This window comes from Streptomyces sp. NPDC003023 (assembly GCF_042888225.1).
GTDB lineage: Bacteria > Actinomycetota > Actinomycetes > Streptomycetales > Streptomycetaceae > Streptomyces.
Genome location: NZ_JBIAPL010000007.1, coordinates 394,017 through 450,947, shown reverse-complemented (window position 1 = coordinate 450,947; position 56,931 = coordinate 394,017). Strand labels below are relative to the sequence as shown.

The following is a 56,931-nucleotide window of genomic DNA, read 5'->3' as shown; positions in this document are numbered from 1 at the left end:
GGTGGTCGAGGCGGAACAGGTCGGCCAGTTCCTCCGTGTCCTCGGTCCGCCGCTCCATCGTGTCGAGCAGTGACAGCTGGCGGTGGAGCAGGACCTGGTTGCGGCGGGCGAGGTTGACGAAGACCTCCGAGACGCCGCGCCGCATGTCGGCCTGGCGGACCGCCGCTTCGACGGCCGCCCGCTGAAGGGTGTTGAGGGCCTGGCCGGCCTGGCCGATCTCGTCCTTGTCGTACTCGAGGCGCGGCGCCTCCGTCTCGACGTCCACGTGTTCCCCGGCGGCGAGGCGGCGCATCACGCTCGGCAGGCGTACGCCGGACACCTCGTGGGCCTCCTTGCGCAGCCGGGTCAGGTCACGAATGAGATCGCGGCCGATGCGCACGGAGACGATCACGGAGACGAGGAGTGCCAGGAAGCCGAGGACGCCTGCCACACCGGCCTTGACGAGGACGACGTACGCGGCCGGTTCGACCCGGTCCTGGTAGCGGTCACGGGCGTCGGCCGCCTCGCGTTCGAGGCTGTCGAGAACGGGGGTCGCGGCCTGCTGCCAGCGTTCGGCCTCGGACGCGGGAAGGTCGTCGGCCGGGCCGCCGGCGATGATGCGTTCCTCGGCGTCGCGCAGCGGCGCGGTCTCCGGGCTGCGCCAGTAGTCCTCGAACCACCCGCGCTCCTTGGCCGGCAGCATCTCGAGGTTCGTCTGGTAGTGGATCTGGCGGTGCGCCGCGTGGTCGGCGAGCTCGCGGAGCTCCTGGGCCGACACCTTCCGCGCGGTCAGCGAGGAGGCGATGAGGGCGTCCTCGCGGGAGAGCATCTCGCGGGCCCGGGAGATGCCGACCAAAGCACGGCCCTGGCGTTCCAGTTCGACGTCGTCGAGTGCGTGCAGGGTCAGCAGGAAGCTGTGCGAGGGGTCGATGATCCGGTTGAAGAACTCCAGCACCTGGGGGCGGGTGATGGTGTTCGAGTCCACCGACCGGCGCAGTGCGACGATGCCGTCGAACGCGTCGACGAGCGAGGTGAGCCGTTCGAGGGACTCGGGTGTCAGGTCTTCGCCGACCGACGTCTTCTGAGCGTTGCCGCGGACCCTCGCCACTGCCGCGTCGGTGGCGTCGCGCCGGCTCTGCAGCTCGGGCAGCGCGTCGGAGGCGCGGCGGTCCGCGAGGTAGACCAGCGTCTGCCGGCGTTCCTGCTGAACGACGTGGATGGTGTCGCCGACCGGCGTTCCGACCTGCTCGGCCACCGAGGTCGCCTTCAGCAGCTGGTTCGCGTCCCAACCGGTCAGTACGGTGGCGAAGCCCCAGAGCGCCGTCAGCGAGACCAGAGGGACGAGCAGCAGCGCCACGATCTTCCGGCGGATGGACTTCCCGCGAAAGCGCATGGCCTCCCCCTGCTCAATCCCGCACGGTGCGGGTGCTGTTCCGTCAGCAAACGGCGTGAGCCTACTACTGCGCCACAGCCAACTCGAAGACTCGTCCGGGCAGTTTTCGGCCGTCGTGAGACGACTTGAATACGGGATGTCCCGGTATTCACGGAGATGGCATTCCAGGCAGTGGCGGACGACAGGAGCGGCACGTCATTTTCCGGACCACGGCAGATGGCTGGAATTCTCCGCTTCTCGGGAATCATCCGGCCTGGTCATTCGTCATTCAGTGCGGGGGTGTTCAGGGTTCGCAGTCGCCACGCGCATCGGATCCGGCCTTTGTCGGCGGGAGTTCCGGTGCGGCGGCCGTGCCGGGAAGTGCCGATGTCGCGCGGCCACCGGAGTAGAGCGGCGGAATCGGGGCACCCACCATTGAGCCGGACAAAGGTGGGGAGTGAGACGTTCCATGGACACGGACGAGCGTCGTGAGGGTGCGACGCCGACTGCGGACGACGTACATGTGCCGCGGCAACTCTGGGTCGAGGAGCCGGTGGCCACACGACGTATGGCCGACCCTGTGCGCACAGCGGCGGTCCGCGCGGTGATCGTCATGTCGCTGACGATGATCCAGGCGATGGCCGCGTTGCTCTTCACGCTCACGGGGGCGTGGCTGGCGTTCCCGCTGGTGCTCAGCACCGTGGCGAGCACGGTGGTCGCCACCTGGGCGGTGCTCGACGTGTGGGTGACCCGCCAGGTGTGGAACCAGCGCAACGGCGTGGTGTCGATACCGAGCAGCACCGCGCGGCGGCTGCGCCGTGAGCGCCGCCGTGCCCGCAGGGCCGCCCGCACCGCCGAGCGTGCGGAGTCCCGCATACGGCGGCGCGGACAAGGCAGGCTCTCCCAGGCCTGACCGCCGGCTCCTCAGGACGGGCTCCGGGGCCCCCGCAGGGCCCGCCCCGAAGTCCGCGGGCGCCGGGGATCACCGGCGCGTCACTCAGGACCCGTCGCCGTGGCCCTCGGTCAGTTCGGGCAGCGCCGGGGCCGGGGCCTCTCCCGTCTGCTGCTCCGGCAGCGGCGCACGCTTGAACATGCGGGTCGCGGTGATCTCTCCGTGCACCGTCGCCTCCGCGGGGTCCGTCTTCGGCAGACCGGGACGCAGATGCTCCTCGACGCTGATGTACTTCAGGCCGGCCCTCAGATCGGCGTCGTTGCGCAGCCGGATCACCAGGGGGAACTCCGCCAGGGCCGTCGTGTCGAACAGGCCCGTGGTGTAGAGCAGTTGCACACCCAGCGCGTCGGAGACCGCGCGCTGGAGCTCCAGGAGATATGTCGCGTTGGCCCGGCCGATGGGATTGTCCAGGAACAGCGTCCCCGCGTGCCGGTGCCTGTCCCGGCCGCGGTCGTTGCTGCGCAGCGCCGCCATCGTGCAGTACAGGGCGATGGCGGCGGTGAGCAGCTGGCCGCCGGAGAAGACGTCTCCCATCTGTCCGACCGGCACCCGCTCCGCCCTGAGTACGGCGTCCGGCTTGAGGATCTCCACGGCGATGCCCCGCGGTTCGAGAGCGGCCCGGACGCCGCGGAGCAGCAGTGACATACCGTCCCTGCGCAGGTCGGAGTTCTTCTTCACGGCAGCGCGGGTCGCCTCGTCGATGACCTCGCCGAGCCGCTCCGCGAGCGTCGCGTGGTCCGGCTCCTCGAACCGGATCCGCAGGAACTCCTGCCCCGACCACTCCCCGAGCCCTTCCGGCAGCCGGGAGAGCCGCTGCGCGGAGCGCAGTGTGGCGAGCGCGGACTCCACCAGGCCGCGCAGCCGGTCGACGATGGTGTCGCGATTGCGCTCCAGCTGCTCCAGTTCGTCGGTGAGCACCCGGAGTCTGGGGGCGAACGCCTCCGCCCATTTCGCGGCGTGCTCGGGCAGCGCCGCCGCGGGCAGCTCGCGGATCTGCTGGCGGGCCGGGGTCCGCACCTGCTCGTAGCGGGTGGAGTTGGCGTGCCGTACGAGGATGTCGCTCGCCTCCCGTACGGCCGCTTCGGCGGCGGACAGGTCCGCGGCGCAGCCGCGCAGCGAACGCCGCGCCTCCGCGGCGGACCCTCGGGCGTCCTCCAGACTGCCGGGGTACGGCTCCGAGGCGTGTTGCGTCTCGTCCTCGTGGTGGTTGTCACGCATCAGGTCGCGCAGGAGCGCGGCCGTCTCGTCGAATCCGCCTGCCGCGTCCTGTGCCGCCCGGTGGGAGTACAGCAGTCCGCTGTGTGCGGAGCGGGCGCTCTCCAGGGTGTCCGAGCAGGAGGCCAGTTCGGCGGTGGCCGTACGGAGGAGGGCCTGGGCGTGTTCGGCGTCCGCGGGGACGAGATCGTCGGGCAGTTCGGTGTGCGCCTCGCCGTCGGCGGGAGCGAGCCGCTCTGCCTCGCCGCGCAGCCGGCCCAGCTTCTCGCTCGCCTCCGAGGCGCGTGACTCCAGCATCTGCACCAGCGACTCGGCCCGTACGGCGGCTGCCTGGCGGGAGGGGCCGTCGGCTCCGTCCGTGCCTTCAAGGAGCTGCGCCGCCCTGGTCCGCACCTTGTTGGTGAGCCGGTCGAGCTCCGCGAGCGCGGCGCTCTCGTCGCTCTCGGCGCGGGCCTGTTCGGCGCGCAGGTCGGCGCCGACGCCGACCTTCTCGTAGAGCTGGGACGCGGCGCGGTAGGCCTCGCGCAGCGCGGGCAGCGAGGGGCGGGGCGCGCCGCTCTCCTGCTCCGGCAGGTTCTCGGGAGCTCCCGCGATCTCGGCGCGCTCCGCCCGGAGCGCGCGGGCGGTGCGGCGCGCGTCGTCCCCGGCACGCTGAGCGGCGCGACGGTCCTCGTCGGCTGCCTTCGCCCGCTCCAGGCAGGTGGCGGCGCGGGCCTCCGACTCGGCCGCCTCGTCGGCCAGTTCGCGGACCTTCACCTGCCAGGCGGCCCGTTCGCGCAGCCGGAAGGCAAGGCCGGCGAGCGCGTCGGCGGCGCGGCGGGCGCGCTGTGCGGCGTCCTGCCGCTCGTCGCGTACGCGGGCGGCGTCCGCCGCCGCCTCTTCCGCTTCCGCGCGGGCGGTGCGGGCCTCCGTGAGAATCTCCTTCGCCTCTTGGGCGGCCTCTCGTGCGGTACGGGCGCCTTCTGCGAGTTCGGCGAGCATGCCGGGCGGACAGTCGGACCGCCAGGCCCCTAGCCGGGCGCCGATGGCCCGGTCTGCCGCGAGGCGTGCGGCGAGGACCCGGATGTCCTCGTCCCGTGCGGTCGTCCTGGCGCGCAGCGCGTGACGCTCCTCGTCCGCGGCGTGCTCGTCGTGCATCGCCGGGTTGGGCGGTACGAGGAACACGTCCTCGGCCTCGCCGCCGGCGCCCGACGGCGGCACGGGGGCGAGCAGGGCGGCGGCGGTTCCGACGGCCACGGTGGAACGCGGCAGGAGGGCCGCGCCCGCGAGAACCTCGCGGGCCCGGGCGTGGGAGGCCGGGTCCGTGATCACGACCCCGTCGACCAGCTCCGGGCGCGTCGCCAGCACTGCGGCGTGGTCCACGGGGTCGACGGACTGGGCGAGATAGCGCCAGCCGGGCAGGGCGGGGATGCCGTGCTCGCCCAGGTACTCGACGGCGGCGAGGACGTCGGGGCCCGGCGGCAGCAGGCCCCCGTCGCCGAGGGCGCCGAGGATGCGGGCGTCGTCGGCGGCGGCGGTGCGCAGGTCGAACAGCTGCCGCTCCGCGGAGGAGACGGACTGCTCGAGCAGCTCGCGCAGTTCGTCGGCGAATCCGTCGAGTTCCTCGACGGTGAGGGGACCTTCGCCGGTGCGTCGGCCGCGGGGGCCGCTGTCGGGTGCGGACCGGGGGGAGGTTCCGCGGGCGCCTGTCACACCGGACGTGGTCGTCGCACCGGGGGCGGTCTCCGAAGACGTCTCGTGCCCGCCGGCGGAACCAGCGGCCGGGGCGGTTCCCGCGTCGGCGGTCCCCTGGCCGGCGGACGCGGACCCGGGCACGGCCGGGACGGCGGCGCTGCGCGGCGACGGCACCGGGGACGGCGGGGTCGCCGGGGCGATGCTCAGCAGGTCCGTGAGCCGTTCGTCCTCCGCGATGGACTCCGCGGCGCGGCGCTCCGCCTCGTAGGCGTTCTCCGCTGCCCGCGCCGCGTCCGCGGCGCGGGCCGCGGCCAGTTCGGCGCGGGACTCCGCCGCGGACGTCTCCTTGGCGACGTCCGCCGTGGAACGCGCCGCCTCCCGTGCCTCGTCCCATGCGGCCACGGCCGCCTTCTCGGCGTCGCTCGCCGCCAGCGCGGCTCGCGCCGGGTCGGCGTCGGGAGCGGTGTCGTCGAGCCACCCGGCCCGTACCGCCTCCGCGGTCTCCTGCTCGACCTCGGTCAGCCGCTGCCGCAGGTGCCCGATCTCGCTGCGGGCGCGCTGCGCCTCCGTGGCGGCGACGGTGGCGTCGCGGTGCGCGGCCTCGCCCGTCTCCTGGAGTGCGCGGGAACGCTCCTCCTCCTCGTTGGCGACCGCCTCGCCGTCCTCCGCCGCGCTGTGCAGGGCGCGCACCAGGTCGCCCGCGGCCTTGGCGCGTGCGGCGAGCGCGGGAGCGGCGTCGCGCTCCGCCTCGCGGATCGCGGCGGCGACACGGGCGGCGCGGTCACCGGCAGCCCGGTGGCGCAGGACCGCCTCCGCGGCCTGCCAGGCCGAGTGCAGCGTACGGGCCTCGATGAGCTCCCGGCGCTGCGCCGCCGCGCCCTTCTCCGCGGCGGCCAGTGCCAGCGAGGCGTGTCTGAAGGCCAGTTCGGCAGCTACCAGTGAGCTGCGGTCGCGTGCCTGCTCCGCGCCGGTGACCGTGTGCGCGGCGGCGGTGACCTGCTGGGCGAGGTCCGCGGCCCGGGACCGCTCCTGAGCGGCGCGTGCGGTCAGGCGGCGGGCCAGGGTACGGGTGCGGCGCTCGGCTCCGGCGTGGACGTCGCGCGCCGTGGTCCTGCTCGCGGCCGCGTCGACGATGCGGCCGAGCAGGTCGACGGATCCGGCGGTGAAGTCGCGTTCGGCGGTCAGTTCGGCACGGCGGCCGAGTTTGTTGCCGAAGCCGCTGACGAGGTCGGCGAGGCCGTCCGTGTCGCGGGTGTCGGTGACGGCCCGCAGCAGCAGGTCGGTGAAGTCGGAGTCCTTCTTCACGGCGAACAGACCGGCTGCTTCGCCCTCGTCGGCGTTCATCTCCCGCTGGTAGCGGAAGAGTTCGGGGTCGAGGCCGAGGTCGCCGAGGTGTTCGTTCCAGCGGTCGTGGATCTCTTCCCAGTAGACGTCGAGATGCGGGTACGCCTTGCCCGCCTCGGTGACCGCGTCGCGGAAACCCTTCATGGTGCGACGGCGTCCCTGGGCGCCGGACGCGCCCTCGACGGGCGGGCGGACCGCGGTCGACTCGGCGACGGGAAGAGAGTCGAGACCGAGGCCGGGGCCCGGGCGGAACGAGTACCAGGCCTCCGCGAACTTCCGCGGGTCGTTGGACACCTGGCGTCCACGCCACTCGCTGACCTTGCCGACGACGACCAGTTCGCCGGTGAGGGTGTGCTGCCACTCGAGCGCGACATGCCCGCAGTCGTCGGCGAGGAGGAACTTGCGCAGCACGCCGGAGCTGGCGCCGCCGAGGGTGTTGCGGTGGCCGGGCAGCATCACCGAGAAGATCAGCTTCAGCAGAACGGACTTGCCGCCGCCGTTCTCCAGGAAGAGCACACCCGCGGGCGCGGGGCGGCGCGGCGGGCCGACGGGCTCCTCCTCGAAGAACTCCGCCTGGGTGGGGGCGGGGTTGGGCACGGGCTCGCCGACTCCGCGCAGGTCGAGCACGGTGTCGGCGTAGCGCGCACCGGCGGGACCGATGGAGTAGAGGCGGACCCGGGACAACTCGTACATGGCGGCGGACTCTCGGTTTCGTCGGTGCGGTTACGCGTCGTGGCGGCTGGGCGCGGTGGCGTTCACGTCGTGGCGGCTGGGCGCGGTGGCGTTCACGCGTGGAAGGGCAGGCCGGCGTCGGCGGCCAGCTCGAGGTCGTCGCCGTCGGGCGGCGCCATGAGCGAGGCCGAGCCGTCGCTGACCGGGACGACACCCAGCTCGAGGAGCTCGGCCATCGCGGCGCTGCCGGCCATGTCGCGGACCTGCAGCTGGTAGCGGGCGGTGGTGCGGTACGCGCCTCCGGCGTCGTCGCCGGTCCGCTGCAGGAAGCCGGAGTCGGTGAGGAAGGCGACCGCCTTGCCGACGATGCCGGTCGTCGAACCGGCGAGGCGGCGGGCGTCCTTGGTGGCACCGGTCGCGCTGCGGCGCGCGTACACCCGCCAGGCGGCCTCCAGGCCGGGGGCGTCACTGGCCGGGTCGGTGTTCTCGCCCTGCTCGTCCGCACGCTCCTCGAGGCGGCGGCACGCCTGGCGTACGAAGGCGTCGACGCCGTTGACGGTGATCCGGCCGATGTACCCGTCGTCGGCGAGGTCCTCCGGGCGGGGGAACGCCATGGCGGCGACGGCGAGGTGGGCCAGCCCGTGCAGGAAGCGGTCGGCGGAGTCGGCGGAGGCTCGGCGGGCGTAGTCACCCATGCGCACCGCGAAGACCGAGTCCTCTCCCGCGGTGACGGCCATTCCGGCGCGGGGCGACACCTCGAGCACGACCAGGCCGAGGCCGGTGGCGACGGCGTCCGCGAGGCGCGCGAAGGCGGGGTCCTCGCGGTAGCGGCGCAGCAGGTCGGCGTATTCGGCGTCGCGGGCGGGGAGCAGTCTGGGCTGCAGCCCGAAGGACACGAGGCGCGCGGCGTCGGCGGCGTCCGCGGGGGTGACGGTGCTGCCGGCGGGGGCGGGGGCCGCGGAGACGGGGCCGGCCGGCGGGCCCTGCGGGGCGACCGGCTCGCTCCACGCGGCGTCGGGCTCGGCGTGGTGGTCGCTCACGCGGACTCCTTGGGGGCGGGGTGGCACTGGCCGGGTGGTCAGTGAGTGGAGTGGTCTGTGGTGGCTGGTTGTGCTGGCGGGTCAGTGGTGGCGGTCACTGGGCGGGGGCGAGCGGGTGGGCACGAAATCGCTGCGCGTCGCCGTGTCCCTGCCCTCCCCCCGTTACGCGGGGTATAGGGGATGCCGGCGACCCGCACCCGGATCCGCTCGGCATGTCCGAACCCCTCGGCGGCCGGTCCGGGCCGGGCGAAGCAGTCCTGCCGGAGGCTTCGCGATGCGCGGTGGTCATGGGCCCTCCGACCTGGCGGCCGCCATGCCCGCCGCGTCGAGCAGTGCCGTACCGACGATCAGGTCGGCACCGCCGAACTCGGGGTCGTCCAGTTCGGTGCCGTCGTCGACGGCGAAAAGCAGTCGCTGTTCGCCCTGGCGGTATGCGGTGCCGACCGGCGGGCTCGCCGCATGGACGGCCAGCAGCGCCACGAGGTACGGAAGATCGGCGTCCCGTCGGCGGGCGTCCGCCAGCAGTCCGGAGAGGCGGCGCGGCGCGTCGTGCTCCAGATCGAGCAGCTCCATGGCGCTCGCGAGCTGCTCCTCGCTGAAGCGGCTGTCGTCGGGCGTGGCGATCAGGTCCGGTTCGGGCATCTCCGCCCCGAGGTGCTCGCGCTCCGTCGGAGGGGTCAGCAGCAGGTCCACGAGGTCCCCGACCCGCACGGACGAAGGGGTGCGCAGCCCGGTGCCGTTCGCGAAGAAGGCGTCCGTGACACGGATCGCGGATTCCACCGGCAGCGGCAGCAGCGGCGCCACCAGCTGGCCGTAGAGATCGAGACCGGTGCGGGCCGCGGGCCTGGCGAAGGCCTGGCGGTCCTGCTCCGCGCGGAACAGCGGGCCGGCCTCCAGCAGGCGGGACTGGAGCTGTGTGTGCCGCCGGATGCAGTCCTTGACGATGTCCACGAGCTCGGCGGCACGCCGTTTGTGCTCCGCCGTCTTCGGGTCGGCGCCCGTCTCCGCCTCGTCGCGGGCCCTGCGGATGTTGGTGAGGATCGCGTTCTCGTGGCGGTAGCGGTCGGCGACGTGGTCGAGCGCCTCGGCGATCATGTCGGGGACGGTGTGGAGCCAGTCCACGGCCCGGACGTTGCGACGGGTGGCCTCGAGTGTCCTGCGCAGGGTCTCCGAGTACTGCACGGTCCGGTAGCGCGCCTGCTCGGCGGCGAGTTGCGCGTCGGCGAGGCGGCCGCGGTTGATCAGGACCTCGAGCTTCACCTCGGCCGCGATCTGTGCGCTGGTGACGTCCGTGTCGAGGGCGCCGACGAGGACGTTGACCGCCTCGTCGGTGGTGCGCAGGTAGACCGTGCCGTCGTAGCCGGGCACCTCTTCGATGAGCTTGAAGTCGTAGTCGCGGCGGGTGTAGACGCCGTCGGTGCCGAACGTGCCGTAGACCGCCCGAAAGCCGCGGTCCACGCTGCCGACGTTGATCAGGTTCTCCAGGACCCAGCGGGCGACGCGCTCGTGCTCGGCCGCGGGCCTGCGGGGTGCCTGCGCGGCCACGCGCGGCAGCAGACGCGCCACTATCTGGTCGTGGTCGGCACCGGTGTCGAAGTCCATGTTGAGTGTGACGAGGTCGATGGCCGCGAGGGCGACCTCCGCCATCGCGTAGACCGAGTACTCGCCGGCGAGATTGGCCTTACGCACGTCGAGGTCGTGCAGCGGCGCGGTGCACGCGAGCGCCCGGAGCCGCCGCGCGAGCCCTTCGTCGGCGGCCGGGCCCTGCGCGGGGCGCGGCCCCGCGCTGAGCTGGGGCGGAGCGGTGTCCGTCGAGGCTGGCGATGTCACGGTGCACAGATTAGGTCCTCGCACCGACAACGGTCGAAACGGGCGCAGAGCGGGCCCGGTCCGGCCCCCTGCCCGAACAGACCGGCGGCCCGCCGGACCGACCGGATCCACGGCCCCCGAACCGTCCCGATCCGTGACCTCGTGCCCGTCCCGATCCGCCCGCGGACCTACCGGATGCCGGTGGGCGTGCCGGTCCCGGTCGCCTGGCGGCGGCGTCAGTCGGGTACGGGGAGGAGCGTCCCGTACGTGCGGACCAGCTGTGTGCGGGAGTCGTCGAGGTAGGCGTCGAGGAGTGCCTGCGCCTCCCGCCGCCGCCCGGCCCGCAGCGTCTCCAGGATCTCGCGGTTGCGCACCAGGTACGGCAGGTGCAGCCCGCGCGGGTCGTCCACGACGTGGAACGCGAGGCGCAGTTCCGCGAGGACACCGCGCATCAGCTCGTCGGTCCGGGCGCTCCCCGCGAGGGCCACGAGCTCGCGGTGGAAGTGGATGTTGGCGGTGGAGACGCCCTTCCAGTCGTGCTCGCGGGCCGCCTGTTCGCCGCCGGCGACCGCGGCGTCGAGCTTGTCCAGTGCGTACGGCGGCTTCCCGAGCCGCTGCACGACGGCGCATTCGACGAGCTGTCTGGTGCGGTAGATGTCCTCCACGTCCTCGACGGCGAGCACGCGTACGAAGACGCCGCGGTTGAGCTCGTGGACGAGCAGCCGTTCGTGGGTGAGCAGCCGGAACGCTTCCCGCAGGGTGTTGCGCGAGACGCCGAGGGCCTTGCCAATGCTGTCCTCCGACAGCCGCTCACCGGGCGGGAAGTAACCCTCCGCGATGCGCGTGCGCAGGATGTCCGCGACCCTCTCCGCCGTACTCGTACGCCCCAACAGCGGGCGGTCGTCCGCCAGTCCGCCGCCGGCCCCGGGCTCCGTCGTCCCCACAGCACCCCTCGTCTCCGCTGCCGGACCCGTCCGCGCCGGCGTGCGGAGTCCATCGTAGAAGCAAGAACGTATCCACACGACTCTTGTCGGATCGTTCAACAATCCCCTACCTTGGCTTCACCCGCACACCTCCCGCCCGCTCCTCCTCCCCTTTCAGCGAGGTGCAGATGAGTACGACCAAGGCCCAACCACAGCGAGACGGACTCCCCGAGGACGACGGCGCGCTCGCCTGGATGCGCGCCCTCGGCCCGCGCGGCCGGCGCGCCTTCGGCGGCGCGTTCGGCGGATACGCACTCGACTCGTACGACTACTTCACCCTGCCGCTGAGCATGGTGGCCATCTCCGCGTACTTCAGCCTCGACAACGGAGAGACCGGGCTCCTGACCACGGTCACCCTGGTCGTGTCCGCCGTCGGCGGGGCACTCGCCGGCATCCTCGCGGACCGCGTCGGCCGTGTGAAGGCACTGCTGATGACCGTGATCACGTACGCGGTGTTCACGGTCCTGTGCGGCTTCGCGCCCAACTACGAGACGCTGCTCGTCTTCCGGGCCCTGCAAGGTCTCGGCTTCGGCGGCGAGTGGGCCGTCGGCGCGATCCTGGTCGCCGAGTACGCGAGCGCGAAGCACCGCGGCCGCACGCTCGGAGCCGTCCAGAGCGCGTGGGCGGCCGGCTGGGCGCTCGCCGTGATCGTCTACACGCTGGTCTTCCACTTCCTCGACGCAGACACCGCGTGGCGCGTGATGTTCTGGACCGGCGCGCTGCCCGCCCTGCTGGTGGTCTACGTGCGCCGCAACGTGAGCGACGCCCCGGAGGCGGCGGAACAGCGCCGCAACAGCACGGAGCGCGGGTCGTTCACCACGATCTTCAAGCGGGACCTGCTGCGCACCACGCTGTTCGCCACTCTCCTGTCCACGGGTGTGCAGGGCGGTTACTACACACTCGCGACCTGGGTCCCCACGTACCTCAAGACGGAACGCGGGCTGACCGTGGTGGGCACCGGCGGATATCTGACGTTCCTCATATCCGGTGCCTTCATCGGCTACCTGACCGGCGGGTACCTCACCGACCGGATCGGCCGCAAGAAGAACATCGCGCTGTTCGCCGTGCTGTCCGCAGCCGGAATCCTCGCCTACACGAACATCCCCCCGGGTGCGAACACGCTGCTGCTCGTCCTCGGTTTCCCGCTCGGCTTCTGCATGTCGGCCATCTTCAGCGGCTTCGGATCGTTCCTGAGCGAGCTCTACCCGACGGCGGTGCGCGGCACCGGGCAGGGCTTCACCTACAACAGCGGCCGTGCCGTCGGCGCGTTCCTGCCCACGCTCGTCGGCTTCCTCTCCGACAGCTGGGGCGTGGGTGGTGCCCTGGTCCTCGGCGCGGCCGGCTACGCACTCGCGGTGCTCGCCCTGCTGGGACTTCCCGAGACACGCGACCGCGAACTCCTCTGACCCTCCCCGCAAGGGGCCTGCCCGGCATGGGCCTGCCCGGCAAGTGAACTGGAGGTACCACCGTGACCTGGGCGTCCATCGACCTCAACGCCGATCTGGGCGAGGGCTTCGGCCACTGGCGGCTGACCGACGACGAGCAACTGCTGTCCGTCGTCACCAGCGCCAATGTCGCCTGCGGCTTCCACGCGGGGGACGCGGTCACCATGCGCCGCGTCTGCGAACTCGCCGCCGAACGCGGTGTGCGGATCGGCGCCCAGGTCTCGTACCGCGATCTGGCCGGGTTCGGGCGGCGCTCCATGGACGTCCCGTCCGACGAACTGGCCGCCGAGATCGCCTACCAGATCGGCGCGTTGCAGATCTTCGCCCGCGCGGCGGGCTCCCGCGTCTCGTACGTCAAACCGCACGGCGCGCTCTACAACCGTGTCGTGCACGACACGGAGCAGGCGGCGGCCGTCGTCGAGGGCGTGCTGCTCTCGGGCGACCGGCTGCCGCTGCTGGGACTGCCCGGCTCGAGACTGCACACCATGGCGGAGAAGGCCGGGCTGCCCGTCGTCACCGAGGCCTTCGCCGACCGTGCCTACACCGCGGAGGGCACACTGGTGCCGCGCGGCGAGGACGGCGCCGTCATCAGCGACCCGGACACGGTCGTCGAACGGTCCGTCACCATGGCACGGTTCGGCGTCGTGGCGTCCGGCTGCGGGCGCTCGGTGGGGGTCCGCGCCCGCTCCCTGTGCCTGCACGGCGACACCCCGGGCGCGGTGGCGCTGGCACGCCGGGTGCGCGGGCAGTTGGAGTCCGTGGGCGTCCGGGTCGAGGCGTTCGCGTGAACGGCCCGGCGCCGCGGACCATGCCCGCCGGGGACCGGGCGCTGCTGGTGGAGTTCCCCGGGGGCACGGAGGCGGGCGCGTTCCACGCCGAACTGCTGCGCCGCCGCGCCGCCGGGCTGCTTCCCCGCATCGAGGACATCGTGCCCGCCGCCCGTACGGTACTGCTGGACGGGCTCGACGATCCGCGCGCATTCGCCGGGGAGCTGGCCTCGTGGGACATCCCGCCGCTCGGCGCCCACGAGGGGAACTCGGTCGAGATCCCGGTGCGCTACGACGGCCCCGACCTGGCGGAGGTGGCGGCTCTGTGGCAGGTGGACACCGACGAGGCCGCGCGGATCCACTCCGGGCTGGAGTTCCGGGTGGCGTTCTGCGGCTTCGCGCCCGGCTTCGCCTATCTCACGGGCCTGCCGCGGCGTTACGCGGTCCCCCGCAGATCCACCCCCCGCACCGCCGTGCCCGCGGGTTCCCTCGGGCTGGCCGGCGCGTACACAGGCGTCTACCCCCGCTCGTCCCCCGGTGGCTGGCAGCTGATCGGGACGACGGAGGCCGAGCTGTGGGACGCGACGAGAGACCCCGCGGCACTGCTGTCGCCGGGCACCCGGGTGCGGTTCGTGCCGGAGGGCCGATGACCGACCTCGCTCTGGCGGTCGTACGGGCCGGGGCACTGACCACGGTGCAGGACACGGGGCGGCCCGGGCTCGCCGGTCTCGGAGTGCCCCGCTCGGGGGCGCTCGACCCGCCGGCGGCCCGGCTCGCCAACCGCCTGGTGGGCAACGAGGAGAGCGCCGCTGTCCTGGAGACCACCGTGAACGGCTGTGCGGTGCGCCCTCGCGGCCCGGTGACAGTCGTCGTCGGCGGTGCGCCGGGCAAAGTCACTGTCGACGGCGCGCCGGCGCCCTGGGGTGCTCCGGTCCGGGTCCCGGCCGGGGCCCTGCTGGATGTCGGGCCCGCCGCACGCGGCGTACGGAGCTACGTGGCCGTCGCCGGCGGAATCGCGGCCGACCCGGTGCTGGGCAGTCGGTCCACCGATCTGCTCTCGGGGCTGGGGCCCGCGCCGCTGACGGACGGGGACGTGCTGCCGCTCGGCGTGCCGGCCGGTCCCGCCGCCCGCGTCGATGTCGAGGTGCCGTGGCCCGCTCCCCCGGTGGAGCTCTTGCTCCGGGTACGGCTCGGTCCGCGCGACGACTGGTTCACGGACGCGGCGCTGCGCACGCTGGCACGGTGCCCCTTCCGGGTGTCCCCGGCGAGCAACCGCATCGGGCTGCGCATCGACGGACCCCGTCTGGAACGGGCGGTCACGGCCGAACTGCCCAGTGAGGGCATGGTGCTGGGCGCTGTCCAGGTGCCGCCGGACGGCCGGCCCGTGGTCTTTCTCGCCGACCACCCCACGACCGGCGGATATCCCGTGGTGGGCGTGGTGGACGGGCGGGACCTGGCCGCGGCGGCCCAGGCGGTGCCGGGAACCCCGGTGCGGTTCCTCACACGGCGCTGATCAGCGTCGCCCCGGCACCCTCCGCCTGCGGTCCCTACCCTGTCCCCGCCGTGACGCGTCCTGCGGGCACGGGCGGAGGCACAGCCGGTGCCACCGCCGCCAGCGCGGCGGACAGGGCGAGCTCCGCGCCGCGGTCGAGCCGGGCGCTGGTGCCACGGGCCCAGTGGTGCATCTCGTCGCCCGCCAGCCGCAGCAGTTGCGGCAGCAGGTCCGTGCAGCGCCGGGCCAGCCAGCCGGTGCCTGCCGTGGCCAGCCACCGGAGGGTGGCGGCCGTCGTGGGCTGCGGCTGGTCCGGCTCGGCGCCGGGTACGGGACCGTCGGCGAGCCCGCGGGCGGCGAGCAGTTCGTGGAAGCGCCGCGCGAGCATGCGGTGGCCGCGCTCGCCCGGGTGCAGCCGGTCGGCGCTCCACATGGCCCGGTCCGCGACCCACGCGGCGTCGGCCGCGTGCAGGTGGACGGTGTCGTAACGGTCGGACAGCGCGTGGACGACGGCGTTGACGGCATGCTGCCGCCGGGCCAGCGGCCGGGCGAGCGGTGCGGGCAGGCCGAACATGGCGCCGGGGTCGGGCAGGCAGGCCGTGAGCAGTACGGTCCCGCGGGCGGCCAGCGCGGCACAGACGTCGTCGAAGCGCCGGGCGAGGTCCCCGATGTCGAAGGTGCGGCGCAGCGTGTCGTTGACGCCGACGACGACGGACGCGATGTCGGGTGCGAACGCAAGGGCGGCGGGCCCCTGGGTCTCCGCGACGTCCTTGGTGAGCGCGCCGCTCACCGCGAGGTTGCGGAAGACGGCGGGCGCGTCCACGCGGCCGACCCCCTCGGCGAGCAGGGCCGCCCAACCCCGCCAACCGCCCGCGACGGGGTCACCGACCCCGGCGGTGAGCGAGTCCCCCAGCGCGACGAACCGCAGCGGCCGGGCGGGCGCCCGGCACCCGTCCACCGCGCCGGCGAGCGGTTCGCCGGTGACGGCCGCAGCGTCGGCGGACGTCGCTCCGGCGGTGGCCCCCCGGTCCGGTGCGGCGTCCGCCGACACCGGCGTGGGTGCCCCCGTCGGCATCGGCATCGGCATCGGCGCCGTCATCGCCGGTGCTCCGGCCCGAAGGCGCGGTCGTCGGCCGGCAGCGCCCCGTGAGCGGCGAGGAAGGCCGTCACCGAGGTCTGCCAGTCGAACAGTTCGGCCCTCTCCCTGGCCGCTTCCCGTCGGGCTGTCTCCGGACGGGACAGGAGCTCGAGAACCGCCGCCGCGAAGTCCTCGCCCGTGTCGGCGGCGGCCACACCCGCGTCGCCGATCACTTCGGGCAGCGCCGACGAAGCACTCGCCACCACGGGTGTGCCGCACGCCAGCGCCTCGAGGGCGGAGAGCCCGAAGGTCTCCGCGGGACCGGGTGCCAGGCACACGTCGGCCGCTGCCTGCAGATCGGCGACCGCCTCCCGGTCGGGGACGTGGCCGAGGAACCGGACGGGCAGCCGCTCGGCACGCGCCCGGCGCACGAGGGAGGCCTTGAGCGGGCCGTCGCCGGCGACGACCATAGAGACCCGCAGCCCTCGTTCACGCAGAACGGCGAGCGCGTCGAGGGCCGTACCGGGCCGCTTCTCGACCGACAGCCTCGAGCACAGCAGCAGGAGCACGTCGGCCCCGGTGGCGTGCTCGGCGCGCAGCACCGCGCTGCGCCGCTGGGGCCTGCAGCGCCGCAGGTCCACGCCGAGCGGGGCGCGTACGACATTGCGCGCACCGATGCGCACGAACTCCCGCTCCGCCCACTCGGTCGTGCACACGATCCGCGAATAGGCCCAGGCGCTGCGGCGGTTGAGCCGGTCCGCCGCGCGTGCGGCGACCGTCTCGGGGAGACCCCAGGTGCGTAGTACTCCGTCGGCGGTCTCGTGCGAGACCATCATGGAGGGGATCCGCCGGCGCCGCGCCCATTCGCCGGTCCAGCGCAGGGTGGTGCGGTCGGAGACCTCGAGCCGGTCGGGTGCCAGTTCCTCCAGCACCTGCCGCAGCCGCCGACGTCCCGCCAGCACGCGGTAGCCGCCGGTGCCGATGATCTCCGGTCCCGGCAGGGTGATGACACGCCCCTGATCGGTCTGCCGGTCGCTCTCGCCGTCGCCGGGCACGACGAGCACCGGATGGTGTCCTGCGGCGAGGTAGCCGCGACCGAGTTCGGCGAGCGCGGTGCGCAGCCCACCGGACGAGGGGGTGACGAAGTTCGCCAGGCGTACGATCCGCAGTCCTCGTTCCGCGCTCATGCGGCCACCGCCGTACGCGCGCCGAGTACGTCGGCGTAGTGGTCGAGCAGCAGGTCCCCGACGGCGGTCCAGGTCCGGTCCCGCACGGCGGCGAGCCCTGCCTGCCCGTACGCCGCGCGCAGCGCGGGGTCGGCGGCGAGCGCGGCGACCGCCGCACGTACGGCGTCGCTGCTGTGGGGCTGCACGAGCAGCCCGGTCCGGCCGTGGTCGACGAGGTCGAGCGGGCCCCCGGCGGCCGGTGCCACGACGGGCAGGCCGCTGGCCATGGCCTCCTGCACGGTCTGGCAGAACGTTTCGTAGGGGCCGGTGTGCGCGAAGACGTCCAGGGAGGCGAAGATCCGGGCGAGGTCGTCGCCGGTCCTGCGGCCGAGGAAGACGGCGCCCGGGAGGGCCGCCCGCAGGGACGTCTCGCTGGGTCCGTCGCCGACGACGACCACCCGTACACCGGGCATCGCGCAGACATCGGCGAGCAGTTCGACGTGCTTCTCCGGGGCGAGGCGCCCGACGTACCCGACGATCAGTTCGCCGCCCGGTGCCAGGGCGCGGCGCAGTTCCTCGTCGCGCAGTTCCGGCCGGAAACGGGTGGTCTCCACTCCGCGAGGCCACAGGCGCACCCGTTCGACCCCGTGCTCCTCGAGGTCGCGCATGGCGGCGGTCGACGGGGCGAGGGTGCGGTCGGCGGCACCGTGCACGGCCCGGATGCGGCGCCACGCGGCGCCTTCACCCGCCCCGACGTAGGTACGCGCGTATCCGGCCAGGTCCGTCTGGTAGACGGCGACGGCCGGCAGGCCGAGGCGTGCCGCGGCGGACATGCCGCGCACACCGAGTACGAAGGGGCTTGCGAGGTGGACGAGTTCGGCCCGGTGCGCGGTGATCGCAGCCGCGACCCGGCGACTGGGCAGGGCGACGCGCACCTGCGGATAGCCGGGCAGCGGCAGGGAGGGAACGCGCACGACGGGGCAGGGTGCGGTCTCGTCGCAACTGGGCGCCCCGACCGCGGCCGGGGCGATGACGAGCGGTTCGTGACCGCGGGCGGCGAGGTGCCGTGCGGTCTGCTGGGCGCAGTGCGCCACACCATTGACGTCTGGCGGAAAGGATTCGGTGACGATGACGACGCGCATACCCGAGTTCTCGTCGGGCCCGGAGTGGCTGCGCCAACGTGGATCTTTCCGTATGTGGAACGTCCCATGAGCGTTTGTGTCCGGGCGCTGTCGGGCCGGTGCCCACCGGCCCTGACGAATACGGGCGGAACCGGCTCCGCCGCCGACTCCGGAACCGACGATCCGAACGCCGCCGCAGACGCTCGTGAGCGGCCTTTCCGCCGCGGCCCGACGCCTGTTCGCGGTACGCGCAGGACCGTGGTGGGCCCGGCTCGGGCGCCGCGTTCGTCACACCGCCGGAGCCGCGGGCCTCGCCGTCCGACCGCGCACTCACACCCTCCGAGCCGCGCACCCACCATCCGAGCCGCGGGCTCACACCCTCCGAGCCGCGCGCCTCACACCGTCGGCCGGTCCGGCCCGATGCGGCTGCGCACGGCGGTCTGCACCTCCGCCTCCTCCGCGGGATCGGCGGCCAGTCTGCGCAGCCGGTCGGCGACACGCACGTCGCCCGTCTCCGCGTGCAGCGCGGCGACCTCTCTGGTGGTCTCCTCGCAGTCCCACAGGCATTCGACGGCGAAGCCGTTGGCGAAGGAGGGATCGGTGGCGGCGAGCGCGCGGGCGGCTCTGCCGCGCAGGTGCGATGAGGCCGTCTCGCGGTAGACATGGCGCAGTACGGGTGCGGCGCAGGCGATGCCGAGGCGTCCGGCTCCGTCGACGAGGGTCCACAGCAGAGGGGCGTCGGGGCCGTCCGCCCGGACGGTCTCGCGGAGGGCGCCGAGTACGAGCTGCGCGTCGGCGGGTCCGCCGCCCCGGCAGGCGAGGACGCCGGCGGCGGACCCGCCGAGGGCGTCGGGGCGGTGGATCCAGCTCCGCGCCCGGTCGACCGCCTCCTCGCCGCACATCCGCTCGAACGCCGCGACGGCGGCTTCCGCCACGTTCCCCGATCCGGCGGCCACCGCCGCCTCGATCAGATCGAGTACGACCGGGTCCCGTGCCTCGGCGAGGTAGTGCAGGGCGGCGCAGCGGGCGCCGTCCGGGCCGCTCCGGGCGGCTTCGACGATGACGGGCCGGTCCTCCGGTCCCGCCACCGCGGACAGACATCGGGCTGCCGGAACATGCAGCGCGCCGCCGCGTTCCAGACCCTGTTCGGCCCAGTCGAGGACCGCCTGGACACTCCAGCCCGGCCGGGGGCCGGTGGGCCGCATCTGGCGCTGCCAGCGGTCGAAGGAGCCGGCCTCCCGGGCGGCCCTGACCCGGTCGCCGACGGTTTCGCGCGCGTCCTCTGCCCACAGCCGCCAGGGCCGCGGCTCGAACGAGTCCCGCACCGCGGCAGCGAGCTCGGCGTCGCCCTCGGGGGTGGCGGGGAATCTGGCGAGGATCGGGGCGGCGAGCGCCCGCAGCCCCGCGTCGTCGTCGCGCAGGGCGAGCTCGTCGAGGGCCCAGGCCCAGTTGGCGCCGTTCGTCGCGTACCGCCGCAGCAGGGCGAGCGCGTCGCCCCTGCCGTACGAGGCGAGGTGTCCGAGCACCGCTAGGGCGAGACCGGTCCGGCACTCTTCGGTGTCGAGGTGGTCGTCGGCATCGCAAAGATGCCGTTCGATCTCCTCCAGACTGCCGTGGAGATCGAGGTAGAGGCGTGCGTAGTACAGAGAGCGGTTCTCGACCTGCCAGTCGTGGCGGGGGTCATTGAGCACGCAGTGGTTGAGGGCGGCCAGGGCTTCGGCCCGCGGGGCTGCGAGCGCGTGCAGTGTGCCGTCGCCACGGCCCCTCTGCAGCAGACCGAGCAGGGTGCCGCTCGGCGCTATGACTGGATCGAACATGGGAAATGCCTCACATCAAGCTGTCGACGCGACCGGGGAGTGGAATGCCTAGGCCGCGCAGCAGCATGTAGGACCGCCCGTTGTCATGCGCGTCCACCGCTTGGTGTTGACCATCTTCCTCTGCCTCTCTTCGGTGACCCCAGGGGAAACTCCCGGTTGATGTGGTCCGGGATGGGGCTGACGTCATGATGACCCACCCATTTCGCCACCGCGACCACATTTACGGCGGCTTCCGCGACGGCTCCTTCACCGCTGCCCCGGCCCTGCCCGGACAACTGCCCTCGGGCCGCTCAGCGGCCCTCGAACAGCTCCAGGAGGTCCGCCTTCCCAAACATCCGGGCGGTATCCGCGGCGGACGGGGTGCCTGCCTGAGGGTCGGCGCCTCCGGCGAGGAGAGCGCGGATGACGGCGTCCTCACCCTTGAAGACCGCGCCGGCGAGAGGCGTCTGGCCGCGGTCGTTCGCCCTGTTCGGCTCCGCGCCCCGGGCCAGGAGGGCCTCGACGGCGGCAGCGTGCCCGTGGTATGCGGCGAGCATGACGAGCGTGTCGCCCTTGTCGTTCGTGAGGTCGGCCGGGACGCCGGCATCGACGTACGCGGCAAGAGCCTCGGTCTCCCCCTGTCGCGCCAGGTCGAAAACCTTGGTCGCGAGCTCGATCACCTCGGCGTCCGGGTTCTCGCTCATCGGACGTACCGCCTTTCACCACTTGACCTGGCCCGCACGGCGGGAGCAGCCGTACGAGTGAATCGACAGGGTACTGCCCGGCGGCCGGCATGCCCCCGGGTGGCGGCGGCAAAGGATCACGCCGCGGAGGCACTGTGCCGCGCACTTCGGCGCTCGGCGCGCCGAACCGCGTCCGGCGGTCCACCAGTGGAGTGAAATCCTTTGAATTTCACCCATTTGCACCTTTTGTCGCATAGATACTTTCGGTAAGCCTGGAAGAACTCATGGTGACTGTCCCCTCACCCAGGAGAACCTCATGATTCTGTCCATGTCCGGCGTCGTGCTGCTCGGCATCATCGTCTTCCTCTTCTTCAGGAAGGACGGTCTGAAGGCCTCGCACGCCCTCGTCTCCGCGCTGTTCGGCTTCTTCCTCGCGGGCACCGCGATCGCCCCCAGCATCCAGGCAGGCACCACGAGCCTGGCCGGACTGCTGGGCGGGATCAAGTTCTGACCGCCTGTCCCTTCGGCACCCTCACCCACAGGAGACGATGTGGCCCGGCGTCCACTCCCCCGCATTCTGAGCAGCGGCAGCACACGGATCGCCCGCAGCCGCGAGATCGCGCGCACGGCCGCCGACAGCGCCACCGACGTCCTCCATCCGCTGATCACGGTCTCCCGCGGTCTGCGGAAGCTCGTCGCGACGGGCCGGCAGAAGTGGGCCGGCACGCCCAAGGAGCGGCGGGGTCCGACCCTGTTCCTCGTCGCGGCCTGCATCCTGGTGGTCGCGCTCATCCCGTACGGGCCGCTGCTCGCCCTGATCACGGTGATGGCCGCGGCCGCCTGGCAGGGACGGGCCCGGACACCGGTCAGGACCGGCCCCGACGAGGCGGAGGCCGGCCGGCTGCAGGCGCTGTACGAGGCCCTCGTCCCCTACTTCTCCATCGCCGAGGACCCGGCGCCGCTGTTCGCCCACGGCGGGGTGTGGAGCAGGGCCTTCACGGAGCACCGGTTCGACGGCAACGGCCGGCTCACCATGCTGCGCGTCAAGTACCCCGCGTACTTCACCGACGGTGAAGCGGCCGCCCGTGCCCGGATCGAGCAGTTGCTGCACGCGAAGTCCGGACGCGGCCGCGAGTACCTGTTCACCTGGGACGAGGAGGGCAATGAGCTCGTGATGAGCGTGCTGCCCGCCCTGTCCACCGACATCACCGCCCAGCACTTCGTCACCGTCCCCGGTGAGACGGTGCTCGGCTTCACGGACGCCGGCTCGGTCCAGCGCACCCTGCCGGTCAGGAGGGACGACGGGATCGACCAGGCACCGCCCGTCGTCTGGCGCACCGGACCGCGTTCGACCGAACCGCATCTGCTCGCCGTGGGCGAACCCGGCAGCGGCACCACGACGCTTCTCCGCTCCATCGCCCTGCAGGCGCTGCGGCACGGGGACGTACTGATCGTGGAGGGCAGCGGAACCGGTGACTACGCCTGCCTCACCGGGCGCGCCGGCGTCCTCGCCGTCGAATGCGGACTGTCCGGTGCGCTGGCGAGCCTCGAATGGGCCGCTCACGAGACGGAGAGACGGCTCATCGCCGCCAACCGGGCCCGCCAGGCCGGCCTGCCGGCTCCGGACGACACCCGGCGGCCGCTGTGGATCCTGGTGGACCGCCCCAGTGTCTTCGGCCACCTCGCCGCCGCCGACGGGCACGCGGACCCCCAGGAGCTCCTCTCGGTCCCGCTGCGGCACGGGCGTGCCGCGCACGTCACCGTGGTCGTGGCAGAGCAGTTCGACAGCATCGGCGCGCTGACCGAGACGGTTCGGACCCATACCCGGGCCCGCGTGGTACTCGGCCAGGCGCAGCTGCCCGACGTCGAGGCGGTGCTCGGCACCAGCCCGCGCACCACGCCGACGACCGACGTGCCTCCGGGCCGGGGGTACGCGCGGCTGGGCACCGGCCCGGTCCTGCGTCTCCAGGTACCGGCCACGCCCGACCCGTTCGACGACGCCACGTCCGAGGCCCACCGTCAGGCGGTGCTCGCACTCCTGCCGCCCGGCCCGGAGCACACCGCCCCCGCACCGGCGCAGGCTCCGGCAACGCAGACGGTCCCGGCGAAGCCCCTGGTCCCACCGACGGTCCCCGTCAGCGGAACCGGCTGACACGCATCACGGAGGCGTACGCGTCGCGGGCCGGGCCCTGCCGGCTCGCGACGCGTACGCCTCCGCTCCGGCCTGGCTACGCCACGAACGTCCGCGGTGCCTCGGTGCCCGTCGTCGCTCCCGTGGAGACCAGACGGGCCGCGGCCGCCAGACGCGCCGCCGCCTCCTCGGCCACCGGCCCGCCCACGGTGAACGGCAGCCGCACATATCCCTCGAACGCGCCGTCGACACCGAAGCGCGGCCCGGACGGCACGCGGACGCCCACCCGTTCACCGACCTCGGCCAGTCGCGAGCCGGAGAGGCCGCCCGTACGGACCCAGAGCGTGAGGCCTCCGCCGGGGACGTCGAACTCCCAGGCCGGCAGTTCCCGTCGTACGGCGGCGACGAGCGCGTCGCGGTTGTCCCGCGCCTGCTCGCGGCGGATGGCGACCGCTTCGTTCCAACCTCCGGTCCGCATCAGCCAGTTGATCGCCAGCTGTTCCAGCACAGGGGTGCCGAGGTCCGCGTAGGCACGGGCGGCGACGAGCGAGCGGATCACATCGGGAGCGGCTCGGACCCAGCCGATCCGCATACCGGCCCAGAAGGCCTTGCTCGCCGAGCCGACGGTCAGGACCGTGGAGCCCGCGGGGTCGAACGCGCAGACCGGCCTGGGCATCTCGATGTCCGGGTCCAGGTGCAGTTCCGACATGGTCTCGTCGACGACCAGCACCGTCCCCGCCGAGCGGGCCGCCTCGACCAGCGCGCGGCGCTGACTCTCGTCGGCGAGCGCGCCGGTGGGGTTGTGGAAGTCGGCGACGACGTACGCGAGACGGGGCGCGGCATCGCGCAGGACCTGGCGCCAGCGGTTGAGGTCCCAGCCGGTCAGCCCCTCGGCCATGGCCACCGGCACGAGCCGGGCGCCCGCCTCGCGCATCAACTGGAGGATGTTGGCGTACGAGGGGGACTCGACGGCGATGCGTTCCCCGCGACCGGCGAAGAGGTGGCAGATCGCGTCGATCGCGCCCATCGCACCTGTGGTGACCATGATCTGTTCGGGCATGGTGGGGATGCCGCGTTCGGTGTAGCGGTCGGCGAGCATCTGACGCAGGGCCGGCAGCCCGGCGGGGTAGTCGCCGTGGGTGTGGGCGTACGGTGGAAGTTCCTCGAGCGCGCCCTGGACGGACCGGGTGAGCCACGGTTCGGGCGCCGGCAGCGCGGCGCAGCCGAGATCGATCATGGAGCCGAGCGATTCCGGCGGCAGGGGCTCGAGGCCGCGTGCGGGCAGCGGATTGCCCGCGGGTACGGCGGTCCAGCTGCCGGCTCCCCGGCGGGACTCGAGGAAGCCCTCGGTGCGCAGCGCCTCGTACGCGGCGGCGACGGTGGTGCGGCTCACGGACAGGGCGAGCGCGAGTTCACGCTCGGCGGGGAGCCGTGCCGCCACCGGGACCCGGCCTTCCAGGACGAGCAGCCGGATGCCGTCGGCCAGTGCCCGGTAGGCGGGCGGCTTGCGGGTACCGGGGCCCGCGGGGCGCGGCTGCTGGGAGGTGAGCTGTCGGGCGAGCTGGGCAGCACCCACCGCAGAGGTCCACTGCGTCATGGAAGTCAGTCCACCTTCCTCGAATTGGCCATGGTTGCCGGTTGTTCCATAGCCACAGAGTGTCATGCATCAGTCCACGAACACCAGACAAGGGGGCGCCATCGTGTCCGCGCATCTCAGCCGCAGGCTGCTTCAGCTGTACGTCGGTCTCACGCTGTACGGAGTGAGCTCGGCGCTGTTGGTGCGTGCGGGCCTCGGGCTGGAGCCCTGGGGGGTGCTGCACCAGGGCCTGGCCGAACTGACCGGGCTGACGATCGGGGTGGTGTCGATCATCGTCGGCGCGGTCGTGCTGCTGCTGTGGATACCCATCCGGCAGCGGCCCGGCCTCGGGACGGTGTCGAACGTCTTCGTCATCGGGCTGGCGATGGACGCCACCCTGGCCGTGGTTCCTGACGTGCGTGGGCTCGGCGGGCAGATCCCGGTGATGATCGCGGGCATCGTCCTCAACGGCGTGGCGACGGGCCTCTACATCGCGGCGCGTTTCGGGCCGGGCCCGAGGGACGGTCTGATGACCGGTCTGCACCGGCTGACGGGCCGGTCGATCCGACTGGTGCGCACGGCGATCGAGGTGGCTGTCGTGGCCACCGGTTTCGCGCTCGGCGGGTCCGTCGGCATCGGGACGGTGGCGTACGCGCTGGCCATCGGCCCCCTGGCGCAGTTGTTCCTGCGGCTCTTCGCCATCCCGGAGGGAGACGGAAGCAGCACGGTGGTCGCCGGGCAGTCACCCTCTCAGGCAATACTGCGGCGGTGACCCGTATACGCCACCCGTACCTGGACCATCCCTCGACGCTCGCCTTCGCCCACCGCGGCGGGGCGGCCGACGGCATCGAGAACACCGCGGCGGCCTTCCGGCGGGCCGCCGGTGCCGGCTACCGCTATTTCGAGACCGACGTGCACACCACGGCCGACGGCCGATTGGTGGCCTTTCACGACACGACACTGGACCGCGTCACGGATTCCAGGGGGCGGATCGCGGCGCTGCCGTGGAGCGAGGTGAGCCGGGCCAGGGTGGCCGGCCGGGAGCCGCTCGCACTGTTCGAGGAACTGCTGGAGGAGTTCCCGCAGGCGCGGTGGAACGTCGACCTGAAGGCCGAGTCCGCCCTCGGGCCGCTGGTGGAGCTGATCCGCCGGACGGACGCCTGGGACCGGGTGTGCGTCGGGTCGTTCTCGGAGTCGCGGGTGGCGCGGGCGATGCGCCTCGCGGGTCCCCGGCTGGCGACCTCCTTCGGGGTGCGCGGAGTGCTCGGGCTGCGGCTCGGCTCGTACGGGATACCGGCGGCGGTGCGCGGCGGCGCGGTGTGCGCCCAGGTGCCTGAGTCGCAGAACGGGATACGCGTGGTGGACCGGCGGTTCGTGCGGGCGGCCCACGAGCGCGGTCTGCAGGTCCATGTGTGGACCGTCAACGACGCCGATCGGATGGCCGCGCTCCTCGACCTCGGGGTGGATGGCATCATGACCGATCATCTTGAGACGTTGCGCTCGGTGCTGACCGACCGGGGAGTGTGGGTCTGACACGGGGGCGCCCACGCAGCCGCGGGGGCGGCTGCGACGGCACGAGCGAGGGGGCGCCCAGTGACGGCGGACACGGCGGACAGCACTGACGGCACCGATGGCACCGATGGCACCGGCAAGGAAGGCGCCGGGCGCAGACGTGAGCAACGGGGCTGGTACTTCTACGACTTCGCGTGCTCCGTCTACTCGACGAGCGTCCTCACGGTGTTCCTCGGGCCCTATCTGACGTCGGTGGCGAAGGCCGCGGCGGACGCCGACGGCTTCGTCCGTCCACTGGGCATCCCGCTGCGCGCCGGTTCCGTCTTCCCGTACGCGGTGTCGGTCTCCGTGCTGCTCGCCGTGCTGCTCATGCCGCTCGCGGGGGCGGCGGCGGACCGCACCGGCCGCAAGAAGCCGCTGCTCGCCGTCGCCGCGTACGTGGGCGCGGCCGCGACGACGGGGATGTTCTTCCTCGACGGTGACCGCTATCTGCTGGGAGCACTGCTCCTGATCATCGCCAACGCGTCGCTGGCCGTCTCGATGGTCCTCTACAACGCCTACCTTCCGCAGATCGCGGAACCGGACGAACGCGACGCGGTGTCGTCGCGCGGCTGGGCCTTCGGCTACACGTCGGGCGCGTTGGTGCTGGTGCTGAACCTGGTCGTCTACTCGGGCCACGAGGCCTTCGGCCTGTCGGAGTCCGAGGCGGTCCGCATCTGTCTGGCATCGGCGGGACTGTGGTGGGGCGCCTTCACTCTGATCCCGCTGCGCCGGCTGCGCGACCGCCGGATCGCCCCCTCCGGGGAAGGCGCGGTCGGTTCGGGGTGGCGGCAGCTGGTGGCCACGTTGCGGGACATGCGACGGCATCCGCTGACGCTGTCCTTCCTGCTCGCCTACCTCGTCTACAACGACGGGGTGCAGACGGTCATCTCGCAGGCGTCGGTCTACGGCTCGGAGGAGCTGGGCCTCGACCAGACCACCCTCATCACGGCGGTGCTTCTGGTGCAGGTCCTGGCGGTCGCGGGTGCGCTGGGGATGGGCCGGCTGGCCCGTACGTACGGTGCGAAGCGCACGATCCTGGTCTCGCTCGCCGTCTGGACCCTGATCCTTGCCGCGGGGTACTTCCTGCCCGCGGGCGAACCGGTGTGGTTCTACTGCCTGGCGGCGGGCATCGGACTGGTCCTCGGCGGGAGCCAGGCGCTGTCGCGGTCGCTGTTCTCCCATATGGTGCCGCGTGGCAAGGAGGCCGAGTACTTCTCCGCGTACGAGATGAGCGACCGGGGTCTGAGCTGGCTGGGACCGCTCGTCTTCGGCGTGGCGTATCAGATGTCGGGCAGTTACCGGGACGCGATCATCTCTTTGGTGATCTTCTTCGGAGTGGGATTCGTGCTGCTCGCGAGGGTTCCGGTGAGGCGTGCGGTGGCCGCCGCGGGGAACCCGGTACCCGACCGGATTTAGACGCCTGAGTGAAAGGCCGGTAGTGTACGCCTTTGGCTTGCCAGGCGGACCGTTACTGCGTGCTGGAATAGTGAAATCAGTGGGTGACACTTTCTGTCAGATGTGACAAACCGGGCACTGGTGGGTACCCCAACCAATGGCAAAGCAGCGGCACGACGGGCGACGCATGACCCGGAACGGGAATCTTTACCGCCGACCGGACGTTGACCGGATGACGACGACAGCGACACCTGTCCTGTGGGCGACAAGCCCGGGAGGCACGATTCATGAGTGAGCGAGCTCTCCGCGGCACGCGACTTGTGGTTACCAGCTACGAGACGGACCGCGGTATCGACCTGGCCCCGCGCCAGGCGGTGGAGTACGCATGCCAGAACGGACATCGTTTTGAGATGCCGTTCTCGGTCGAGGCGGAAATTCCGCCGGAGTGGGAGTGCAAGGCGTGCGGCGCCCAGGCACTCCTGGTCGACGGGGACGGCCCCGAGGAGAAGAAGGGCAAGCCGGCGCGTACGCACTGGGACATGCTGATGGAGCGGCGCACCCGCGAGGAGCTGGAGGAGGTCCTGGCCGAGAGGCTGGCGGTCCTTCGTTCCGGCGCCATGAACATCGCGGTGCATCCGCGCGACAGCCGCAAGTCCGCGTAACGCGCGCAGGCGCGCCAAGCGAACGACAGAGCCGCGGGGGGGGCCCCCCCCGGGGGGGGGGGGCGCCCCCCCCCGGGGGGGGGCCCCCCCCGCGGCTCTGTGTCGTGCCGGCGGCAGGACCAGGCGGGCCGCCGTGCGGCCCCGCTCCGTTCCCGAGTCCCGCCCTGCGGCGCCGCTCCGGCCCCGAGTGGCCCGTACGGCTCAACTCCGCTTCCGACCGGCCGCCCGGGCAGGCGGTCGGAACGGAACGGCCGCGAGCAGGCGGGCGACTGCGAGGGGCCGGACCGCGAGAGGATCCGACGTCCGTGCCGGGGCCGCACACCGGCCGTGGAGGCCGGCCGCGACCTGCGCGTGCTGCGAGCGGCGGCCGAGAGCGCGCGGGAGGGGCGCCCCGTAGCGGCCGGTCAGGGTGTGAGCGGCGGCCGGGGGTCCTCGTCGTCGCGCCGCGGGGCGGCACCGTCGCGGATGACCTCGCCCTGGACGACCTTGCCGTCCGGACGGTGCATACGCGCCTGCTGGAACGCGTTGCCGAGACCGCCCGGCACGGCGGCGTTCACCCGTCGCTCCAGCGAGCGTTCGGCGAACCGGCCGAGGCCGGTCCGCACGGGCGGGAGGAGGAGCAGCAGCCCCGCCACGTCGGAGACGATGCCGGGCAGCATCAGCAGCAGGCCGCCGAGCATCAGCAGGCCGTTCCCCTCCGCACGGGCAGGGGCCGTGGGGGGCGCCGCGTCCTGACCGGTCTGCTGCTGCATCGTCCGCGTGAGGTTGGCGAAGGCCCGCCGCCCCGCCCGCTTGATCACCACGGCCCCGAGCAGCCCGGCGCCGAGCAGCAGCCCGAGAACGGCGAAGCCGCCTGCCGCGTCCGCCACGACGGTGAGCAGCCAGATCTCGAGGACCAGCCATGCGGCGACGGCAAGCGGGAGATAAGTGCGGGCCCGTGAGCGCCTGGGAGCGGTCGGGGGCGGTGCGCCGGTCGTCATGCTCCCAGTGTGCCTGGGCCCCCGTCGAAGCGGCATAAGGGGCCCGTCACGAAGATCGCGGCGGCTGGGGCCCGGTTGACCTGCGCCCGAGCAGACGGCCGGCCCGCTCCCCCACACCCCATGCGGTGACGCGCCATAGCGCCTCGACGACGATGTCCCTGTTCATCTTCGAGTCGCCGTGCTCACGCTCGACGAACGTGATCGGGACCTCCACGACGTGGAAACCGGCCGCCACCGCCCGCCGGGCGAGGTCGACCTGGAAGCAGTACCCCTGGGAGGCGACATCGCCGAGCCCGAGGCCCTGGAGCGTCTCGGCCCGAAAGGCACGGAACCCGCCGGTGACGTCACGCAGCGGCACACCGAGCAGCAGCCGGGAGTACGTGCTGCCGCCGCGGGAGAGGAATTCCCGGTGCCTGGGCCAGTTGACCACGCGGCCTCCTGGCACCCAGCGGGAGCCGAGGACGAGGTCGGCACCCTTCAGGGCGGTCAGCAGCCTGGGCAGTTCCTCCGGCTGGTGGGAGCCGTCGGCGTCCATCTCCACCAGGACGCCGTAGCCGTGCTCGATACCCCAGTCGAACCCGGCGAGGTAGGCCGCGCCGAGGCCTTCCTTGCCCTTGCGGTGCAGGACGTGCACCTGCTCGTCCTGGACGGCGAGCTCGTCGGCGAACTTGCCCGTGCCGTCGGGGCTGTTGTCGTCGGCGACCAGTACGTCCGCGTCGGGCACCGCGGCCCGCACCCGGGAGACGATCGACCGAATGTTCTCGGCCTCGTTGTAGGTGGGGATGATCACCAGGGCTCTGCCGAGCGGCCCGTACCGCCTCCCCTGTGGTCCGCCGTGGGGAACCGCACCACCGTCGTTCACTGCTGCCCCTTAAAGTCCGTACGCAGAGCCCAACCATAGCGAGCCGCGGTGGGCCGCTCACGGCGGCACGAAACTTCCCTCGCCGGGGCCCCGGAGCGCCGGGACACAACGGATCGGGCCCGGCGTCCTTCGGGCCGACCTGGGGCCCGCTGGCTGCGGGTCGACCGAGAGCCGTTGTCTACTGAACGCCGGGCCCCACCCGGGTCGCACCCGCCGACCGGCTGAAACCTTCCCTCTGCCCCCGAGGCGCGGGCGCTGAACCTGGCTCCCAGTGGTGGTGCGCCGGTGCGGCACACCACCCCATGACCCAGCGGCGTTCGACGACTTGCGTGGAGGTTGCCGGTCGGACGTTCTTCGGTGGACTGGGCCGAACCTACCGGCCGGTGGGCGGAGGCTGTCAACAGTCGCCTGATCAGCGTCAATTCCCGGAAGTTCCAGGTCAGGCGGGAAGATCCGCAGGTCGAGGCGGAGCGGTGGGAGAATGCGCAGGGGTGGCGAAATGTCCCTACGTCACCCGTTCGGTCCCGCGAAGACGGTCCGTCCGGAGACCACCGTCCGCAGGCAGACCGGCAGATCGGCGCCGAGCCCGAGATCCGGCAGGCCAGGGGTGCCGGAGCGCGGGTCCGTGGACCAGCGCGCGACCCGGTCGTCGGGGGCCTGCACCACCAGTTCCTCGGTCCGCCAGAGTGCGTAGTCGGCCGGCGCTCCGGGGACCAGCACTCCCGCGTCGTCGCGGCCGACGGCTCGCCAGCCGCCGCGCGTGTGGGCGGTGAACGCGGCCCGGACGGAGACACGGTGCTCGGGCGTCCGGTGGAAGGCGGCGGCCCGTACGGTGCCCCAGGGGTCGAGCGGTGTGACCGGGCTGTCGGAGCCGAAGGCCAGCGGCACACCGGCGCGCAGCAGCGCGGCGTACGGATTGAGGGTGCGGGCGCGCTCGACGCCGAGCCGGCTCGCGTACATTCCGTCCTCGCCGCCCCAGGCGGCGTCGAAGGCCGGCTGGACGGACGCGGTGAGACCGAACTCGGCGAAGGCCGCGATGGTTTCCGGGGTGAGCATCTCGGCATGCTCCACCCGGTGGCGCGCCGCTCGGACACGGGCGACGCCGAGCCGGTCGGCGGCCGCGCGGACACCGTCGACGACGGCGCTCAGGGCGGCGTCGCCGATGGCGTGGAACCCGGCCTGGAGTCCGGCTTCCGTGCACGCGGCCACATGGGCGGCGACGGCGGCGGCGTCGAGGTGGGCACTGCCCGTGGTGCCGGGGGCATCGGTGTAGGGGGCGTGCAGGCACGCGGTGTGCGAACCGAGGGAGCCGTCGACGAACAGGTCGCCGGCCGCCCCGACGGCGCCGAGTTCGCGGATGCGCCGGGCGTCCTTCTCGTCGGTGACCTGCTGCGCCCAGTAGCCGACGACGCGGGGGCCGGGCTCCGTACGGGCGAGCGAGAGGAGCGAGGTGAAGTCCTCCTCGTCCGAGATCTCGGGCCCGGCGCACTCGTGGACACTGCCGATGCCGAGGGACGCGGCGTGGGCGAGCGCCGCGCGCTGTGCCTCGCGGCGCTGCGCGGGCGTGACAGCCGCGTGGGCGGCGGCGCGGACGGCATGGTGGGCGGCGGCGGTCAGCGGGGCGTCCGGGTGGAAACCGGGCAGATCCGTGACGCCGGGGACGAGGTCGAGCAGTGCCGTGGTGACGACCGCGGAGTGCACGTCGACGCGCGGCAGGTACAGGGGGCGTCCGCCGGTGGCCTCGTCGAGTTCGCCGCGGCGCGGGGGGCGTTGCTCGGGCCAGCGCGTGGCGTCCCAGCCGTGTCCGAGGAGCACCTGACCGCCGGGGTGCGCCGCGCTGTGCTCGCGCACAAGGCGCAGGGCGTCCGTGAGGGAGCGGGCGGCGGAGAGGTCGAGGCCGGTGAGGGCGAGCCCGGTCGATGTGGTGTGGACGTGCGCGTCGGTGAACGCGGGGGTGACCAGGGCGCCTTCGAGATCGACGACCTCGTCGACGCCGGTGGCGAACGCGTCGGCGGCGCCTTCCGATCCCACCCAGGCGATGTGGCCCTTCTCGACGACCATCGCGGTGGCGAAGGGGTCGGCGGGGCTGTGGACTTCTCCGCCGCGCAGCAGCACGGTGCGGTGTTCGCTCTGGGGGGCGGTGCTCTCGGTCATGGCAACAAGACTAGTTCCGTGACCGGCATTGCTTGCCCGTGGAGGACCGTCGCCCGGTGCTGGGGGGCACCTCCGGCGCCGAAGGCTGCGAGAAAGGGCGGTCGCGCGCCCTGGCAAGGGCGGCGCGACAGGGCGAAGTTCGCCAGGGGGGCTAGACGCGCGGCGGGCGGGCCTCGTACGGGGTGGAGAGGACGACCGTGGTGCGGGTGGAGACGCCGGACAGGGAGCGGATGCGGGTGAGGAGGTGCTCCAGCTCCAGCGGGGTGGCGACGCGCACCTTGAGGATGTAGTTCTCGTCGCCGGCGACGCTGTGGCAGGCCTCGATCTCGGGGACGTCGGCGAGCCGGTCGGCGATGTCGTCGGGGGCGCTGGGGTCGAAGGGCTTCACCGAGATGAACGCGGTGAGCGGCAGCCCGACGGCCTCGGGGTCGACAACGGCGGCGTAGCCGCGGATGACGCCCCGCTGTTCAAGACGCCGGACGCGCTGATGCACCGCCGAGGTGGACAGGCCGGTGGCCTTGCCCAGGTCGGTGTAGCTCATCCGCCCGTCCTTGACGAGCAATTCCACGATCTGACGATCCAGCTCCTCCATGCGGATCAACCTATTGCCCCGGGTCGCTTCCGGCACAGTCATAAGCGGGCCGGAAGGGCGCATGCGGCGGGCATGTGACGAATGCCACAGGTTTGCCCGGCCGATGCGCCGTGACCCCACGGTTACCTGCCGGGCACGGTGGGCATTGCTTGCTGTGGCCGAGGCCGCAAGTGCCTGGTCGGCCCATCCGAGGGGGAGATTCTCCATGCAGATCATCAAGAGCGTGCAGTCCAAGAGCAGCGGACGTCCCGAACCGGAGCCCGTTGATCCGGCCGAGCCGGCGGAGACGGAGTTCCTGGACACGTACGACACCTTCGAGATGTACCGGGTCATCTGCCCGGACTGCACCCAGCCGATCGCGCTGCTGGCGGACGAGGACGTCCTGCCCGAGCACGCGCTGTGCCCCACGCCGTGGAATCCGTTCGGGCTGACGGTGTGCTCGGGCACCGGCCGGGACGCCTCCCTCGCCCGTCCCGCCGACGAGTCGCTGGAACTGCAGGAGCAGGACACCGCACTGCTGCTGACGCTGCCCCAGGGGCTGGACTGGCGCACACAGCCGTTCTCGCACGTCGGCGGCCCCGGGTCGCGCCCGCTGAAGGTGCCGCCGATGCGGCGCGCCGCCTGAACGACGCGCCCCGGGAACCGGTGAGTGCCTCTGCGCCGCGGCGGGCCGCTGCGGCGCACGGTCTCCACCGTCCACGGCCGCGGCGGCGGACCGGGTAGCCCCTGCACTGGCGCTCGAATAGTCCGGCCGGTAACCGCGGCACCGCACGACACGTTGGCTCGGTATGAGCCCGCACAACGCGACCGCGCACGCCCGTCGGCGCCTCGTCGTGCCCGTCCATGAAGAATCGGTTCCGCTCCCGGCCGACCCGCCCATCTACCGGGACCTGGTCCGGCTGTGGGCGAGCCGCGGCAGAACTCTGCCGGGGCGCCGCGACCCCGAGTGGACCGGACTCACGGCGCACCCGGTGCCGGGTGCGTGGGTCAGCGCGTCTCAGGACCCGCCAGGTGGCGGGCGATGACCATGCGCTGGATCTGGTTGGTGCCCTCGACGATCTGCAGCACCTTCGCCTCGCGCATGAAGCGCTCGGCCGGGAAGTCCTGCGTGTAGCCGTACCCGCCGAGGACCTGGACCGCGTCGGTGGTGACGCTCATCGCCGCGTCCGTGCAGAACAGTTTCGCCATGGCGGCCTGCCGCGAGAACGGCCGGCCCGCGTCCTTCAGCCGGGCCGCGGAGAGATACAGCGCCCGTCCCGCCTCGATCCGGGTGGCCATGTCCGCGAGCATGAAGCGCAGGCCCTGGAAATCGGCGATGGGGCGACCGAACTGCTTGCGCCCCGTGGCGTATTCGAGCGCCTCGTCCATGGCTGCCTGTGCGACGCCGATCGCGCACGCGGCAATGCCGAGCCTGCCGCCGTCGAGTGCGGAGAGCGCGATGGCGAAGCCCTGCCCCTCCTCACCGATGCGACGGGCGTCGGGGACCCGGACACCGTCGAAGTGGAGCTGGGCGGTCGGCGAGCCCTTCATGCCCATCTTCTTCTCGGGCACCGCGGCGTTCAGCCCCGGCGCGTCACCCGGAACCAGGAACGCCGTGATGCCGCGGGCTCCCTCGCCGCCGGTGCGGGCCAGGACGGTGTAGAAGTCGGCGACTCCTCCGTGGGTGATCCACGCCTTGGTCCCTGTGACGACCCAGTCGTCCCCGTCCCGCACCGCCTTGGTGCGCAGCGAGGCGGCGTCGGAACCGGAGGCGGGCTCCGAGAGGCAGTAGGCGCCGAGCATGCCGCCGCCGAGCATCGCGGGCAGGTGCTCGCTCTGCTGCTCCTTGGTGCCGTACCCGGCGAGCGCGTGGCAGGCGAGGGAGTGGACGCTCACGCCGAGGCCGACGGTCAGGCGGGCGGCCGCGAGCTCCTCCAGTACCTGGAGATACACCTCGTACGGCTGGTCGCCGCCGCCGAATTCGGAGTCGTACGGGAGGCCGAGCAGTCCGGAACCGGACAGGAGCGAGAAGACGTCGCGCGGGAAGTGCCCGGCCTCCTCCTCCTCGGCCGCGCGGGGCGCGATCTCACGCTGAACGATGTCGCGGACCAGGGTGATCAGATCCCTGGCCTCCTCGGTGGGCAGCTGACGGTCCACCGGCTGCGTAGCGCGGTCGGGCATTGCGGCGCTCTCCTCCCTGTCGGGCACTGCGGCGGTCACGCGCGAAGGGTGGGGCGCGCCGCCGGTTGTTCTGCCAGGCCGATAGTGCCCTTCCGGATCACGAAAGAGGCTGGACAGCGGCTTGTGGCGCGTTGAGTATGCCCGATTCGGATGGCGCACGTCACGGGTGGGAGGAGGGCCCGGGACGTGATCCGCGATACTCCGGCCGGCTCCCCGTCTCAGACGGTGGCGACGGTGACCGGTGCGGAGACGGGCAGGTCGGCCGGCGGCGGTTCCGGGCAGGTGGGCTCGAACTCCGCGATCGTACGGAGCGTGGCGCGCAGCAGCCGCACCAGCAGGGCGCACACGGCCTTCCGGTCGAGTTCCGGGCCGGTCAGCCAGTCGAGCGTGATCTGCTCGACGCTGCTGAGCCAGCCCAGCAGGGCGAGCCGGGCCAGTGCCGGGATCTCACGCCGCCCGTAGGCGCCTTCCGCGATGGTCGCGATCAGTTCCTCGCGCACCGCGTCCCTGATCGACTGCACCTCGGTGTCGAAGCCGACGCCGCCCGTCACGATCGTGCGGAAGGCCGCCTGATGGTGTTCGGCGTAGGTCAGGAAGGCGTCGATGGTGCGGTGCACGCGCTCGGCCCGTGGCAGGTCACGCTCGCCCGCGGCCCTGGAGGCGAGTTCGGCCACCGAGTCCTCGACGACGGCGAGGTAGTAGCCGCGCTTGCTCTTGAAGTAGTAGTAGATCAGCCCTTTCGCGATGCCCGCGTGCTGGGCGATGTCGTCGACGGACAGCGCGTCGTACGAGGTGTCTGCGAACAGCTTGCGGCCGATCGCGATGAGTTCGGATCGCCGCGTGTGGGCCCGTTCGGTCTCGCCGCGCTGGTGGCTGCTGCTCAAGATGATCCCTGGTCTCGCCGTGCCGGAGGATCCTGCGGATCATCGCAGTATGTCAGGGCCGGCCCACGCGGCAGCCGCCCTGTTCGACGGGCCGCCTCACGAGGGCCGCTGGACCAGCGGCACATGGGCTTTGAGACGCTCGCCGGCCCTGGCGGGCGTGTGCCGCGGCGTACCGGAGTTCGCCGTCGTCGGACAGGAGGCCGATGACCCGCGTCCGGACACGCTCGCCCGTCAGCCCCTCAGTACCGGGACTCGGCCAAGGAGTTGAAGGCCCGCGAGACACCGGTTCGCACGGCACCGAGCCGCGTGATCACGGCCCGGTCGCCCCCGGAGGAGAGAGAGCCGCGAGGCAGACGTCGGGGGCACGGCCCTGGCCGCCGCCTGCGCGGTCACCTTCCTGTCGTGACCGGTACCGGACTGCCGCAGGGCACCCGGAAACGATCACGCGGTGACGCACGGACACGGTTCCGGGTCCGGCGTCCGCGGCGCGGACGCACGGCCGTGGCCATGCGCAAGGGCTCGGATCAGCCTTGCCGGGCTCCGCCCGACCGCCGGTCACGCCCGTGCGTCGCGCCTACAGCAGGCCGACCTGTGTGATGAGCATGGCCAGCACGACGACGAGCGTCCAGCCGAGGACGTGCTCGAGGAGGTCCGACCCGTCGTCCGGTCCGCCGGTACGGGTCGTCGGCAGCGTGCGGTCGACGGTGGCTGCGGTCGAAGTCATGGTGCGTCTCGTTCGGTCGTCCGGCAGATGGCTCCCCCATTGCCCACCCACACTGCCAGCCGTACCGGCCCCCGGGGTAGAGACATTGGTCACTGCCCCGGGAGCGGTGGATCGGGTCAGTGGACGCCTACGGCGGCCAGAGCCCCGCGCTGGGCGGCCGTGGGGTGGGCCGGCCAGTACAGGTAGCAGACGCCGCCTGTGCCGGAGACCACTTTCCCGCTCGCGTTGTAGCGCTTGGTGCGCAGCCAGATCTTCTCCCACTCCGCGCGGCGGTAGACGCGGCGCACGGCCTCGTTGCTCGGCGACGCCGGGTCGTTCGCGATCACGTCACCGTCATCGGTGAAGCCGATCACCGTCATCAGGTGGCCGGACGTGCCGTAGCCGGCTCCCGTCAGTTCCTCCTCGAGGAACGACTGGGACGTTATGGCCGGGATGCCGGCGGCGATCAGGGTCTCCAGGTCGGTCAGGGAGGTGAGCCGCGTGACGACGGCGCTCATGTCCCGGTAGGTGGCGGCGTAGGCGGCGTTGAAGGGCCAGTTGCCACAACCCTCGTACTGGTGGTCGAAGACGTAGCGGGCGGCGTGGCAGACCTGGGGGTCCTCGAATTCCGGATTCACCCAGGAGAGGTCCTCGGCCGTCGGCCTGCGGCCCCAGTACTCGATGATCATCTGCGACGACGTGGGGCTGCACCACGCCTCTCCGCCGTTGTCGTACTCCGGGTACTGGCCGACATGCGTGTTCTGGGAGTACCGCGGCACGATCAGCTCACGAGCGAGGCCGGGCTCGGACGCGGGGACGGAGAAGCGGTCCGGGATGTCGGAGGCCATCGCGCCCAGCCGCCACACCGTGGGCGTGAGGCCGCTCCCCGGTCGGCGGTGGAGGGTGAGCCGAAGCCGGTAGGTGTCCAGGCGCAGTCCGCTCGACGCGTCGTCGACGGAGAAGGTGTCCGTCCAGATGCTCGCCCTGCCGTCACCCTGGTCGTCCACCGAGGTGCGGCGGATGTCCGCGTCGCCGGCGGCCCATCGCCCCATCACGAACCAGGGTGTCGCGCTGCCGTCCGAGTACGTGCCGTTCAGCTCCACCTGGAGCCATGTTCCTGCCGGGGTGTCCGCGTTCCAGGAGGCGATCACCTCGGTGGCGGGCACGGCCGACCGGTGCACCGGTGAGGTCCAGGTGGCGAACTCCCAGCGCGCCGTCCTGCCGGTGTGCGGATCGATGTAGTCCCTCGTCCCCGCGGGCTCGTCGATCACCACGCCGGGCCGGCGCCCGGCGACGGCCTTCGTACCGGCCCGGTCGCCGCAGCGCCAGTCCGTGTACGAGGACCAGAAGCGGTTGTCCACGAGTGCCGCCGAGCGCCGGGCCGTCGTCGCCGAGGCGCTCGCGGCGACCGCGGGGGCGGCGGCGGTGGCGGTGGCGGCGGACAGCGTTCCCGCGGTGGCGGCTGCCGCGATCGCGGCGCCCAGAACGTTTCTGCGCGAAGTGGATCCAGCCATGGAGCCCCCAAAGTCAGGTGCGCGACAGTGGGGCCACTATTCCGGGTCGGGCCACGCTTCTGCCAGAGATACGCACCGCGTCGCGGTCCCAATATTGGTCTCGTCCATTGGCGCGACCAGGGGGCGTGACCTGCGGAGTGTGGCCGGTGCGACCTGCGTCGCCGTTCAGCGGGCTCCTAGGGTGGCCCCATGGACGACCTCGACGGCCACGCTGCCCGGCTGCGTGCTCTGCCCCCTTCCTGCGGTCCTGTGCGCCTGATCGCTGTCGACGGACACGCGGGCTCGGGCAAGAGCACGTTCACCGGCCGGCTCGCCGGTGCACTCGGTGGATCCGTGCCCGTGCTGCACCTCGACGACCTGGCCACCCACGAAGAACTGTTCGACTGGACCGGGCGGATGCTGAGCGAGGTGATCGGACCGCTGGCACGCGGCCGGGACGCGTCGTATCACCCGTACGACTGGAATCTGCGGCGATTTCTCACGGCCCGGGTCCTGCCCGCGCAGCCGCTGGTCCTGGTCGAGGGAGTGGGGGCCGGGCGGCGCGCTCTGCGCCCGTATCTCGCGGCGCTGCTGTGGATGGACCGGGGCGCCGAGGAGTCGTGGGCGCGTGGCAGAGCCCGCGACGGCGCGGGGCTCTCGGGGTTCTGGGACGGGTGGACAGCGGCGGAGACACGCCATTTCTCGTCCGACCCGTCCAGGCCGTTCGCCGATGCCCTGATACGTGAGTGCCCCGAGGGATACGAGTGGCTCCAGGTGCCCGATGGGACTGCGGGTCCGGACCAATCAGTCACACAAAGTGAGGGCTTTCCCCCGGCATACTGAGTAGTCGGAATTCTGGCTCAAGACTGCCTCAACTCTGCTTGACCGACGGGGCGTACAGGTCTTACGTTCTCAATGTGCGGCTTTCCGAAGCCGCCGCAGACGCGAAGCCCCCGGTTGTTCCCCCGTGATCGGGGGCTTCGTTCTGCCCCCTTTCACCTCTTCGCCGCCCCCTCTGGTACCCCGCCTGTTCACGCTGGGTCACCGTTGCCGGGCCGCCGCCACACAGCCACGGCGCTCTTATTCGCCACCCCTCACGCGGGTACGATGCACCCGGTGGTCGTCAATTGCCGTACGTGGCCGGGCTGTTCCGGTCGCCGTCCGCGGGCGTCCACCCGGCGCGACAACACTGGTGCACGGTTTGTGGGGGGAGTGGGGGGACCCTATGGACATCGGCACGCAGGGCGCACGGACGCCGGCGGACCTCGCCTGGGTGCGCGGCGTGGACGCCTGCACCATGGGCGCGTATCCGCAGGCCGAGGAGGAGTTCCGCACGGCCGTCCGGCTGGACCCGGGTATGGCTGACGCCTGGCTGGGCCTGCACGCCCTGCGCGTCGACACCTCCACCGCCCTGCTGCACATGTACCGCGGCCGCGACCGCTTCGGCGAGCAACGGGCCCGGCACCGCCGCACCCTCAACTCCTGGTACTGGCTCGGCTGGTGGGTGCAACCGGTACTGGAGAGCCCCCGCGACCTGCTGCTCGCGCACGCCTCGCACTGGCTCGACGGCCGCCACGTTCCCGAACTCGACCAGGCGCTCGCCGCGCTGCCACCGGTCGACACCGACCCCCACGTTCGGTTTCTGCACGCCTGCCGGGCCTATCTCGTCAAGGACTGGGAACAGCTCGTGCGCCACACGGAGTCGCTGGTCGACGACCCCCTCCTGGGCATCGAGGCCGGGCTCTTCGGCGGCATGGCGCGGGTACGTCTGGAGATGTATGGGCAGGCGGAGCCGCTGCTGTCCGCCGCCCTGATGCGCTGCCGCAGCGAGCAGCCGCAGCGCAAGGAGTTGCGGTACTGGCTGGCCCGCGCGCACGAGGGCACCGGTCGCAGCGCGGCGGCGCTGCCCCTCTACCGCGCCGTCCACCGCATCGATCCGGCCTTCATGGACACCTCGGCGCGCCTGGCGGCCATCGCGGAGTACGACGGGATCGACGTGTACGACGACTCGGTCGGCCTGGCCGCCGTCTCCCTCGCCGGATTCGGCGGTGAGGCGGCGGACGTCCAGGCGGACGGCGAGGCGCCGCAGAGCCCGGAACCACGGTTCGGCGGCGACCCGGGCGGGCCTCTGCCGGGGACCGTTCCCGTGGGACCGGACGAGACGCCGCGGCGCAGGGCGACCGTCCCGGCGCAGACCTCTCCCCCGCGGTTCCCCGCCGGGCCCACCGACCCGGTGCTGCTCGCCCAGGCGCTGGCGGAGCTGGAGCGCATGGTGGGACTCGAACCGGTGAAGCGGCAGGTCAAGGCCTTGTCGGCGCAGCTGGAGATGGCCCGGCTGCGCGCCGGGCAGGGGCTGCCCGTACAGCCGCCGAAGCGGCATTTCGTCTTCTCCGGCCCGTCGGGGACGGGCAAGACGACCGTCGCCCGCATCCTCGGGCGGGTGTTCTACGCCCTGGGGCTGCTCGGTGGCGATCATCTGGTGGAGGCCCAGCGCGCCGATCTGGTGGGCGAGTTCCTCGGCCAGACGGCGGTGAAGGCCAACGAGCTGATCGACTCGGCCCTCGGTGGTGTGCTCTTCGTGGACGAGGCGTACAGCCTGTCCAACTCCGGCTACAGCAAGGGCGACGCGTACGGCGACGAGGCCCTTCAGGTGCTGCTCAAGCGCGCGGAGGACAACCGCGACCATCTGGTGGTCATCCTGGCGGGGTACCCGGAGGGCATGGACCGGCTGCTCGCCGCGAACCCGGGCCTGTCGTCCCGTTTCACCACCCGCGTCGACTTCCCCTCGTACCGGCCGCTGGAACTCACCGCGATAGGTGGCGTGCTGGCCGCCGACAACGGTGACGTGTGGGACGAGGAGGCGCGCGACGAGCTCTGCTCGATCAGCGGCCACGTCGTCGACCAGGGGTGGATCGACGAACTCGGCAACGGCCGCTTCCTGCGCACCCTGTACGAGAAGAGCTGTGCCTACCGTGACCTGCGGCTGTCCGGCTACCCCGGCCCGCCGACCCGCGAGGACCTGTCGACGCTTCGGCTGCCCGACCTGATGCAGGCGTACGGGGAGGTCCTGTCGGGCCGCGGCCCGGGCAGCCGCGGCCGGCAGGACCCTCCTCTGGGCTGATCCGGGCTCCTCAGCCGTTCACGAGTTCCCCCGCGCCGTCCTGGGCACCGTCCTGAGCACCGTCCTTGGCGGCGGCTCCTTCGGGCTTCCGGGGAGCCGACGGCGAAGGGGTGGTACGGGCCGTCCCCGGCGCGGCCATCCGGTGGGCCGGGTCGCGCACCTCACCGACGAGCTTCTCCAGTACGTCCTCCAGCGCGACCAGTCCGAGCACCCGTCCCGAGGCGTCGGCCACCTGCGCGAGATGGGTGACCGCGCGGCGCATCACGGTGAGCGCGTCGTCCAGCGGCAGCTCCGCGCGCAGCGTCGTCATCGGCCGCCAGACGTACTGGGGAACCGCACGCTCCGCGTCCTCGAGGTCCAGCACGTCCTTGACGTGGAGATAGCCCATGAACGGGCCCTCTCCCTCGCCGCAGACGGGAAAGCGCGAGTAACCCGTGCGCACCGTCAGCTCCTCCAGCTGCCGGGGGGTGACCGACGGCGCGACGGTCACCAGCTCCGAGCGGCGGATCAGGACGTCGGCGACGGGGCGGCTGCCGAGTTCGAGGGCGTCCTCGAGCCGCTCCTGCTCCTCCGGTTCCAGAAGCCCCGCGGAGCCCGCGTCCTCGACGAGCCGGCCGAGCTGCACGCTGGTGAAGACGGCCTCGATCTCGTCCTTCGGCTCCACCCGGAAGGCCCGCAGGACTAGCCGGGAACAGAGGCCCAGGGCGCTGGTGACGGGACGGCAGAGCCGGGCGAAGCCGACGAGGCCGGGGCCGAGCCACAGGGCGGTCCGCTCGGGGGCCGCCATCGCCAGGTTCTTCGGCAGCATTTCGCCGACCACGAGGTGCAGGAAGACCACGACGGCCAGGGCGATCACATAGCCGAGGGGGTGGACGAGCCCTTCCGGCACACGGGCCGCGTGGAAGACCGGCTCCAGCAGGTGTGCGACGGTCGGCTCGGCCACCGCGCCGAGGGTCAGGGAGCAGACCGTGATGCCGAACTGGGCGGCGGCCATCATCTGCGGCAGGTTCTCCAGACCGTGCAGGACCTGGCGGGCCCGCGAGGAACCCGCTGCGGCGAGCGGCTCGACCTGGCTGCGGCGTACGGAGACGAGGGCGAACTCCGCGCCGACGAAGAATCCGTTCGCCACGACCAGCAGCAGGGCGAACAGCAGTTGGAGGGCACTCACCCGGCGGCCCCCGTCATCGCCTCTGTCACGGCGCCGGCGCTCGTCCCGTACGGCGCGGCCGCGTCGGCGGTGCGCACCAGCCGGACCCGCTCGGCGCGGTAGCGGTCGACCTGGCGCACGGACAGGCGCCAGCCGGGGAGTTCGGCGTGGTCGCCGGGGGCCGGGATGCGTCCCAGCAGGTCGGCGACGAGACCGGCGACGGTCTCGTAGGGGCCGTCCGGCACGTCGAGGCCTATCCGGCGGAGTGTCAGCACACGGCAGCTGCCGTCCGCCTCCCACACGGGCCTGCCGTCCTCCGGCGCGGCAGGTGCCAGCTCGGGACGGGCGTGGGTCTCGTCGTCGTGCTCGTCGCGCACCTCTCCGACGAGTTCCTCGACGATGTCCTCGAGCGTGACGACGCCGGCCGTGCCGCCGTACTCGTCGACGACGACGGCTATGGGCTGCTCGCTGCGCAGCTGTCCCAGCAGCTGCTGGACCGGGAGGGTCTCCGGCACCAGCAGCGGCGCGACGGAGATCCTGTCCACCCCGACCCGCCGGCGTTCCTGCGCCCGCACCGCGAGGGCGTCCTTGAGGTGCACCATGCCGACGATCTCGTCGATGCGCTCCCGGTACACGGGGAAGCGCGAGAGTCCCGTCGCGCGGGTGAGGTTGAGGACGTCGGCCGCGGTGGCGTCCGACTGGAGGGCGCTGACCTTCACCCGTGGGGTCATCACATGCTGGGCGGTGAGGTGGCCGAGGGACAGGGTGCGGACGAACAGGTCCGCGGTGTCCTGTTCCAGGGTGCCCGCCCGCGCCGAATGGCGGGCCAGGGACATCAGCTCGCCGGGGGTCCGGGCGGACACCAGTTCGTCGGCGGGCTCCACGCCCGCCAGCCGTACGAGACGGTTGGCGGCGGCGTTCAGGAGGGTGATGACCGGGCGGAAGACGGCCGAGAACGCGGTCTGCGGTCCGGCGACGAACCTGGCCACCTGCAGCGGGCGGGACACCGCCCAGTTCTTGGGGACCAGTTCGCCGATCACCATCTGCACGGCGGACGCCAGCAGCATGCCGATGACCACCGCGACGCCGGGCACGGCGCCTTCGGGGATCTTGGTGGCGGTCAGCGGGGCGTCGAGCAGTTCGGCGAGGGCCGGCTGGGCGAGCATGCCGACGACGAGCGAGGTGATGGTGATGCCGAGCTGGGTGCCGGAGAGCTGGAAGGACAGCTCCCGCAGGGCTGCGACGACGCGGCGGGCCCGGCGGTCGCCCTCGGCCGCGGCGCGCTCCGCGTCGGGGCGTTCGACGGTCACGAGTCCGAACTCGGCGGCCACGAAGAAGCCGTTGGCGAGGATGAGAAGGAACGCTGCGGCAAGCAGCAGAAGCGGGGTGATCATGCCGCCGCCTCCGGGCCCTGTCCGGGCGTCGGGGAGGGGGCGGCGCAGGTACTACCGGACGATCCGTCCATTGCTGGAGGGAGTCACTCCTCGGGTCGCAGGGTGCCCCGCCGGCGGCCGGGGCCGGGTGGTGCGGGGCGGGGCGCACTCGGCGCCGCCGCCCAACAGGGTAATCAAGCCGGGCCCGTCGGGGGCAGGGGCGCTGCCGGTCATTGTTCGCCCGGGCGGGTGCCGCGCGGCTCCTCCGGACGGGTGCCGAGAGTCTCGGCGAGGGCCCGCAGGGCGCGGGCGTCGTCGATGGCCCGCGCCTTGGCGATGCCGGGCTGGATGCCGAGCACGGGCAGGCTGGTGCCGTCGCTGAGGTCGAGGAAGACCCACGGGTCGCCGGACCGCAGATTCACCCGCAGGATCTCCGCCCACGCGAGTCGGCGCGTACGGGTGAGGTTGACGACGGTCACGCCGTCGTCGTCGGCGACGACCTTCGGACGGCTCAGCAGGGCGAGCACACCGAAGAAGAGCAGCGCCGTGAAGATGAAGCTGATCTTCTCCGGCGCGCTGAGCCGCTCGAGGAGCAGGGTGATGGCGGTGACGACGGCGAGCATCGCCGTGCCCACGGTCAGCAGGACGATCCGGGTACGGGTCGGCCTGAAGGTGACCGGGAGCGCGGGCGGGCGGGGCGTCGGAGCAGTGGCGGACATGCTGTGACTCACGTCCTCAGAGGCGGCAGGCGTGGATGGCCGTGGTGAGGATGGCCCGCGCGCCGAGCGCGTACAGGTCGTCCATGATCCGCTGGGCCTCCTTGGCCGCGACCATGGAGCGGACGGCGACCCAGCCCTCGTGGTGCAGGGGGGAGATCGTCGGGGACTCGAGGCCGGGGGTGAGGGCGACGGCCTGCTCGAGGTTCTCGACGCGGCAGTCGTAGTCCATCATCACGTAGCTGCGGGCCACCAGGACGCCCTGGAGGCGGCGCAGGAACTGCTGTACCTGGGCGTGCTCGGGGTCGGCGCCGGTGCGCCGGATGACGACCGCCTCCGAGGTCATGATGGGCTCGCCGATGACCTCGAGGCCCGCGTTGCGCAGGCTGGTGCCGGTCTCGACGACGTCGGCGATGACCTGGGCGACGCCGAGTTCGATCGCGGTCTCCACGGCGCCGTCGAGGTGGACGACGGAGGCGTCGATGCCGCTGTCGGCGAGGTGCTTCGCGACGATGCCCTCGTAGGAGGTGGCGATCGTCATACCGCCGAAGTCGGTGACGCCGTTCGCGGTGCCGGGCCTGGTGGCGTAGCGGAAGGTGGAGCGGGCGAAGCCGAGCTGGAGGATCTCCTCGGCGTTCGCCCCTGAGTCCAGCAGCAGGTCGCGGCCGGTGATGCCGATGTCGAGCTTGCCGGAGCTGACGTAGATCGCGATGTCACGCGGGCGCAGGTAGAAGAACTCGACCTCGTTCTCGGGGTCGACGAGGACGAGCTCCTTGGACTCCTTGCGCTGCTGGTAGCCGGCCTCATGGAGCATCGCCGACGCAGGTCCGGACAGTGAACCCTTGTTGGGGACGGCGATGCGCAGCATGAGACGGGCTTCCTTTGTTCGCGTGGTGTGTGTGGACGGTGGGGCGGGACGGCTCAGAGGTGGGCGTAGACGTCGTCGAGGGAGATCCCGCGGGCGACCATCATCACCTGGACGTGGTACAGCAGCTGCGAGATCTCCTCGGCGGCGGCGTCCTTGCCCTCGTACTCGGCGGCCATCCACACCTCGGCGGCCTCCTCGACGACCTTCTTGCCGATGGCATGGACGCCCTTGCCCACCAGCTCGGCGGTGCGGGAGGTGGCGGGGTCGCCCTCGGCGGCCTTCTGCTGGAGCTCGGCGAAGAGCTCCTCGAACGTCTTATTCGGCATGGTGGTCCCAGACTACGCGGAAGCGGCCGCTGCTCAGCGCCAGGGTTCGGATACTGAACGCAGGACGGTCGCCGTGGCGACGGCCGCGGTGACCGCCTCGTGGCCCTTGTCCTCGTTCGAACCCTCGAGCCCGGCCCGGTCGAGGGCCTGCTCCTCGGTGTCACAGGTCAGTACGCCGAAGCCGACGGGGACACCGGTCTCGATGGAGACCTGGGTGAGGCCCTGGGTGACGCCTTGGCACACGTACTCGAAGTGCGGTGTGCCGCCGCGGATGACGACGCCGAGGGCGACGATCGCGTCGTAGCCGCGGCCGGCCAGCACCTTGGCCACCACCGGCAGTTCGAAGCTGCCGGGGACGCGCAGCAGCGTCGGCTCGTCGATGCCCAGGTCGTGCAGCGCCCGCAGGGCGCCGTCGACGAGGCCGTCCATGACCTTCTCGTGCCACTGGGCCGCGATCACCGCGACCCGCAGGTCGCCGCAGTTGCGGACGGACAGTTCGGGCGCACCCTTGCCGCTCATGTTTCTCCCTAGCCGTTCTTCGCTGCTCGTCGCGCAGTGGTACTGGTTGCGCGTGGTACTGGTTGCGCGGTGCTGCTCGTCGCGCGGTGCTACTGGTTGCCGCAGGTCGACGCGGGGGCCGCGTCGAGCCATGGCAGGTCGTGTCCCATCCGGTCGCGCTTGGTGCGCAGGTACCGCAGGTTGTGCTCGCCCGCCTGGACGGGCATCGCCTCCCGTTCGAGGACGGTGATCCCGTGCCTGACGAGGGCGGTGGACTTGTCGGGGTTGTTCGTCATCAGCCGCACGCTGTGCACGCCGAGGTCCTCGAGGATCCGGGCGCCGGCGGCGTAGTCGCGGGCGTCGGCGGGCAGGCCGAGCTCGAGGTTGGCGTCGAGGGTGTCCCTGCCGCGCTCCTGGAGTTCGTACGCCCGCAGCTTGGACAGCAGCCCGATGCCTCGGCCCTCATGACCGCGCAGGTACACGACCACACCCCGGCCGGCTTCCGCGATGCGTTCCATGGACGCGTTCAGCTGGGGACCGCAGTCGCAGCGGAGCGAGTGGAAGATGTCGCCGGTGAGGCATTCGGAGTGGACGCGTACGAGGACGTCGTCGCCGTCGCCGATGTCGCCGTGGACGAGGGCGACGTGCTCGATGCCGTCGACCGTCGACCGGTAGCCGTAGGCGGTGAACTCACCCGCCGAGGTGGGCAGGTTCACCTCCGCCTCGCGCCTGACGGTGGGCTCCGCGCTGCGGCGGTAGGCGATCAGGTCCTCGATGGAGATGATCGTCAGACCGTGCTTGCGTGCGAACGGGATCAGCTCGGGAAGCCTCAGCATGACGCCGTCCTCCCCCGCGATCTCCACGATCGCGCCGGCGGGCCGCAGACCCGCCAGCCGGGCGAGGTCGACCGCGGCCTCGGTGTGGCCGGGGCGGGTGAGGACGCCGCCTGGCTTGGCGCGCAACGGGAAGATGTGGCCGGGGCGCACGAAGTCGGCGGGGCCCGCCTTGCCGCCGGCGAGCATCTGGAGGGTGGTGGCGCGGTCGGAGGCGGAGATGCCGGTGGTCACCCCGTAGGCGGGGCCCGCGTCGACGGAGACGGTGAACGCGGTCTGCATCGACTCGGTGTTGTGCTGCACCATCTGGGGCAGTTCGAGGCGCTCCAGCTCGTCGTCCTCCATGGGGGCGCAGATCAGGCCGCGGCACTCGCTCATCATGAAGGCGACGACCTCGGGGGTGGCCTTCTCCGCGGCGATGACGAGGTCGCCCTCGTTCTCCCGGTTCTCGTCGTCGACGACGACGACGGGGCGGCCCGCGGCGATGTCGCGGACGGCCTGCTCGACGGGGTCGAGGGAGAGGTCCTCTGTGTTGCCGGCCGGGTACCAGACGGGCAGTGCGGTCATGCCGGTGCTCCTTCCAGGGAGGGCTTGGCGTTCCGCCGGGAGCGCAGCCACCAGTCACGCAGGCCCCACAGGACGAGCGCGCCGTAGACGACGTAGACGAAGCCGGAGAAGGCGAAGTCGTTGGCGAAGTTGAGCGGGACACCGACCAGGTCGACGAGGAGCCAGGCGAACCAGAACTCGACCAGGCCGCGGGCCTGGGCGACCATCGCGACGAGGGTTCCCACGAAGATGTAGGCGTCGGGCCAGGGGTCCCAGGAGAGGGACGGGTACAGGGTGAACAGTCCGCCCACGGCGAGGGTGCCGGCCACGGCTCCGCCGAGCAGGTAGCCGCGCTCGCGCCAGGTGGCGAACCTGACGGCGATCGAGCCGTCCTGCCCCTGCTTCCGGCCGCGGGTCCACTGCCAGTACCCCCACACCGCCACGGCCATGACGACCACCTGCTTGCCGGCGCTGCCGGTCAGGTGGGACGTGGCGAAGGCGGCGAAGAGGATGACGCCGGACACGAACTGGGCGGGCCAGGTCCAGATGGAACGCCGCCACCCGAGGGCGAGGGCGATCAGGCCGACGATGTTGCCGATCATGTCGGACCACTTGATGGGCTGGCCGAAGGCTGTGAAGGCCTCGGCGTTCAGCCAGTTCAGGGCGCTCACTCGGCACTCTCCTCGGCCTGCGCGCCGAGCAGCCGCTCGACGTACTTGGCGATGACGTCCACCTCGAGGTTGACCGTGTCGCCGGGCTGCTTGATGCCGAGCGTGGTCAGCGCGAGGGTGGTGGGGATGAGGCTGATCGTGAAGTGGTCGGGGCCTGCTTCGACCACGGTAAGGCTGACGCCGTCAACCGTGATCGAGCCCTTCTCGACAACGTATCGAGCGAGCCCGGAGGGCAGCGAGATCTTCACGATCTCCCAGTTCTCCGAAGGGGTCCGCTCGACGACCGTGCCGGTGCCGTCGACGTGTCCCTGGACGATGTGGCCGCCGAGCCGCGCGCCGACGGCGGTGGGCCGCTCGAGGTTGACGCGTGAGCCGGCCTCGAGGGAGCCGAGGCTGGAGCGCCTGAGTGTCTCCGCCATCACGTCGGCGGTGAACTCGCCGTCGCCCAGCTCGACGACGGTCAGGCAGACGCCGTTGACGGCGATCGAGTCGCCGTGCTTCGCGTCCTCGGTGACGATCGGGCCGCGCAGACGGAAGCGGGAGGCGTCGCCCAGGTTCTCGACGGCGGTGACCTCGCCCAGTTCTTCGACGATTCCGGTGAACACTTCAGGCTCCCTTGGGGACTGTCGCGGTGACGCGCAGGTCGGTGCCGATGCGCACGGTGTCCGTTACATGGAGCCGCAACGCTTCAGTGATGGTGGTGATTCGGGCGTCGGCGAGGGCGGCGGGACCCGCGCCGAGGAGTACGGGGGCGAGGTAGCCGATGACGCGGTCCACGGCCCCGGCGGCGACGAAGGCGCCGGCCAGGGTCGGGCCGCCTTCGAGGAGTACGGAGCGGACACCGGCGTCGTGGAGCGTGGTCAGCAGGTGCGGGATGTCGATTCCGCCGCCGGCGGCGCGCCGCAGCGCCCAGGTCTCCCCCGGGGGGAGCGCCGCGGCCGGGACGTCGTCGGCGACCACGATCACGGTGGGTGCCGCGTCGTCCAGGACCCGGGCGCCGGGCCGGACCGCTGCCGCGTTCGTGTCGACGACCACGCGCAGCGGCTGGGTGACCCCTTCGATTCCCCGTACCGCCAGGTGGGGGTCGTCGGCGCGCATGGTGCCGGAGCCGACCACGACGGCGTCGCTCTCGGCGCGCAGCCGGTGGACGTCGGCGCGGGACTCCGGTGAGCTGATCCAGCGGCTGGTGCCGTCGGCGGCGGCGACCCGGCCGTCGAGGGTGGCCGCGTACTTCCAGGTGACGTGGGGACGGCCGTGGCGTACGGAGGTGAGCCAGGCGATGTTGCCGGTCTCCGCCTCGTCCTCCAGCAGGCCGTGCACGACGTCGACGCCGGCTGCGCGCAGGGTGTCCGCGCCGCCCGTGGCCTGCGGGTTCGGGTCGGCGACCGCGTACACGACGCGGGCGATCCCGGCCTCGGTCAGGGCCTGGGCACAGGGGCCGGTGCGGCCGGTGTGGTTGCAGGGTTCGAGGGTGACGTACGCGGTGCCGCCGCGGGCGAGGACCCCGGCTTCGCGAAGGGCGTGGATCTCGGCGTGCGGTCCGCCGGCGCGCTCGTGGAAGCCTTCACCGACGACGTGTCCCGAGGCGTCCGTGATGACGCAACCGACGACCGGGTTGGGGCTGGTGGAGCCGAGTCCGCGGGCGGCGAGCACGACTGCTCGGCGCATGGCGTCCATGTCGGCTGCGGTGGCCACCGGGTCCTCCTGCCTCTTCGGGCACGGACTCCGGGGCCTGTCGATGACGACGGACAGCGGGATCACACCAGGGGGAACGCCAAGGCCGAATGCGACGGTCGCCTGGAACGGCGACCGACAGACGGCCGGCGCACACCTGTCGGTGGACACCCGCCGCGCACTGCCTCCCATCCGGACTTTAACCGTCGGTCCAGGAGTTTCACCTGGTCAACCGGCCGCTGGCTGCGGACGGGTCGCGGACTGTAACCGCCGGTTCGGAATTGCACCGACCCCGGAGTGCGCTGCTGCTGATACAGGGACAGTGTGCCACGACCGGCGGTGGACCATGCGGGTGACGGCTGTGGACTGGCTCACATGCGCGTGCATGGAGTCACCGCGCGTCATATTCGAGCGGAATGGTCCAGACCTATTGACGCATTGGTCTAGTCCTCTTAATGTCTGCGACACCTCCGCGGACCAGGCCCGCCGGTGTGCGCACGCCAGGGCCAATCCCTTTTCCCCATGAGCCAGTTGTGCGAGGCCGAACCCGTCGGCACCCCTGCCCGCCCGGCCGGCGAACAGGGGATCCCCACCAGGAGGAACTGATCGTGCAGTCCCCCACCCGTACCAGAGCCGGAACATCGCTGCTCGCGGCGGCAGCCGCGGCCACCGCACTGCTGGCCGGCATGCTGGCGCCCGGCGTCTCCCACGCCGCGTCCCAGGAGTCGTGCCGCCCCGACGGGCTCCACTCCACCCCCGGCGTCGACGTCCCGTACTGCTCGGTATACGACTCCGAGGGCCGCGAGAAGATGGGCTCGGACCACCAGCGCCGGGTCATCGGCTACTTCACCGGCTGGCGCACCGGCAAGGACGGCACCCCCGCCTACCTCGCGTCCGACATCCCGTGGGACAAGGTCACCCACATCAACTACGCCTTCGGCCACATCGACTCGGCGAACAGACTGTCCGTCGGCGCCGACAGCGAGAAGAACGCCGCGACGGGCATGACCTGGCCCGGCGTCACGGGGGCCGAGATGGACCCGGCACTGCCGTACAAGGGCCACTTCAACCTGCTCAACAAGTTCAAGAAGCAGCACCCGGACGTCAAGACGCTGATCTCGGTGGGCGGCTGGGCGGAGACCGGCGGCTACTTCGACGACAACGGCGACCGGGTGGACTCCGGCGGCTTCTACACGATGGCCACCAACGCCGACGGCTCGGTCAACCAGGCGGGCATCGACACCTTCGCCGACTCGGCCGTCGCCTTCGTCAAGAAGTACGGCTTCAACGGCGTCGACATCGACTACGAGTACCCCACGTCCATGAAGGACGCCGGCCACCCGGCCGACTTCCCCGTCTCCAACGCCCGCCGGGCCGGCCTCAACAAGGGCTACGCGGCGCTGATGAAGACCCTGCGCGAGAAGCTGGACCGTGCCGGGGCCGCCGACGGCAGGCACTACATGCTGACCGTCGCCGCGCCCTCCTCCGGCTACCTGCTGCGCGGCATGGAGACCTTCCAGGTCCAGAAGTACCTGGACTACGTCAACATCATGTCGTACGACCTGCACGGCGCCTGGAACGAGTACGTCGGTCCGAACGCCTCGCTCTTCGACGACGGCAGGGACGCGGAACTGGCGGCGGCGAACGTCTACGGCAGCGCGCAGTACGGCGGCATCGGCTACCTCAACACCGACTGGGCGTACCACTACTTCAGGGGCTCCATGCCCGCCGGCCGCATCAACATCGGTCTGCCCTACTACACCCGCGGCCACAAGAACGTGCAGGGCGGCACCGACGGTCTGTGGGGCAGGGCCGCCGCGACCTCCTGCCCGGCCGGCTCCGGCCTGACCAAGTGCGGTGACGGCGCCGTCGGCATCGACAACCTGTGGCACGACAAGGACGACAACGGGGTCGAGTCCCCCGCCGGTTCCAACCCGATGTGGCACGCCAAGAACCTGGAGAAGGGCATCGTCGGCGACTACGTCACCCGGTACGGCTTCCCGGCGGGCACCGAGCTGACCGGCGACTACGTCCGCAAGTACGACCCGACGCTGGTCGCTCCCTGGCTGTGGAACGCCGAGAAGAAGGTCTTCCTCTCCACCGAGGACGAGCAGTCCGTGGCCGCGAAGGCGGACTACGTGGTCGACCGAGGCATCGGCGGCACGATGGTCTGGGAGCTGGCCGGCGACTACGGCTGGAACGCGGCGAAGGGCCAGTACGAGACCGGTGACACGCTGACGACGCTGATGTACGAGAAGTTCAGGTCGGCCGCTCCGTACGGCGCGAAGAAGTCCAACACGGCACTGCCCACGGGCGCCGTGGACATCGCCGTCGACTTCACCGACTTCAAGCTGGGCGACTCCAACTACCCGATCACGCCCAAGCTGAGGATCACCAACAACACCTCGGCCGCACTGCCCGGCGGCACCGAGTTCCAGTTCGACTACGCGACGGCCGCCCCGGCCAACGCCTCCGACCAGTCGGGCTTCGGCACCAAGGTGATCAGGAGCGACCACACAGGCGGCAACGTCGGCGGTCTGAAGGGCGACTTCCACCGGGTGTCGCTGAAGCTCCCGGCCTGGCAGTCGCTGGCTCCCGGCGCGACCGTGGACCTCTCGTTCAACTACTACCTGCCGGTGTCGACGCCCTCCAACTGGACCGTGAACATCGGCGGCACCACCTACGCGCTGCGGGGCGATCTGGCCCGCGGCACCACGTCGGTCGAGCCGGGCGACGGTGGCGGTACGGGTCCGGGCCCGTCGCCGACACCCACACCGACACCGACGCCGGGTGACTGCGCCGCGCCGGCGTGGAGCGCGACGTCCGAATACGGCGGCGGGGTGACCGTGTCCCACAAGTCGCACCAATGGAAGTCCAAGTGGTGGACGAAGGGCGAGGAGCCGGGTACGACCGGTGAGTGGGGAGTCTGGCAGGATCTCGGCACCTGCTGATCCCTCCGCGAGTCAGCCCGGCGGCGGTCACCGGCCCTTGCCGCCGCCGGGCCCTCGGCCGGTTCGCACCCCCGCCGGGCCCTCGGCCGGTCGGCCGCGCCTGCGCGAGCGACCACACACGGCGGGCGGCGGTTCCGGACCGATGAGCACGGGCGCCGGCCCCTCGAACGGGTGCTACCGCGTGGGCGGGAGCCGGTAGACCGAGACGTGCGAACGCGACTCGGCGGTGAACTCCCCGCCGGACCAGTCCCCGTGCCGGGTCTCCAGTTCGAGTCCGGCAAGCTGAGCCATCAGGTCGAGTTCGGCCGGCCAGATGTAGCGGTGAGGGCTCCGGAACAACCGTGCCTCCTCGGTGTCGTCGAACCTGAAGTGATGCGACACGACGTGCTGGCGCAGCACGTCGTAGGTGTCCAGACCGATGTACCCGGGTTCGGACTGCCAGACGGTGGCCGCCTGGCCCGGTGGGAGCGTGCGCAGTTCGGGCACCCAGAGCTCGACCACGAACCGGCCACCGGGCTCGAGATGGCGGGCGGCGTTGCGGAAGCACTCGACCTGCTCGGCCTGCGTGAGCAGGTTGGAGATCGTGTTGTAGACGAGGTAGACCAGGGTGTACGTCCCAGGGGCGGTGGCGGTCGCCATGTCGCCGACGGTCACGGGGATCGTCGCCTCGTCGGCCTTGGCGCGCAGCCGTTCCAGCATCGGCGGTGACAACTCGATGCCCGCGACGGGCACCCCTCGCTCGGCGAGCGGGACGGCCACCCTGCCGGTCCCGACGGCGAACTCGAGTGCCGCGCCCTCCCCCGCGAGCTCGGTGAGACGGTCCACGGCCGGCTCCAGGACCTCGGGCGCGAACATGCCTGATCCCGGCGTGTCGTAGCGCTCGGCAGCATCGGCGTTCCAGATTTCGTCCTGCTTCATCCGGCCAACGCTCGCCGCGGGCCCGGTCGCTGTCCAGCGAATATCCGCCTCGCGCCGTCACGAGCACGGCCTCCGTGCCTGTGCGGAGGGAGCGCTTCTCTACCCGAACAGTTCGCCCCGCGCCGTCTCCCCCGCCGTCAGCAGGGCGCCGCTGAGGATCGCCGTACCGCCGAGCGCGCTCGCGCGGACCTCCGTGCGCAGCGGCGACAGGCCGGCCACTCTCGTCTCCACCCGAGAGGCCAGTGCCTCGCCGCCCGCGTGGCCGGTCTCGCCGCCCAGGACGACGCAGCCGGGGTCCAGCACCGCGGCGACCGCCGCGGCGCCGAGGGCCAGACGGTCGGCGAGGGCATCGAGGAAGTCGCCCCGGTCCTCGGTGACGGCCGCCCTCACGACGGCCGCCGCGGCCGCGCCGCCGAGCCCGTACCGCTCCCCGAGCGCGCAGATGGCCGCCGAGCCCGCCAGTGAGTGGAAACCGCCTCCGCAGTCGACCGCGGAGGGAATCCCCCCGGTGCCCGGCACCGGCAGGAAGCCGATCTCACCCGCGCCGCCCGAGGCCCCTTTCCGCAGCCGGCCGTCGAGGAAGATCCCCGCGCCGACACCGTGCCCCAGCCAGAGGAACGCGAAGGAGTCGCGGTCGGCCGCGGCGCCGACGCGCTGCTCGGCCACGGCCGCGAGGTTGGTCTCGTTCTCGACGATCACCCGGGCGGGCAGGCGCTCCTGGAGGGCCTCCACGAGCAGGCGGTGCCAGGCCGGCAGGCCGGTGGAGTCGCGCAGTTCGCCGGTGGACGGGTCGATGAGGCCCGGCGCGCCGACGCAGACGCTGTGCAGCGCGGCGGCTCCGGCGTCACGGGCCGTGCGCTCCACGAGGGCGGCGGCACGCTCCACGGCCGGACCCGGGTCGGCGTCGGGGCCGCCGCCGATCGGGAGGGACGCCTCGGCGAGTCGCGTACCGAGGAGGTCAGCGACGACGACGGACACGCTCTCGGTGCGTACGTCGAGCGCGGCGAGGTGGGCGCGGTCGGCGACGATTCCGTACAGCCGGGCGTTCGGACCGCGCCGTTCGGCGCCCGACTCGCCGACCACGTGGACGAGCCCGGATCCCTGCAGGCGCTCGACGAGGTCGGCGACGGTGGGCCGGGAGAGGCCGGTCATGGCCTTCAGCTGTCCTGCCGTCAACGGGCCCTCCTGCTGGAGGAGTTCCAGGGCGAGCCGATCGTTGATGGCCCGGGCGGTACTCGGGGAAGCGGGCATGCCGGAATCCTTCCAGATGGATACCGCCTATTTATCAGGCAGGGTTCCTGATAGTTTACCGCTCACGTTCTCGGGGAGAGGTAGACGCATGTCCAGCGCATCGAGCCGATCGGCCGTCGGGCTGTCCCAGTTGAGGCGCGCCCGCTTCGCCGTGGCCGCCGTCTTCTGCGTGCACGGCGCGGTCACCGGCAGCTTCGCGACCCGGATCCCCTGGATCCAGGACCACGCCGGTGTGAGCGCCGGTCAACTCGGCCTCGCCCTGGCGTTCCCGGCGCTCGGCGCGTCCGTGGCCATGCCGCTGGCCGGAGCCGTCAGCCACCGCTTCGGCGCCCGCGCGGCGCTGCGGGCACTGCTGGCACTGTGGACCCTGAGCCTGGTCCTGCCTGCGTTCGCCCCGAATCTGCTCACCCTGTGCGCCGCGCTGTTCGTCTACGGCGCCACCTCCGGAATGTCCGACGTGGCGATGAACGCGCTGGGCGTCGAGACCGAGAACCGGCTCGACCGTTCGATCATGTCGGGGCTGCACGGCATGTGGAGCGCCGGTGCGCTGATCGGCTCGGCAGGCGGCACACTCGCCGCCCATCTGGGCAGTGACGCGCGGCTGCACCACAGCCTGGCGGCCGTCACGCTGACCGTGCTCGGGCTGATCGCCTGCCAGGGCGTGCTGGACCTGCGCAGCTCCGCCGAGGAGGAGCCGCCGCCGCGGTTCGCCCTGCCGCCGAAGTCCGCGCTGGTCATCGGCGCGATCGGATTCTGCGCGGTGTTCGCGGAGGGCGCGAGCCTGGACTGGTCGGCGGTCTATCTGCGTGACGTGCTCGACACGTCGCCGGGTCTCGCCGCCGCGTCGACCACGGCATTCGCGCTGACGATGGCGGTGGCGCGGCTCGCGGGCGACCGGATCGTGGACCGCTTCGGACCCGTTCGTACCGTGCGGGTCGGCGGGGTGCTCGCGACGATCGGCGGACTGCTGGTGGTCACGGCCCCGCATCCGGCCGTCGCCATGGGCGGCTTCGCCCTCATCGGATTCGGTGTCGCCGTGGTCGTGCCGCTGGCCTTCGCCGCCGCCGGGCGCAGCGGGCCGAACCCGAGCCAGGCGATCGCCGGTGTCGCCACGATCACCTACACCTCGGGCCTGATCGCCCCGTCGGCGATCGGCGCGGTCGCCGACGCGACCAGCCTGGTCGTGTCGTTCGGCCTGGTGACGGCGCTCGCCCTCGGTCTGGTGCTGGGCGCCGGTGTGCTGCGCTCGGCCGGGCGGGAGAGCGGCAAGGTCAGCCCGCCGGTGCCAGCAGTGCACGACCCGCGGCTCTGAACCGCTCGCTCCAGGGCGCGGGGCGCAGGGTGTCCGGGTCCAGCCTGACGAGGACCCGGACACCCCGCGCGTAGGTCACGGCGCCGTCCGCGGAGCAGAAGCGGAAGCCGTACGTGAGGCCGGTGCGGCCAAGCCTTTCCAGCCACAGGTGGACGGCGTAGTCACCGGTCCGGTTCACCGGGCGCTCGTAGCCGATGCGCAGCTCCTTGACGGCGTTGCAGGCATCGCCGGCCGCCGCCCAGTCGCCCTCGAAGGCGAACCCGCGCTCCTGCCAGTACGTCACCCACGCACGCTCGACCATCAGCGGGTACCGGGCGTTGTGGAGCAGCCCGAGCGCGTCGAGGTCGTCGAAGTGCACGACGGCGGGGACGCGCACGCCGTAGGGGACATCGGGGACGAGCGGCTCGGACGGGGTCGGAGGGGCTTGCGTGGTCACGGTCGGGGCTCCTGAGCAGTACTGGCCGAAAACATCTCATCCTAAGCACCCGCTCACCGGGGCCCGTCCCATCCGGAACGGGCACTACCATTACGCCGATCGTTGACGACTGGACGAAGTGGAGCGGCCCGTGGACCTCGGCGTGCGCTGGACCCTGCACGGCGACGGGCGGACACCCGCTCCCGGTGCCGTGGTGCGACCCGACGAGCGGCTTTCCTGGCCCCGCACCGCGGGCCTCGGCGCCCAGCACGTGGTCGCGATGTTCGGGGCGAGTTTCGTCGCGCCGGTGCTCATGGGGCTGGACCCGAACCTCGCCATCATGATGTCCGGCGTCGCGACCGTGATCTTCCTGCTCGCGACGCGCGGCAGGGTGCCCAGCTACCTCGGCTGTTCGCTCTCGTTCGTCGGTGTGGCCGCCACCATCCGGGCCACCGGCGGCGACAGCGCCACCGTGACCGGCGCGGTACTGGTCGTCGGCGCCGCGCTCTTCGTCGCGGGCCTGGCCGTACGGCGGTTCGGGGCGCGGATCATCCACACGGCGATGCCGCCGATCGTC

Annotated in this window: 49 protein-coding genes and 1 riboswitch (2 of these 50 running past the window's edge); of the genes, 17 read left to right on the top strand and 32 right to left on the bottom strand. The window is 72.3% G+C overall.

What is annotated here, in order from left to right:
* Window positions 1–1,372, bottom strand: the start of a protein-coding gene (locus tag ACFYV1_RS24530; RefSeq protein ID WP_389397675.1) for a nitrate- and nitrite sensing domain-containing protein. Its footprint begins 1,511 nt before the window's first position; only the first 1,372 of its 2,883 coding nucleotides appear in the window; the start codon lies at window positions 1,370–1,372; its stop codon lies off the left edge, out of view.
* A gap of 448 nt (window positions 1,373–1,820) precedes the next feature.
* Between ACFYV1_RS24530 and ACFYV1_RS24525 the strand changes: the two genes are divergently transcribed.
* Complete coding sequence (locus ACFYV1_RS24525; protein ID WP_389397674.1) at window positions 1,821–2,264, top strand: hypothetical protein; 444 nt, start codon at window positions 1,821–1,823, stop codon at window positions 2,262–2,264.
* An 84-nt stretch (window positions 2,265–2,348) separates the two neighbouring features.
* Here the strand turns inward: ACFYV1_RS24525 and ACFYV1_RS24520 are convergent, their stop codons facing one another.
* The 4 genes from ACFYV1_RS24520 to ACFYV1_RS24505 all read right to left on the bottom strand — a co-directional run bounded on the left by ACFYV1_RS24520 (window position 2,349) and on the right by ACFYV1_RS24505 (window position 11,001).
* A complete protein-coding gene (locus ACFYV1_RS24520; RefSeq protein WP_389397673.1) occupies window positions 2,349–7,229 on the bottom strand; it encodes a hypothetical protein in 4,881 nt (1,626 codons plus the stop codon).
* A 92-nt stretch (window positions 7,230–7,321) separates the two neighbouring features.
* Window positions 7,322–8,248: a hypothetical protein gene (locus ACFYV1_RS24515; RefSeq protein WP_389397672.1), complete on the bottom strand. Its 927-nt coding sequence runs from the start codon at window positions 8,246–8,248 to the stop codon at window positions 7,322–7,324.
* A 285-nt stretch (window positions 8,249–8,533) separates the two neighbouring features.
* The gene (locus ACFYV1_RS24510; RefSeq protein ID WP_389397671.1) at window positions 8,534–10,078 is read right to left on the bottom strand and encodes a hypothetical protein; all 1,545 of its coding nucleotides are present in this window, start codon (window positions 10,076–10,078) and stop codon (window positions 8,534–8,536) included.
* A gap of 215 nt (window positions 10,079–10,293) precedes the next feature.
* Window positions 10,294–11,001, bottom strand: a complete 708-nt coding sequence (locus ACFYV1_RS24505) for a GntR family transcriptional regulator (protein WP_389397670.1) — start codon at window positions 10,999–11,001, stop codon at window positions 10,294–10,296.
* 167 nt (window positions 11,002–11,168) lie between these two features.
* On the opposite strand from ACFYV1_RS24505, the gene ACFYV1_RS24500 reads away from it, so the two are divergent.
* From ACFYV1_RS24500 to ACFYV1_RS24485, 4 genes are all read left to right on the top strand, one after another.
* The gene (locus ACFYV1_RS24500; protein WP_389397669.1) at window positions 11,169–12,446 is read left to right on the top strand and encodes an MFS transporter; all 1,278 of its coding nucleotides are present in this window, start codon (window positions 11,169–11,171) and stop codon (window positions 12,444–12,446) included.
* A gap of 62 nt (window positions 12,447–12,508) precedes the next feature.
* The gene (locus ACFYV1_RS24495; RefSeq protein WP_389397668.1) at window positions 12,509–13,273 is read left to right on the top strand and encodes a LamB/YcsF family protein; all 765 of its coding nucleotides are present in this window, start codon (window positions 12,509–12,511) and stop codon (window positions 13,271–13,273) included.
* A gap of 20 nt (window positions 13,274–13,293) precedes the next feature.
* Window positions 13,294–13,902, top strand: coding sequence for a 5-oxoprolinase subunit PxpB (pxpB, locus tag ACFYV1_RS24490; protein ID WP_389397721.1), 609 nt, complete (start codon window positions 13,294–13,296; stop codon window positions 13,900–13,902).
* Window positions 13,899–14,765, top strand: a complete 867-nt coding sequence (locus tag ACFYV1_RS24485) for a biotin-dependent carboxyltransferase family protein (protein WP_389397667.1) — start codon at window positions 13,899–13,901, stop codon at window positions 14,763–14,765. The genes pxpB and ACFYV1_RS24485 overlap by 4 nt, the downstream gene beginning before the upstream one ends.
* A gap of 34 nt (window positions 14,766–14,799) precedes the next feature.
* Here the strand turns inward: ACFYV1_RS24485 and ACFYV1_RS24480 are convergent, their stop codons facing one another.
* The 5 genes from ACFYV1_RS24480 to ACFYV1_RS24460 form a co-directional block, all read right to left on the bottom strand.
* Window positions 14,800–15,843, bottom strand: coding sequence for an SGNH/GDSL hydrolase family protein (locus ACFYV1_RS24480; RefSeq protein WP_389397666.1), 1,044 nt, complete (start codon window positions 15,841–15,843; stop codon window positions 14,800–14,802).
* Window positions 15,840–17,009: a glycosyltransferase gene (locus tag ACFYV1_RS24475; RefSeq protein ID WP_389397665.1), complete on the bottom strand. Its 1,170-nt coding sequence runs from the start codon at window positions 17,007–17,009 to the stop codon at window positions 15,840–15,842. The genes ACFYV1_RS24480 and ACFYV1_RS24475 overlap by 4 nt, the downstream gene beginning before the upstream one ends.
* Window positions 17,006–18,130 (bottom strand): glycosyltransferase family 4 protein, encoded by a 1,125-nt coding sequence (locus ACFYV1_RS24470; protein WP_389397664.1) that lies wholly within the window; start codon window positions 18,128–18,130, stop codon window positions 17,006–17,008. The genes ACFYV1_RS24475 and ACFYV1_RS24470 overlap by 4 nt, the downstream gene beginning before the upstream one ends.
* Before the next feature lie 374 nt (window positions 18,131–18,504).
* The gene (locus tag ACFYV1_RS24465) at window positions 18,505–19,926 is read right to left on the bottom strand and encodes a HEAT repeat domain-containing protein (RefSeq protein ID WP_389397663.1); all 1,422 of its coding nucleotides are present in this window, start codon (window positions 19,924–19,926) and stop codon (window positions 18,505–18,507) included.
* A gap of 290 nt (window positions 19,927–20,216) precedes the next feature.
* Window positions 20,217–20,609 (bottom strand): ankyrin repeat domain-containing protein, encoded by a 393-nt coding sequence (locus tag ACFYV1_RS24460; RefSeq protein WP_389397662.1) that lies wholly within the window; start codon window positions 20,607–20,609, stop codon window positions 20,217–20,219.
* Between the two features lie 295 nt (window positions 20,610–20,904).
* Between ACFYV1_RS24460 and ACFYV1_RS24455 the strand changes: the two genes are divergently transcribed.
* Together ACFYV1_RS24455 and ACFYV1_RS24450 are read left to right on the top strand one after the other, a co-directional pair.
* The gene (locus ACFYV1_RS24455) at window positions 20,905–21,099 is read left to right on the top strand and encodes a hypothetical protein (RefSeq protein WP_005320068.1); all 195 of its coding nucleotides are present in this window, start codon (window positions 20,905–20,907) and stop codon (window positions 21,097–21,099) included.
* A 39-nt stretch (window positions 21,100–21,138) separates the two neighbouring features.
* Window positions 21,139–22,740, top strand: coding sequence for a hypothetical protein (locus ACFYV1_RS24450; protein ID WP_389397661.1), 1,602 nt, complete (start codon window positions 21,139–21,141; stop codon window positions 22,738–22,740).
* Window positions 22,741–22,816: 76 nt separating this feature from the next.
* On the opposite strand, the gene ACFYV1_RS24445 is transcribed toward ACFYV1_RS24450, so the two are convergent.
* The gene (locus ACFYV1_RS24445) at window positions 22,817–24,316 is read right to left on the bottom strand and encodes a PLP-dependent aminotransferase family protein (protein WP_389397660.1); all 1,500 of its coding nucleotides are present in this window, start codon (window positions 24,314–24,316) and stop codon (window positions 22,817–22,819) included.
* A 64-nt stretch (window positions 24,317–24,380) separates the two neighbouring features.
* Between ACFYV1_RS24445 and ACFYV1_RS24440 the strand changes: the two genes are divergently transcribed.
* The 4 genes from ACFYV1_RS24440 (at window position 24,381) to ACFYV1_RS24425 (ending at window position 27,906) form a co-directional block, all read left to right on the top strand.
* Entirely contained in the window at window positions 24,381–25,067 is a 687-nt protein-coding gene (locus tag ACFYV1_RS24440; protein WP_389397659.1) for a YitT family protein, read from the top strand.
* Window positions 25,064–25,828, top strand: a complete 765-nt coding sequence (locus tag ACFYV1_RS24435) for a glycerophosphodiester phosphodiesterase family protein (protein WP_389397658.1) — start codon at window positions 25,064–25,066, stop codon at window positions 25,826–25,828. The genes ACFYV1_RS24440 and ACFYV1_RS24435 overlap by 4 nt, the downstream gene beginning before the upstream one ends.
* 60 nt (window positions 25,829–25,888) lie before the next feature.
* The gene (locus ACFYV1_RS24430) at window positions 25,889–27,265 is read left to right on the top strand and encodes an MFS transporter (protein ID WP_389397657.1); all 1,377 of its coding nucleotides are present in this window, start codon (window positions 25,889–25,891) and stop codon (window positions 27,263–27,265) included.
* 266 nt (window positions 27,266–27,531) lie between these two features.
* Complete coding sequence (locus ACFYV1_RS24425) at window positions 27,532–27,906, top strand: RNA polymerase-binding protein RbpA (RefSeq protein ID WP_003959706.1); 375 nt, start codon at window positions 27,532–27,534, stop codon at window positions 27,904–27,906.
* 404 nt (window positions 27,907–28,310) lie between these two features.
* Here ACFYV1_RS24425 and fxsA read toward each other — a convergent pair whose 3' ends face one another.
* From fxsA to ACFYV1_RS24405, 4 genes are all read right to left on the bottom strand, one after another.
* Window positions 28,311–28,886, bottom strand: a complete 576-nt coding sequence (fxsA, locus tag ACFYV1_RS24420) for an FxsA family membrane protein (RefSeq protein ID WP_389397656.1) — start codon at window positions 28,884–28,886, stop codon at window positions 28,311–28,313.
* Window positions 28,887–28,932: 46 nt separating this feature from the next.
* Entirely contained in the window at window positions 28,933–29,748 is an 816-nt protein-coding gene (locus tag ACFYV1_RS24415; RefSeq protein ID WP_389397655.1) for a polyprenol monophosphomannose synthase, read from the bottom strand.
* 510 nt (window positions 29,749–30,258) lie between these two features.
* On the bottom strand, window positions 30,259–31,902 hold the full coding sequence (locus ACFYV1_RS24410; RefSeq protein ID WP_389397654.1) for an amidohydrolase: 1,644 nt from the start codon (window positions 31,900–31,902) through the stop codon (window positions 30,259–30,261).
* Window positions 31,903–32,053: 151 nt separating this feature from the next.
* Window positions 32,054–32,494, bottom strand: a complete 441-nt coding sequence (locus ACFYV1_RS24405) for an Lrp/AsnC family transcriptional regulator (protein WP_389397653.1) — start codon at window positions 32,492–32,494, stop codon at window positions 32,054–32,056.
* A gap of 205 nt (window positions 32,495–32,699) precedes the next feature.
* Between ACFYV1_RS24405 and ACFYV1_RS24400 the strand changes: the two genes are divergently transcribed.
* On the top strand, window positions 32,700–33,119 hold the full coding sequence (locus tag ACFYV1_RS24400) for a hypothetical protein (protein WP_389397652.1): 420 nt from the start codon (window positions 32,700–32,702) through the stop codon (window positions 33,117–33,119).
* Between the two features lie 362 nt (window positions 33,120–33,481).
* On the opposite strand, the gene ACFYV1_RS24395 is transcribed toward ACFYV1_RS24400, so the two are convergent.
* The 4 genes from ACFYV1_RS24395 to ACFYV1_RS24380 form a co-directional block, all read right to left on the bottom strand.
* The gene (locus tag ACFYV1_RS24395) at window positions 33,482–34,654 is read right to left on the bottom strand and encodes an acyl-CoA dehydrogenase family protein (RefSeq protein WP_389397719.1); all 1,173 of its coding nucleotides are present in this window, start codon (window positions 34,652–34,654) and stop codon (window positions 33,482–33,484) included.
* Between the two features lie 218 nt (window positions 34,655–34,872).
* A complete protein-coding gene (locus ACFYV1_RS24390; RefSeq protein ID WP_389397651.1) occupies window positions 34,873–35,538 on the bottom strand; it encodes a TetR/AcrR family transcriptional regulator in 666 nt (221 codons plus the stop codon).
* 574 nt (window positions 35,539–36,112) lie between these two features.
* On the bottom strand, window positions 36,113–36,262 hold the full coding sequence (locus ACFYV1_RS24385; RefSeq protein WP_389397650.1) for an SCO1431 family membrane protein: 150 nt from the start codon (window positions 36,260–36,262) through the stop codon (window positions 36,113–36,115).
* 116 nt (window positions 36,263–36,378) lie between these two features.
* Window positions 36,379–37,755: a peptidase C39 family protein gene (locus tag ACFYV1_RS24380; protein WP_389397649.1), complete on the bottom strand. Its 1,377-nt coding sequence runs from the start codon at window positions 37,753–37,755 to the stop codon at window positions 36,379–36,381.
* Between the two features lie 189 nt (window positions 37,756–37,944).
* On the opposite strand from ACFYV1_RS24380, the gene ACFYV1_RS24375 reads away from it, so the two are divergent.
* Together ACFYV1_RS24375 and ACFYV1_RS24370 are read left to right on the top strand one after the other, a co-directional pair.
* Window positions 37,945–38,577 (top strand): uridine kinase, encoded by a 633-nt coding sequence (locus tag ACFYV1_RS24375; RefSeq protein ID WP_389397648.1) that lies wholly within the window; start codon window positions 37,945–37,947, stop codon window positions 38,575–38,577.
* A gap of 382 nt (window positions 38,578–38,959) precedes the next feature.
* Window positions 38,960–40,855: an AAA family ATPase gene (locus ACFYV1_RS24370; protein WP_389397647.1), complete on the top strand. Its 1,896-nt coding sequence runs from the start codon at window positions 38,960–38,962 to the stop codon at window positions 40,853–40,855.
* Between the two features lie 10 nt (window positions 40,856–40,865).
* Here ACFYV1_RS24370 and ACFYV1_RS24365 read toward each other — a convergent pair whose 3' ends face one another.
* From ACFYV1_RS24365 to ribD, 10 genes are all read right to left on the bottom strand, one after another.
* On the bottom strand, window positions 40,866–42,023 hold the full coding sequence (locus ACFYV1_RS24365) for a hemolysin family protein (protein WP_389397646.1): 1,158 nt from the start codon (window positions 42,021–42,023) through the stop codon (window positions 40,866–40,868).
* Window positions 42,020–43,396: a hemolysin family protein gene (locus ACFYV1_RS24360; protein ID WP_389397645.1), complete on the bottom strand. Its 1,377-nt coding sequence runs from the start codon at window positions 43,394–43,396 to the stop codon at window positions 42,020–42,022. The genes ACFYV1_RS24365 and ACFYV1_RS24360 overlap by 4 nt, the downstream gene beginning before the upstream one ends.
* A gap of 209 nt (window positions 43,397–43,605) precedes the next feature.
* The gene (locus ACFYV1_RS24355; protein WP_389397644.1) at window positions 43,606–44,094 is read right to left on the bottom strand and encodes a PH domain-containing protein; all 489 of its coding nucleotides are present in this window, start codon (window positions 44,092–44,094) and stop codon (window positions 43,606–43,608) included.
* 16 nt (window positions 44,095–44,110) lie between these two features.
* Entirely contained in the window at window positions 44,111–44,959 is an 849-nt protein-coding gene (hisG, locus tag ACFYV1_RS24350) for an ATP phosphoribosyltransferase (RefSeq protein WP_389397643.1), read from the bottom strand.
* 53 nt (window positions 44,960–45,012) lie between these two features.
* Window positions 45,013–45,285 (bottom strand): phosphoribosyl-ATP diphosphatase, encoded by a 273-nt coding sequence (locus ACFYV1_RS24345; protein WP_264242247.1) that lies wholly within the window; start codon window positions 45,283–45,285, stop codon window positions 45,013–45,015.
* Window positions 45,286–45,318: 33 nt separating this feature from the next.
* The gene (gene ribH / locus ACFYV1_RS24340; RefSeq protein WP_389397642.1) at window positions 45,319–45,804 is read right to left on the bottom strand and encodes a 6,7-dimethyl-8-ribityllumazine synthase; all 486 of its coding nucleotides are present in this window, start codon (window positions 45,802–45,804) and stop codon (window positions 45,319–45,321) included.
* A gap of 89 nt (window positions 45,805–45,893) precedes the next feature.
* Window positions 45,894–47,183, bottom strand: coding sequence for a bifunctional 3,4-dihydroxy-2-butanone-4-phosphate synthase/GTP cyclohydrolase II (locus tag ACFYV1_RS24335; RefSeq protein ID WP_389397641.1), 1,290 nt, complete (start codon window positions 47,181–47,183; stop codon window positions 45,894–45,896).
* Window positions 47,180–47,824, bottom strand: coding sequence for a nicotinamide riboside transporter PnuC (locus ACFYV1_RS24330; protein WP_389397718.1), 645 nt, complete (start codon window positions 47,822–47,824; stop codon window positions 47,180–47,182). The genes ACFYV1_RS24335 and ACFYV1_RS24330 overlap by 4 nt, the downstream gene beginning before the upstream one ends.
* 5 nt (window positions 47,825–47,829) lie before the next feature.
* Window positions 47,830–48,438 (bottom strand): riboflavin synthase, encoded by a 609-nt coding sequence (locus ACFYV1_RS24325; RefSeq protein ID WP_389397640.1) that lies wholly within the window; start codon window positions 48,436–48,438, stop codon window positions 47,830–47,832.
* 1 nt (window position 48,439) lies between these two features.
* On the bottom strand, window positions 48,440–49,528 hold the full coding sequence (gene ribD / locus ACFYV1_RS24320; RefSeq protein WP_389397639.1) for a bifunctional diaminohydroxyphosphoribosylaminopyrimidine deaminase/5-amino-6-(5-phosphoribosylamino)uracil reductase RibD: 1,089 nt from the start codon (window positions 49,526–49,528) through the stop codon (window positions 48,440–48,442).
* 153 nt (window positions 49,529–49,681) lie between these two features.
* A riboswitch (FMN riboswitch) is annotated at window positions 49,682–49,812 on the bottom strand.
* 303 nt (window positions 49,813–50,115) lie between these two features.
* Here ribD and ACFYV1_RS24315 point away from each other — a divergent pair.
* Window positions 50,116–52,458, top strand: a complete 2,343-nt coding sequence (locus ACFYV1_RS24315; protein WP_389397638.1) for a chitinase C-terminal domain-containing protein — start codon at window positions 50,116–50,118, stop codon at window positions 52,456–52,458.
* A 174-nt stretch (window positions 52,459–52,632) separates the two neighbouring features.
* Here ACFYV1_RS24315 and ACFYV1_RS24310 read toward each other — a convergent pair whose 3' ends face one another.
* Window positions 52,633–53,376, bottom strand: coding sequence for a class I SAM-dependent DNA methyltransferase (locus ACFYV1_RS24310; RefSeq protein WP_389397637.1), 744 nt, complete (start codon window positions 53,374–53,376; stop codon window positions 52,633–52,635).
* 99 nt (window positions 53,377–53,475) lie between these two features.
* Window positions 53,476–54,627 (bottom strand): ROK family transcriptional regulator, encoded by a 1,152-nt coding sequence (locus ACFYV1_RS24305; RefSeq protein WP_389397636.1) that lies wholly within the window; start codon window positions 54,625–54,627, stop codon window positions 53,476–53,478.
* An 88-nt stretch (window positions 54,628–54,715) separates the two neighbouring features.
* On the opposite strand from ACFYV1_RS24305, the gene ACFYV1_RS24300 reads away from it, so the two are divergent.
* Window positions 54,716–55,939: an MFS transporter gene (locus tag ACFYV1_RS24300; RefSeq protein WP_389397635.1), complete on the top strand. Its 1,224-nt coding sequence runs from the start codon at window positions 54,716–54,718 to the stop codon at window positions 55,937–55,939.
* Here ACFYV1_RS24300 and ACFYV1_RS24295 read toward each other — a convergent pair.
* Window positions 55,899–56,375 (bottom strand): acyl-CoA thioesterase, encoded by a 477-nt coding sequence (locus ACFYV1_RS24295; protein ID WP_389397634.1) that lies wholly within the window; start codon window positions 56,373–56,375, stop codon window positions 55,899–55,901. The two genes, ACFYV1_RS24300 and ACFYV1_RS24295, sit on opposite strands and share 41 nt — an antisense overlap.
* 130 nt (window positions 56,376–56,505) lie before the next feature.
* Here ACFYV1_RS24295 and ACFYV1_RS24290 point away from each other — a divergent pair, with 130 nt between their 5' ends.
* Window positions 56,506–56,931: the 5' end (the start) of a uracil-xanthine permease family protein gene (locus tag ACFYV1_RS24290; protein ID WP_389397633.1), read on the top strand. It continues 1,047 nt past the right edge of the window; 426 of the gene's 1,473 nt are visible here — the first part of the coding sequence; it begins with the start codon at window positions 56,506–56,508; its stop codon lies off the right edge, out of view.

Coding starts and splice junctions, on each gene's coding strand:
- ACFYV1_RS24525 (WP_389397674.1), top strand. CDS start 1,821: ATGGACACGGACGAGCGTCGTGAGGGTGCGACGCCGACTGCGGACGAC.
- ACFYV1_RS24520 (WP_389397673.1), bottom strand. CDS start 7,229: ATGTACGAGTTGTCCCGGGTCCGCCTCTACTCCATCGGTCCCGCCGGT.
- ACFYV1_RS24500 (WP_389397669.1), top strand. CDS start 11,169: ATGAGTACGACCAAGGCCCAACCACAGCGAGACGGACTCCCCGAGGAC.
- pxpB (WP_389397721.1), top strand. CDS start 13,294: ATGCCCGCCGGGGACCGGGCGCTGCTGGTGGAGTTCCCCGGGGGCACG.
- ACFYV1_RS24485 (WP_389397667.1), top strand. CDS start 13,899: ATGACCGACCTCGCTCTGGCGGTCGTACGGGCCGGGGCACTGACCACG.
- ACFYV1_RS24480 (WP_389397666.1), bottom strand. CDS start 15,843: ATGACGGCGCCGATGCCGATGCCGATGCCGACGGGGGCACCCACGCCG.
- ACFYV1_RS24475 (WP_389397665.1), bottom strand. CDS start 17,009: ATGAGCGCGGAACGAGGACTGCGGATCGTACGCCTGGCGAACTTCGTC.
- ACFYV1_RS24470 (WP_389397664.1), bottom strand. CDS start 18,130: ATGCGCGTCGTCATCGTCACCGAATCCTTTCCGCCAGACGTCAATGGT.
- ACFYV1_RS24465 (WP_389397663.1), bottom strand. CDS start 19,926: ATGTTCGATCCAGTCATAGCGCCGAGCGGCACCCTGCTCGGTCTGCTG.
- ACFYV1_RS24460 (WP_389397662.1), bottom strand. CDS start 20,609: ATGAGCGAGAACCCGGACGCCGAGGTGATCGAGCTCGCGACCAAGGTT.
- ACFYV1_RS24455 (WP_005320068.1), top strand. CDS start 20,905: ATGATTCTGTCCATGTCCGGCGTCGTGCTGCTCGGCATCATCGTCTTC.
- ACFYV1_RS24445 (WP_389397660.1), bottom strand. CDS start 24,316: ATGACGCAGTGGACCTCTGCGGTGGGTGCTGCCCAGCTCGCCCGACAG.
- ACFYV1_RS24440 (WP_389397659.1), top strand. CDS start 24,381: ATGCATCAGTCCACGAACACCAGACAAGGGGGCGCCATCGTGTCCGCG.
- ACFYV1_RS24425 (WP_003959706.1), top strand. CDS start 27,532: ATGAGTGAGCGAGCTCTCCGCGGCACGCGACTTGTGGTTACCAGCTAC.
- fxsA (WP_389397656.1), bottom strand. CDS start 28,886: ATGACGACCGGCGCACCGCCCCCGACCGCTCCCAGGCGCTCACGGGCC.
- ACFYV1_RS24410 (WP_389397654.1), bottom strand. CDS start 31,902: ATGACCGAGAGCACCGCCCCCCAGAGCGAACACCGCACCGTGCTGCTG.
- ACFYV1_RS24405 (WP_389397653.1), bottom strand. CDS start 32,494: ATGGAGGAGCTGGATCGTCAGATCGTGGAATTGCTCGTCAAGGACGGG.
- ACFYV1_RS24400 (WP_389397652.1), top strand. CDS start 32,700: ATGCAGATCATCAAGAGCGTGCAGTCCAAGAGCAGCGGACGTCCCGAA.
- ACFYV1_RS24395 (WP_389397719.1), bottom strand. CDS start 34,654: ATGCCCGACCGCGCTACGCAGCCGGTGGACCGTCAGCTGCCCACCGAG.
- ACFYV1_RS24385 (WP_389397650.1), bottom strand. CDS start 36,262: ATGACTTCGACCGCAGCCACCGTCGACCGCACGCTGCCGACGACCCGT.
- ACFYV1_RS24380 (WP_389397649.1), bottom strand. CDS start 37,755: ATGGCTGGATCCACTTCGCGCAGAAACGTTCTGGGCGCCGCGATCGCG.
- ACFYV1_RS24375 (WP_389397648.1), top strand. CDS start 37,945: ATGGACGACCTCGACGGCCACGCTGCCCGGCTGCGTGCTCTGCCCCCT.
- ACFYV1_RS24370 (WP_389397647.1), top strand. CDS start 38,960: ATGGACATCGGCACGCAGGGCGCACGGACGCCGGCGGACCTCGCCTGG.
- ACFYV1_RS24360 (WP_389397645.1), bottom strand. CDS start 43,396: ATGATCACCCCGCTTCTGCTGCTTGCCGCAGCGTTCCTTCTCATCCTC.
- ACFYV1_RS24355 (WP_389397644.1), bottom strand. CDS start 44,094: ATGTCCGCCACTGCTCCGACGCCCCGCCCGCCCGCGCTCCCGGTCACC.
- hisG (WP_389397643.1), bottom strand. CDS start 44,959: ATGCTGCGCATCGCCGTCCCCAACAAGGGTTCACTGTCCGGACCTGCG.
- ACFYV1_RS24345 (WP_264242247.1), bottom strand. CDS start 45,285: ATGCCGAATAAGACGTTCGAGGAGCTCTTCGCCGAGCTCCAGCAGAAG.
- ribH (WP_389397642.1), bottom strand. CDS start 45,804: ATGAGCGGCAAGGGTGCGCCCGAACTGTCCGTCCGCAACTGCGGCGAC.
- ACFYV1_RS24335 (WP_389397641.1), bottom strand. CDS start 47,183: ATGACCGCACTGCCCGTCTGGTACCCGGCCGGCAACACAGAGGACCTC.
- ACFYV1_RS24310 (WP_389397637.1), bottom strand. CDS start 53,376: ATGAAGCAGGACGAAATCTGGAACGCCGATGCTGCCGAGCGCTACGAC.
- ACFYV1_RS24305 (WP_389397636.1), bottom strand. CDS start 54,627: ATGCCCGCTTCCCCGAGTACCGCCCGGGCCATCAACGATCGGCTCGCC.
- ACFYV1_RS24300 (WP_389397635.1), top strand. CDS start 54,716: ATGTCCAGCGCATCGAGCCGATCGGCCGTCGGGCTGTCCCAGTTGAGG.